Here is a 56,786-nt window from a genome sequence, read left to right on the forward strand (position 1 = left end):
CAAGGATGTCTCCCGCATCTTCGCTTGACTTGTCTTCGACGGAAAAGCGAAAATTCCGTGCCGCGACGCCTAAATTGGTGAATGCCGGGTCGTCTCCGCTGGAAACCGGCACGGCAGGTTTTGCATCAAGGGATTGCAGGACGAAGTAGTCACGAATGAGCGTCTTTCCCAATTCATCGAGGTCAGGCTGCTCCTTCATTTCCCGAACGGCGAGCCAGATCGCACCGACGCTTTTTTCGTCTTTCCGCCGCACGAGATGCAATTCTGCAGGAAGCGGTCCGTGGAAATCATTGATGGCGACGTTCCACAGATTCGGAACACTCAGGTTCATTTTTTCTGTGCCGATCGATATCGGCACGTCCTTCATTCCAGCCCCATAACCCGTTGGTTTCCCATCGGTGAAAGCAATGTGCGAAAGCATTGTGTTGGCGTAGTCCTGCGCCTTCGCGACCAGCGCGTCCGCAGCTTCAAGGTCTGTGGTCTTGCTGACATCGAAGATAAAATGCAGCGCGAGCACCTTGTTGCCGCGTGTGAAACATTGGCTGAAAGCGCCCTCCATGGGGCGGGAGCCATCCGATTTTGTGGCGAATATGCGCATGTCCGACAGATCGGGCGCGCTCTTCGTGGACCGTAAAGTGTAACCCGCGCTTTCAATTTCATAGGCACATACGCGCGATGCTGCAGCGGGAGCAACAAGGTCGAAAGCCGTGATGGTCACCTCAACAGGAACGTTTCCATCAACGGGTTGAATCTTGCCGACGATCTTGATCTTGCCGATCGTATCTGGGTCCGGCGAGCCTAATGCCACGGTTTCCACCGTGGCGCCGGGCGGAACGAGAGATTGGAAATTGATGTCTTCCGAACCGAAGTCGAATGTCTTGCGGACCCAGCCATTCTCGACGGGCTGAGCATCGTCAGAATTCGCATTTGGATGGACGGCCTCCTGCGCGGCCGCAGGCAACTTTCCGCTGAATATCACTGCTAATAACGCTGCGGCGAGGCCCCGCAATATCGTGCTTTTCACCGGCCTTGCCCTCCGTCGAAGCTCATGATCCATCCAGAGCCGGTCCCTTGCGAGCCGCCCTACAGGAAACTTTAACCGGGGTGCTTTCGATTCGCCATGCGCGCGAGAACGACATTTGGGTTCGCGCCGAACCGAGCGGGAACCAGATCGAGAACTATAGATGCAGAATTCAGGCTTTTAGCTTCAATTCAGAAGCGGGCGACAGGAAGCGGACTTCGTGCGCCGAGGCACAAATCTTGATCTCGTCGCCAAGCGACCATTCAGCCGCTCGCGCCGCCATCGCAGCAGGAACACCTTCTGAACCCGGACCGGCGGGAACGTCATAGGTCGCATGCGCGTCGTGAGGCAGCAGCACACCGTAACCATGCTCGATGGCTGCCCGCGCGGTCGCCGCAACGCACATTTCCGAAAGCATGCCGCACATCGCGACAGTTCGTATACCTTGGCCCGTAAGGATAGCGTGCAGGTCCGTACCATCGAACCCATTATCTTTCTTCTTTCGCACGACCTTCTCGTTTGGATGCGGCGGAAAGAATAGCGCCCACCCTGGTTGGAATGGCTCATCGGCGGCACCGACAGAGCCATCATTTTGAAGGAAGATCACAGGCGCTTTGGCGAGCCTGGCCTGCTCAAGCAGAAAGCCGATCATGGAAATGAGAAGCTTATGACCAGGAACGGCTTCAGGTCCCGAAACAAAAGCATTCTGGACATCGATGACGATCAGGGCATCGACGGCATCGATCGAGGTCGGGGCTGAAATCTGCATGCTTGTCTCGAAATTCTTTATTCTTGCAAAAGAGGATATGGTCACTTCTGCGACATATCAAAGCCCGGACATTTGAGACAGCGGCTTTCGGGTGAAGTCAGGCAAAGCGGAGATGCCGTGGGAGTCGAAGCGGAATTACTGCGCAGCGTCAGTAAACGACCGGAGCGGGTCCAGCCAAAACTACCATCGGCATTTGCGTAGCCCAGAAGATCGCGCTCTTAGAGGCCAATCATCGGCGAATGGCGGAGAGGGAGGGATTCGAACCCCCGATGAGCTTGCGCCCATGCCGCATTTCGAGTGCGGTGCATTCGACCACTCTGCCACCTCTCCGCGGGGTCGTGGAACGCCTTGCGGCGCGGCGCACTAGATAACGGCTGAATCTCTCATGCACAAGTCCTATTCGGCGCTTTATAATAGCTTCTTTGTGCCGTTGCCTTGACAGGACCGGAGGCTTTGTCTAGTGACAGCGCAGTCTGGCGTGGGGTCTCTCCGCGCCAGCATTGTTTATTGAACCCGCAGACTGAAAAAAAGACGGTCGAAACATCTTCGGATGATTCAAAAAGGCCGACAGAACAGCGAAAGGCAAAAAATGTTCGCAGTCATTAAAACGGGCGGCAAGCAGTATCGCGTAGCCGCCAACGACCTGCTCAAGGTCGAGAAACTAGACGGTCAGGTCGGCGACATCGTCGAAATCGGCCATGTTCTCGCTTATGGCGAGGGCGAAAACGTTACGATCGGCGCACCATTCGTCGAAGGCGCGGTAGTCACCGCAGAAGTCGTCCTGCAGGGCAAGACCCGCACGATCATCGCCTTCAAGAAGCGCCGTCGCCAGAATTCGCGTCGCAAGCAGGGCCATCGCCAGCTTCTGACGACTGTCCGGATTTCTGAAATCCTGACAGACGGTGCAAAGCCCTCGAAGAAGGCCGCTGCAAAGCCGGCCGCTGCGAAGGAAGAAAAGAAGGCAGCTCCCAAGGCTGCTGCGAAGGCAGAAACCGCATCGGTCGAAAATGACGATGTGTCGCTGATCAGCGGCGTCGGTCCGGCCCTCAAGAAGAAGCTCGAGGAAGCAGGCATCACCTCGCTCAAGCAGGTCGCCGACCTTAAGAAGAAGGACGCGGCGAAGCTCGACGAAGATCTGTCGCTGGGCGGCCGTATCGAGCGTGACGAGTGGGTCGTACAGGCCAAGGAGCTGCTGGCTGGTAAGCCGCCGCGCGCCAAGGTCGATCAGGAAGCCGCCGCCAAGTCGGACGGCGAGTAAGAACAAGGCTAAAGGAGAACAGCTATGGCACATAAGAAAGCTGGCGGTTCGTCGCGCAACGGTCGCGATTCAGAATCCAAGCGTCTTGGCGTGAAGAAGTTCGGTGGCGAGCGCGTCATTCCGGGCAACATCATCATTCGTCAACGCGGCACCAAGTGGCATCCCGGCACCAATGTAGGCATTGGCAAGGATCACACCCTTTTTGCGCTTCAGCAGGGCGCGGTTGCGTTTACGAAGAAAGCCAACGGCCGAACCTACGTATCGGTAAACCCGATGAGCGAAGCAGCGGAGTAGCCGGTTCCGCACCAAGACACCGGCGCCCCATCTCGGGACCGGTGTCTGGCAAATTCCAGAAAAAGCATCAGGGGAGATGGGTCGCCATCTCCCCTTTTTCTTTGCCTGGAGGATATTGAAATGGTTGCCGAATCTGAAGACACGGAAGATGAACGGTTCACGATAGAGTGCCCGCCGGTGCTGACGACCGAAAGGCTCGTTCTGCGTCCCCCGCACGAGGATGACATTGCCGATCTCGCATTCCTTGCCGACAATAGACATGTCGCGGGCATGCTGGCGCGTATGCCGCATCCTTACGGAGAGGCCGAAGCGCGTTCGTTCGTTGCCATGTCTCAAAACAAGCAGTCGGGCGCGGCCTATGCGGTGACGAAAGCCGACAATGGCGCGTTCGTCGGCTGCGCGGGCCTCAATGTGACGGATCGCGGGCTGGAACTCGGCTACTGGATTGGTGAGCCTTTCTGGAAAAAGGGCTATGCGACCGAAGCAGCGCACGCGCTGGTCGATCTGGCGTTCCGCGTTACCGGTACGAATGTGCTGCACGCTTCGTGCCGCGTCATCAATCCGGCGTCGCGCCGGGTGATCCACAAATGCGGATTCCAGTATGCGGGGCAGGGCATGCTGAACTCGATCGTCGCGGGACAGGTGCCTGTCGAGCGCTATCGTCTGGATCGCAAGACGTGGGTCAGCCTGCGGACCTGGGCGAGATCGTGACGGCATCCAAACCGGATGAAGTAAGTGGCTGGCATGCTGCTCACTTCATCTCGAACCAGACCGGTTGATGATCCGAGCCTTCCGCGTCCGCGTCGATCCAGACTTTTTCGACGCGCTCTGCAAGGCTCGCCTCGACAAAGGCGTAGTCGATAAGACGGTTCGTCTCCGGTTTTTTGGTATCGACCCAGCTTGTCGAACCTTCTGGCACTCCGCCGGCAAGCGTGAATACATCGACGGGATGATGGGCAACAATCTGGCGGCCTTCGGCATAATCGATCGCGCCGGTCATCAGCACATATTCAGGGGAGGTCTGAACCATGTTGAAATCGCCCATGACGACGAATTCGGATGGGCGGGGCAATTCCGGAAATCCATATTCGACGGAGCCGGTGATCGCACCGCCTTCCATCGGATAGGCATAAAGCCGTTCCTTCAGATATTTGATCTGTATGGATCGCTCTTCGAGGCTGACATGATCGACATGAACCGAATAGACGCGAAACGGACCGGATGGGGCCATGACGAGGGCTTCGAGTGCGGCGCGCTGAAGGTTGGCGCGGTTGATGCGACGTGTGCGCGGCAGGAGAATGCTGCGGCTCGACACGATCGGCCAGCGCGAAAAAATCATGTTGCCGAATTGGAGCCGCTTGTTTGCCGGCTTGCCGCTGTCGTTCAACATTCCGAAATCGATATCCATGGCTGGGCCGAAGACATGGAAATAGGTGTCCAGACGCTCGGCCAATTCGGCAACCATGTCGGCACCGCCATTGCGCATGAAGTTCCGTGTCACCTCCTGCAGGGCAATGATATCTGCGCCTTCGACGCTTCGGGCGATACGGTCGAGATCGTATTTTCTGTCGCGTCCGATGCCGTATTGCACATTGTAAGTGGCGAATTTCATGGAAACCCTCCCTATATTCCACCCAGCCCGCACTCGCGCTTGCCTGTCGTTTAGGTTAAGGCAGAGCTCAAAGAATTTAGCAGAAATCCACAAAAGATCGTTCGGCAATCATGAAATTTCTCGATCAGGCCAAGGTTCACATAAAATCCGGCGATGGCGGCGCAGGCTCCGTTTCGTTTCGCCGTGAGAAATTCATAGAGTTCGGCGGCCCGGATGGCGGTGACGGCGGGCGCGGCGGCGATGTCTGGGCAGAGACCGTAAACGGCCTCAACACGCTCATCGACTATCGCTATCAGCAGCATTTTCGCGCCAAGACCGGCGTTCATGGCATGGGCCGCAACCGTACCGGCGCCAAAGGCTCCGATGTCGTTTTGCGGGTTCCCGCAGGCACGCAGATTTACGAAGAAGACAATGAGACGCTGATTTGCGATATGACGGAAGTCGGCCAGCGTTTTCGTCTCGCTGCCGGTGGCAATGGCGGTTTTGGCAACCAGCATTTCAAGACATCGACCAATCAGGCGCCGCGCCGCGCAAATCCCGGCCTGCCGGGCGATGAGCGCGTTATCTGGCTGCGTTTGAAGCTGATCGCCGATGCGGGTCTCGTCGGGTTGCCGAATGCGGGAAAGTCTACATTCCTCGCGGCAGTGACGGCGGCAAAGCCGAAGATTGCCGATTATCCCTTCACGACGCTGCATCCCGGCCTCGGCGTCGCGCGCATCGATGCGCGTGAATTCGTGATTGCCGATATTCCGGGTCTGATCGAAGGCGCGCATGAAGGCGTCGGCATCGGTGATAGGTTCCTCGGCCATGTCGAGCGCACGCGCGTTCTGCTTCATCTTGTATCCGCGCAGGAAGAAGATCCCGCGAAGGCCTATAAGACCGTGCGCGGAGAGCTTGAAGCCTATGGTCACGGGCTGACGGACAAGCCTGAGATCGTGGCATTGAGCCAGGTCGATACGATCGGTCCTGACGAGCGCAAGAAAAAAGCCGCTGCGCTGAAGCGTGCGGCCGGGCATGCGCCATTGCTGCTTTCTGCCGTTTCGCGCGAAGGCATCGAGGCTGCCTTGCGCGGATTGATGATCGAGATCGAAGGCGCGCGCGGTGTCGAGGCGCCGGTCGAAGACACGCGCTGGCAATCGTAATTCGTCTGTTTCGGAATATTGTGCGTCATGACCACCGTCTCGCTCAAAAATTATCGGCGCATCACGGTCAAGATCGGGTCGGCTCTCCTTGTCGATCGGCAGAGCGGGTTGAAGCGCGAATGGCTGGCATCGCTGGCTGACGACGTTGCTGCGCTGGCTGAATCCGGCGCGGAAGTTCTTGTCGTTTCTTCCGGTGCAATTGCGCTTGGACGCACAATCCTCGGCCTTGGCAAGCGCGCTTTGAAGCTTGAGGAAAGTCAGGCGGCGGCGGCTGTCGGGCAGATCGCGCTTGCGGGAGCATGGTCGGAAGAGCTTGGCCGCAAGGGCATCATATCGGGGCAAATTCTGGTGACGCTTGGCGACACGGAAGAGCGCCGCCGCTATCTCAATGCGCGCGCGACGATTTCCACACTGCTCAAGATGAAGGCCGTGCCGGTCATCAATGAAAACGACACGGTCGCAACGAGCGAAATCCGCTATGGCGACAATGACAGGCTGGCGGCCCGCGTGGCTACCATGATGGGCGCCGATCTCCTGATCCTGCTTTCGGATATTGACGGGCTTTATACCGCGCCGCCTGCATTCGATCCTCAAGCGAAATTCATCCCCGTGGTGGACAGCATAACGCCGGATATCGAGGCGATGGCAGGTGCTGCGGCCTCCGAGTTGTCGCGCGGCGGCATGCGCACAAAGCTCGATGCAGGCAAGATCGCCAACGCTTCGGGTGCGGCGATGATTATCACCTCCGGCACGCGGCTCAATCCGCTGGCTGCGATTGATCGCGGCGAACGCTCGACCTATTTCAAGCCAAGCAGCAATCCGGTCAAAGGCTACAAGACCTGGATTGCGGGACAGTTGGAGCCTGCGGGCCGGCTGACCGTCGATTCAGGTGCGGTGCGTGCATTGTCGTCGGGAAAATCGCTGCTGCCGGCGGGCGTTCGTCTTGTCAGCGGCAATTTCTCGCGCGGCGATACGGTGGCGATACTGGACCCGGAGGGTCGCGAGGTGGCGCGAGGGCTTGTTGCCTATGATGCCGCCGATGCCGTAAGAATTGCTGGACTGAAGACTGCGGAGATCGAAACCGTGCTTGGCTATGAAGCGCGCTCCGCAATGATCCACCGGGACGACCTTGTTATGAGTCGCGCCGCCCAATCGGCGCAAAACGAAGGATAGACCATGCTGACCGTGCATGAAGACGCTCGCGAAGACACGATTGCCCTGATGGCCGAAATCGGCCGCCGGGCTCGGGCCGCTGCGCGACCGTTGGCCATCGCATCGGCAGAGCGCAAGCATGCGGCCCTCGTCGGCATGGCGCAGGCAATTATTGCAAAGCAGGACGAGATACTCGCCGCCAACGCGATCGACATGCAAAATGGCGAGGAAGCCGGTCTCACCAGCGCGTTGATGGATCGATTGAAGCTGACGCCGGACCGTATTCGCGACATGGCAGACGGTGTTCGCGCGATTGCCGAATTGCGCGATCCGGTTGGCGATGTGATCGCGGAGTGGGACAGGCCGAACGGACTTCATATAGAGCGCGTGCGCACGCCGCTCGGCGTTATCGGCGTGATTTATGAGAGCCGCCCGAATGTCACGGCGGATGCCGGTGCGCTTTGCCTCAAGGCGGGCAATCCGGTCATTTTGCGTGGCGGTTCGGATTCGGTGAATTCCTCAGCGGCGATTTACGAATGTCTAGTCGAGGGCCTGAAATCGGCCGACCTGCCCGAAGCCGCAATTCAATATGTCCCGACCACTGACCGCGCCGCCGTTGGCGAGATGCTGAAGGGCCTGTCCGGCAATCTGGACGTGATCGTGCCGCGTGGCGGCAAGGGTCTTGTGGGCCGTGTACAATCGGAAGCGCGGGTGCCGGTTTTCGCTCATCTCGAAGGCATCTGCCATCTCTACATCGACAAATCGGCGAAGCTCGATATGGCCGTGTCGATTGCGGTCAATGCCAAGATGCGCCGCACCGGTATCTGCGGGTCTGCCGAAACATTGCTGATCGACAGGGCAGTCGCTGCGACGCATGTCGAGCCGATCCTGACGGCGCTTCGCAAGGCGGGCTGTGAGGTGCGAGCCGATGCCGAAGTGCAGAAGCTCTTTGCCGATTCAGTGCCTGCAACGGACGCTGATTGGACGACCGAATATCTCGATGCGATCATTTCGGTGAAGCTCGTCGATGGTGTGGAAGGCGCGATAGAACATATCGAAACGCACTCCTCGCATCACACGGAGGCGATCGTCGCCGAGGATGCGGGCGCGGTCGAGAAGTTCTTCAACGAGATCGACTCGGCAATCCTGCTGCACAACGCCTCGACGCAATTCGCTGATGGCGGCGAGTTCGGCATGGGCGGCGAAATCGGCATCGCGACCGGCAAGATGCATGCGCGCGGTCCGGTCGGGGTGGAGCAATTGACCTCGTTCAAATATCGCGTTCGCGGCTCAGGCCAGACGCGGCCTTGAGAATTGAGCAAGCATCCCGGATCATCATTTGACGATGTGGCTGTGCGGCATCTGCGCATGCCGCATGTCGAAAAAGGCATGCAGGTCGGCCTGTTCGGCGGGTCGTTCAATCCGGCGCATGCGGGGCATTCGCTGGTCGCGGAAATCGCTTTGCGCAGACTGGCGCTCGATCAGCTCTGGTGGATGGTCACGCCCGGAAATCCGCTGAAGAGCACGCGCGAACTGGCACCCCTTTCCAGGCGTCTCAAATTATCGGAAGGGATCGCAAAAGATCCGCGGATCAAGGTCACGGCGTTCGAGGCGAGTTATAATGTGCGCTTCACCGCCGATACGCTCGCGCTGATCAAGGCGCGCAATCCGGGCGTCGAATTCGTCTGGATCATGGGAGCCGACAATCTGCGCGACTTTCATCGCTGGCAAAGCTGGCGGCAGATCGCGATGACTTTCCCCATTGCTGTGATCGACCGCCCCGGCGCCACGCTCGCCTTCCTGTCATCGATGCTTGCCAAGACGTTCGATTATGCACGTATCGACGAGATAGACGCACCGCGTCTTGCGCGAATGAAGGCGCCGGCGTGGACCTTCATTCACGGCCCGCGCTCATCGCTTTCATCGACTGCTATTCGCCTGCAGGCAGAGGCTCAGTAACATTGCGATAGGTCACTTCGTGATGCGGAAGCGGTATGGAAATGCCGCGCGCATCGAATGTCGTCTTGGCCTTCTTGGTCAGGTCCAGTTTCGTCGTCCAGAAGTCCGCGCCGGAGGTCCAGTAGCGAAGCGTTACAATGACGGCGCTTTCACTTAACTCGGCGACATAGGTGTCCGGCGCAGGGTCTTTATAGACGCGCTCGTCGCTCGTCGCGATTTCGAGTAGTGTTTTCTGCGCGATGTCCACGTCTTCGCTGAAGCCGACACGCATGATGATGTCGTTCCGACGCACACCGTTTCTTGTGTAGTTGATCACCGGCTGGTTCCAGAGATTGGAATTGGGCGCGAGGATATAGACGCCGTCCAAGGCGCGTAGTGTGGTTGCGAACAGGCCGATTTCTTCAATAGTTCCAGAAACACCGCCCACTTCGACATATTCGCCGATACGAAACGGGCGCAGGGCCAGAAGCATGATGCCTGCAGCAATGTTCTGCAGCGTTCCCTGAAGCGCCAGGCCGACGGCCAGACCGATTGCGCCGATCGCGGCAATGATCGACGCCGTCTGGACACCGAACTGGCCGAGAACCATGACGACGACGAGAACGAGCACCGCGTAGCGCGCGATTTTCGAGAAGAAATGGCAAAGCGTGGAATCGAAACCGCGAATACGGCTCAATCCGGCAAATACGGCGCGCTGGATCATTCCGGCAACGAAATAACCTGCACAAAGAAGCAGAATCGCACCCAGAACGGAGAAGAAATAGGTGACGGCCAATGCGCTTATCTGGCCGATTCCGACCTGTAGGGTGGTTATCGCGGTCTGCGGGTCGAGTTCCAAAACAATCTCCTTGTGCAGTATTAAAAGGTACAAGCCATCAGGCTTTGATGCGTTCCTGTTCGAATTGATGATGGGTGATGGCGAAGGGAATAACGCAAAAGGGCGGCTGCATCAAAGGTTGAGGGCTGTTGCGTCTTGAAACTGTTGCCCGACTCTGCCTATCTATAAACCATCATCGTAATCCTGCGATGATACAGTTGTTCCTGTTTCGAAAGGAAAGACGCTGAGAACAGCACTGCGGAAGAAGGCAGAACCATTGCCTTCACCGGCCGGGATAGGCGAAAGTGAAGCCATTACCCGCGCCTTGAACACTGTCCTTGCCAGTCTCGAAGACTCCAAGGCAGAAAATATTGTCTCAATCGACATCCAGAAGAAATCCAGCCTCGGCGATTATATGGTCGTGGCTTCTGGTCGTTCGCACCGCCATGTCGCGGCTGTGGCAGATCATCTCCTGACTGCGCTCAGCGAAGCTGGCCTGGGCAAAGCACGGGTTGAGGGTCTAACCGGCGCTGACTGGGTTCTGATCGATGCCGGTGACATAATCGTCCACGTTTTCCGTCCTGAAGTCCGCGACTTCTACAATCTCGAAAAGATGTGGCAGGCACCGGATCTGGAGGAAGAGACGGTTCACTGAACCGCTCTTTTAAGACGCGGATATGAGACTATCGATACATGCCGTGGGCCGTATGAAAGCGGGCCCCGAAAGGGAACTTGCGGACCGGTATTTCGATAGGCTCGGCAAAAGCGGTGCGTCGGTAGGGCTCGACTTTACCGGCGTGGTGGAGATTGCCGAAAGCCGCGCCCGCGATGCCGATGAGCGCAAGCGCGATGAAGCCGCAAAGCTTCAGGCCGCACCGGGTTCGGTGCTTTGGCTTCTCGATGAACGCGGCAAGAATATTTCCTCGGAAGATTTTGCAGGCAGGCTGGGTGCGCTTTGCGATCAGGGCGCGCGCGGGCTGACGATTGCAATCGGCGGACCCGATGGGCACGACGCGGCACTGCGCCAGCAGGCTGATTTCGTTCTGTCTTTCGGTGCGTTGACGTGGCCGCACCAGATCGTGCGGGTGCTTTTGGCCGAGCAGCTTTACCGGGCAACGACGATACTTTCCGGCCACCCCTACCATCGAAGCTAGAAACTCTCGAAGACCAAACGGAATTTCGCCAAATTGACACGCGAAAGCTGTGGCTGAGGGTCATAATGACGGTGGCTGCGATTTATGGTTGATGGTTCGTTAACGAACCCGTCGCTAATGTCTCTGCAAACAACAAGCGGCCAATGAGCGGCACGAAGGCGAATATGTTTCTCGCTCCAACACTGAAACAGGGTCTGAAAGGCCCCTTGCGTGGCTGGTTTGCCGCGTTGTTTCTGGTTGCTGCCATACCTGCTTTGCATGCGCAGGAGGCTACTCCTGCTTCCGTCGAAGACAGCCGTTCCGAATATGAGCGCATTTCGCGCGAAGTAAGCCTTTCTGCCGAGCGTATGGAAGAAATGGAAACGGATATTGCCGCGATCCGCAAGGACCATGCGACGATCACCGCCGCTCTCATCCAGTCCGCCAAGACCGAAAAGAAGCTTTCGCAGGACATCGATGACATCGGCGGAAAGCTGGAAGGCCTGAAAGAGCAGGAAGAAGCGATCCGGCTTTCGCTGAACGAGCGCCGGGGCGTATTGGCGGAGGTTCTGGGTGCTTTGCAGCGCATGGGGCTCAATCCGCCGCCGGCAATTCTCGTGAAGCCGGAAGATGCGCTGTCATCCGTGCGAAGTGCTATTCTGCTGGGAGCCGTGGTGCCGGAACTTCGCTCCGAGACCAAAATTCTTTTGACCGATCTGAAAGAGCGGTCGCGCATTGTCGCGTCTATCGAAACAGAGCGAGCACGTCTCGTAAGCTCAGTCGAGGAGCAGGCGGCAGAGAAGAAAAAGCTCGAATTGCTGCAGGAAGAAAAGCTGAAGCTGCAGGGCGAGACCGAGACGGCACTTGCCGAAGAGCAGCGCCGCTCCGAAGAGCTGGCCGCGCGCGCCGGAAGCCTGCAAGAGTTGATCGCCTCGTTCGAAAAGCAGGCGGAAGACGACCGCAAGGCGCAGGAAGCCGCTTTGAAGGCTGAAACCGATCGTCAAAAGCGCGAAGATGCGCTGGCTGCACTTCCCAATGCGAATAGCCTCGTTTCCACACCGTTCTCGGCACTTAAAGCGCAGGTTTCCTTGCCTGTTCCGGGCCGTGTGAAGCAGCGTTTCGGAGCGAAAGACGGTAACGGCGGTGTGATGCAGGGCGACATGCTTGCGACACAATCCGGCGCAATCGTGACGGCGCCGGCTGACGGCACTATTCTTTATGCGGGGCCGTTCCGATCTTACGGACAACTCTTGATCCTGAACGCAGGTGACGGCTATCATATAGTTCTGGCGGGGATGACCAGAATCAGTGTTGCGTCGGGTCAGGCCGTTCTTTCAGGCGAACCGATAGGCGCGATGGGGGAGGCCAGGGTGGCGAGCACCTCGGCTGCGGCAAGTGAAACGAGCGCACCGGAGCTCTATGTTGAGTTCCGCAAAGATGGAAAACCCGTCGATCCGACCCCGTGGTGGGCGGAGCGTCTTTCTGGAAGGACCGGGAATGATACGTAAATTATCGCTTCTGTTTGCTGGCGCGCTCATGGGCGCATCTGCAATGAGCCTCGTCTATGGTTCGCCGGGCTCGACCGCCAATGCGGCAGGGGCGGAAACCTACAGGCAGCTTGCCATTTTCGGCGATATCTTCGAGCGCGTGCGGGGCCAGTATGTCACGCCGCCTGATGAGAAGTCGCTTGTCGAGAATGCCATCAACGGCATGCTGACATCGCTTGATCCCCATTCTTCCTACCTCAATCCGGATGCTGCCAAAGATATGCGCGTCCAGACCAAGGGCGAATTCGGCGGCCTCGGTATCGAAGTCACGATGGAAAACGAGCTGGTCAAGGTCATCAGCCCGATGGATGATACGCCTGCAGCCAAGGCTGGCGTTCTTGCCGGCGATTTCATTTCCAAGATCGACGGCGACGAAGTTCGCGGCATGACGCTGAACGACGCTGTCGAAAAGATGCGCGGTCTCGTCAATACGCCGATCAAGCTGACCATCCTGCGCGAAGGCGCGGACAAGCCGATCGAGCTGACGGTCGTGCGTGACATCATCAAGGTCAAGGCGGTCAGGTACCGGGTCGAAAACGACGTCGGCTACATGAAGATCAATTCCTTCACCGAAAAGACGTTCGATGATCTGCAAGCCGCGATCAACGAGATGAAGAAGGATATTCCGGCTGACAAGCTCAAGGGCTATGTGCTGGATCTGCGTCTCAATCCGGGCGGTCTTCTCGATCAGGCAGTCAGCGTTTCCGACACGTTCCTTGATCGTGGCGAGATCGTTTCGACCCGCGGCCGCGATCCGAAGGACATTACACGCTTCGATTCACGCCCCGGCGATCTGACCGATGGCAAGCCGCTCGTCGTTCTCATCAATGGCGGTTCGGCCAGTGCTTCGGAAATCGTGGCAGGTGCGCTGCAGGATCATCGCCGCGCGACGGTCGTCGGCACGCAGTCCTTCGGCAAGGGTTCGGTGCAGACCATCATTCCGCTTGCGGAAAACGGTGCGCTGCGTCTGACCACGGCGCTCTATTACACGCCGTCCGGCAAGTCGATCCAGGGCAAGGGCATCACGCCTGACATCAAGGTCGACCAGCCATTGCCGCCTGAACTTCAGGGTCGCGACGTGAGCCGCGGCGAATCCGACCTCAAGGGCCACATCAAGGGCGCCGAAGAGGAAGATACGGGCTCGGGTTCAGCGGCTTATGTACCGCCGGAAGCCAAGGACGACATTCAGCTCAACTACGCACTCGAACTGCTGCGTGGCGAGAAGACCGATCCGGCGTTCCCGCCGAATCCGGACAAGGCTGTAATGAACAACCAGTAAGAGGCTTTACGTCGGCTCCGGGCATTCGGGGGCCAGCCGGCGAACCTCACGGTCAAGCGTATCCGCCGGGTCTAAGCCCGGCGGAATTTGCCGTAAAAAGCATCTCCCGCCGGTAGAGGGTGCGGCTTGTCGCAAGCGCAAAAAGACATCGACCGTCCGCTTGGGCAGCCGAAATCCGGTAAAAAGCTGACAGGTGGCCGGGTAAAATTCGGTCCGCTCAACATTACGTTGAGCCTCATGGCGCTGGCGGTCTTTGCCGGTTCTGCCACAATTGCTTTTCGAGAAAAGCCATTCCGCTCTCCGCCGGTCGCTGTCGTTACTACGCCCGAAGTCGCTGCGGTAAGCACGCCTGTTCAACCTGCGCCGCAGGTTTCTGCCGCGTCGAGGCCGGACGGCCCGGCGATCATCCGCGTCAATCCAGATCAGAATTCCGGCGAGGGCGTCGTGGTCATCCGCGATCCGTCTGCCGTTGGCCAGAATCCGCGTGTCGCGCATCTGCCCGACAAGGATTTGATCGAACAGACGGATGCCGGTCCCCTGCCTGTTCGCGCAATGGATGGACGCCGCCCGTTCGATGTTTATGCGAGGCCATGGTCCGGCGCGCGCGGTGCACGCATTACGATCGTGCTCGGCGGTCTCGGTCTTTCCCAGACGGGAACCCAATCGGCAATCGAGAAGCTTCCGCCAGAGATCACGCTGGCCTTCGCGCCGCAAGGCAACAGCATCGGCCGGTGGATGCAGGCAGCACGGCAAAAAGGGCATGAAATCGTCATGCAATTGCCGCTTGAGCCATTCGACTATCCGAACGTCACGCCAGGCCGCAACACGCTGACGGTTGACGGCGGTACCGAGGAAAACCTCAAAAACCTGCGCTGGACGCTTTCACGTACGACCAATTACACCGGCGTCATGAACTATATGGGTGCGCGGTTCTCGACCGATGCCGGAGCCTTCGGGCCGGTTATGGCGGAGCTTGGCAAGCGCGGCCTTCTCTATCTCGATGACGGCTCTTCGGCACGCAGTCTTGCGCCTGCATTGGCGCTTGAAAACAGCGTGCCTTTCGCTTCCGGTGACAATTCGATCGATGCGGTGCGAGACCGGAGCGCGATCATGAGCAAGCTCGACGAGCTGGAGCGCATTGCGCGTGCAAAGGGATTTGCCATCGGAACCGGCTCCGCCTTCGACATGACGGTCGATGCGGTGGTTTCATGGGCCGCGGAAGCACGCCGGCGGGGCATTGAAATCGTGCCGGTTTCCGCGCTGGCAGCGGACCCCGAAAAAGGATGAACTGATGACGAAAAAGACGGTCGCGCCTGAGGATTTGCCATACCGGCCATGCGTTGGCGTCATGGTGCTGAACAGCGAAGGGCTGGTATGGGCGGGCCGGCGCATTCACGTCAAAGACGGCGAGATGACGGGTGCGACGCAGCTTTGGCAGATGCCGCAAGGCGGCATCGACAAGGGCGAAGACCCGCTGCCTGCCGCCTATCGCGAGCTTTACGAGGAAACCGGCATGAAGTCCGTTTCCCTGCTCGCCGAGGCACCGAATTGGATTAATTACGATCTTCCACCGCATCTTCTGGGCATCGCGCTCAAGGGCAAATATCGCGGCCAGACGCAGCGCTGGTTCGCCTTCCGCTTCGAGGGCGATGAAAGCGAAATCGCCATCGATCCGCCGCCCGGCGGTCACGAGGCCGAGTTCGACCAATGGGCGTGGAAACCCATGTCCGAGCTTCCCGACTTGATCGTGCCGTTTAAACGCAAGGTCTATGACGAGGTGGTCGCGGCGTTCCGGCATCTGGCGCAATAGCCACAGTCTGGCGCAATGCAAAGGGCGACGATCGGCGTTGAGTTCTTTCCGTTCCCGAACTACGGATAGGGGATGTTGGAAGTGCTTTTAAAATGAACCGCAATTTGAACAGGACCGGCGAGGTGTCAGCCGGGCTGGTGCAAGCCGGTGCGGTCCTGACAGCCGATCTTGGTGCGATACGCGCGAATTACCGGACGCTCAAAACCCGTCTCGGCGGCAAGTCCTGCGCTGCGGTCGTCAAGGCGGACGGCTACGGCCTCGGTACTGGAGAGGTCGCGCGCGCCTTGCTTGCCGAAGGCTGCGACACATTCTTCGTGGCCCATGTCAACGAGGGTTTCGCATTGCGCGATGCGCTTGGCCAACAGCCTGTCATCTACATTCTGAATGGCGTATCTCCCGGCGCCGAAGCTGCCTGTGTCGATGCAAATCTCCGCGCCGTGCTCAACAGCCGCGCGCAACTCGATGCATGGCGGACTGAGGCGCAGCGTCGCGGCGCGTCGCTTGCAGCCGCTATTCAGGTCGACAGCGGCATGTCGCGGCTCGGTATGTCGCCGGATGAAGTCGAGGCGATCGCCCTTGATCCATCATTGCTTCAGGGTATCGATGTTTCGCTCGTCATGAGCCATCTTGCCTGCGCGGATGAGCCGGATCATCCCGCCAATGAAGCGCAGAGGACAGCGTTCGAATTGCTGCGCAAGCTGTTGCCGAACGCTCCCGCATCGCTTGCGAATTCATCCGGCATATTTCTTGGACCCGATTTCCATTTCGATCTCGCGCGCCCCGGTGCGGCGCTCTACGGCATCAATCCGACGCCCGGAAAGCCCAATCCGATGCGAGCCGTGGTGAAGCTGGAGGCGAAAGTCATTCAGACGCGGGTTGTGGAGGCGGATATCGGCGTCGGATATGGCCACACATTCCGCAGCAGGGCGCCGCTCCGGCTTGCTACGATTTCGCTTGGCTATGCAGATGGGTGGCGCAGAAACGCCGTCATGAGTGCGTGGTTTAACGATATCGAACTGCCGTTTGCCGGGCGTGTTTCGATGGACAGCATCATTCTGGACATTTCGGGGCTGCCTGAAAATGCGCTCAAACCGGGTGATCTGGTCGAGCTGATCGGCCCGCATCAAAGCGTGGATGATGTTGCGGCGGCGGCCGGTACGATCGGCTACGAGATACTTACGAGTCTGGCCCATCGTTTCCACCGCATCTATGCCGGCTCATGACACGATGCTGCGTCGATCCTGTCCTTGACAAAGACCGGCGGTTCTACGACCCTCTCCCTATGAGGAAGACTGCGTACACCAACCGCACAATCGTCTTCCGGGTCTGCCCCATCGCGGGATCATAGCCCCGGAGGCGGACGCTATGCGCCGTCTGTCTTCAGGGGCACCTTCAAACGCATGATCTGAACAACGCCAGCTCGACCGGCAGGTCGCAGGCGTTCGTGAACAATTGCCGCTTTTGCGGCTGACGGTCGCTGCCTTCGGCGCGCCGTCGCAGACCAATAGAGGTTTTTAAAAATGCGCGAAAATCTGAAAGAGCGCCGCGCCCACAAGATCGTCGTCAGCACAATCGACCATCCGCGCCTGACCGGCATTGCCAATGCGGCATTGGGCCGATTGCCTGAGCTTGCGGAAGAATTGCTGTCGGAGATGGAGCGCGCTCGCATTGCGCCTGCAGAGCGTATTCCTGCCAATACGGTGCAGATGGGATCGAAGGTCGCCTACAAGGCCGATGACGGCGAGGTGAAGCACATCACGCTCGTCTATCCGGGCGAGGCGGATATCGAGCAGGGCAAGGTGTCGATCCTCACTCCGTTGGGAACGGCGCTGATCGGGCTTTCCGAAGGCCAAGCCGTCACCTGGACAGCGCGCAACGGCAAGAGGCTGAGCGTCGAGATTATCGAGGTGAACCAGAATGCGTGACGCGAGAGGATTTATCCGTCATTGCCTGCCGCCGCCTGATCCCGTTGTCGGAGGCGAATCATGATGAATTTTTGCGAATTGACGAGCAAGGATCACGCGATACTCGAAGTGATGCATGAGCGCAGTTCGGCTCTCGGCGAACCGATCGCGCCGATGCTGCGTGAAAAGCTTGCCAGCGCGCGCGTGGTTTTGCGCGACGAGGTCCACCCTGACGTCGTTACACTGAATAGCCGCGTTCTGTTCAACGTTGACGGCGGCGTTGCGCAGACGCGCATCGTCGTTCAGGGCGAATTGCGTGCGCTGGTCGGAATGACAATTCCGCTCGCGACGCCGCTTGGTATCGCACTGCTCGGTCTTTCGCCGGGACAGGCGGCGACCATAGAACGCTCCGATGGAAGTCTCGAAACCGTGCATTTGGAACGGGTTCTCTATCAGCCTGAAGCGGCCAAGCGCGGCATGCTGAAAGGCAAGGCCGCCATGGCGGCGAATGCCAGGTCGAGGCCTGGATTCCCGCGTCTGGTCTATAGTTCGGACGGGCCTGTCCTCAACACTGGCTTGCAGCCGAATGCTGCGCGAGGTTATGACGATGAGGGGCCGGGTCCATCGGCGGCTTAGGATGTAACGAGATTCAAATGATGACTGCCTGCAAATGACGGTTTTCTGCGCTTCCGGTGCTCACGTACCAATGTACGCTCCGCTCCGGTTCTCGAAAACCACCATTTTCGGCAAGTCCTAATCTGAATCTCGATACATCCGAACTACACTTGCAGGACGGAGACTACCTTCAATGAAAGTTCTTGTGCTCGGAAGCGGCGTGATCGGCGTCACGACTGCCTATTATCTGGCCGAGGCCGGGCATGAGGTCGAGATCATCGACCGTCAAAGCGGCCCGGCGCTGGAAACCAGCTTCGCAAATGCGGGCGAGGTTTCGCCGGGCTATTCTGCGCCTTGGGCCGGGCCTGGAGTTCCGCTCAAGGCGATCAAATGGCTGCTCATGCGCCATGGACCGTTGGTGCTGAAACCCAATTTCGATCCGGCCATGTGGTCCTGGGTTCTCCAGATGCTGCGCAACTGCACGTCGGCGCGCTATGCGGTCAACAAGGCGCGCATGGTGCCGATTGCCGAATATAGCCGCGACTGCCTGCGCGCGCTGCGTGAGGCGACCGGCATCTCCTATGATGACCGCGCGCAGGGAACGTTGCAGCTTTTCCGCACGCAGAGCCAAGTTGATGGAACGGGCGACGACATCGAGGTGCTGAAGCAATTCGGCGTGCCTTATGAAGTGCTCGATCCCGCAGGCTGCATCGCGGCAGAACCGGCGCTCGCAAACGTCCGCGACAAGATCAAAGGCGGCTTGCGTCTGCCGGGCGATGAAACCGGCGATTGCCAGATGTTCACCGAAAGGCTCGCATCCATGGCGACGGAGCGGGGCGTTTCCTTCCGTTTCGGCGTGAATATCGAGAAGATCGTCTCGGAATGCGGCAAAATAACCGGAGTTCTGACCGATTCAGGGCTCGTTACCGCGGATGCCTATGTCGTCGCGCTCGGCAGCTTTTCGCCGATCCTGCTGCGCCCGATCGATATTTCGATCCCGGTCTATCCGGTGAAAGGCTATTCGATCACCGTGCCGATCACCAATCCTGACGGTGCACCCGTTTCGACGGTCATGGATGAAAGCTACAAGGTGGCGATCACCCGGCTCGGCAATCGCATCAGGGTGGGCGGGACGGCTGAAATTTCGGGCTACGATCTCAAGCTTGATCCCGCACGGCGCGCGACGCTCGAATTTTCGGTCGGCGATCTGTTCGGCTCTGGCGGGCCGATTTCGGAAGCGACTTTCTGGTCCGGCCTGCGCCCGATGACGCCGGACGGTCCGCCAATCATCGGCAAGACCCGTTATTCCAATCTCTATCTCAATACCGGTCACGGCACACTTGGCTGGACGATGTCCTGCGGTTCCGGCCGGGTTCTGGCGGATATTATTTCGGACAAGACGCCGGATATCGACGTCAAGGACTTGTCGATTACACGGTACGGCTAAGTCAGACGAAGAGTCCGCGCTCTTTTTCGACGAGTTTGGTGATGAACTCGGCCACTGCCTGAATGCGGCGCAGTGGCCGCATGGATTCATGATAAACCAGCCAATAGGCACGCTTTATCGGTGGTGCGGCGTTTACCGGCACGATGTCCGGCACGGCGCGCGCGATAAACGAATGCAGAATGCCGATGCCTGCGCCTGAACGCACCGCCTCGACCTGTCCGAGCGCGGAAGAGATGGAAAAGCCTGCGCTCCATTCGGCACTGAATTCTCCCGCATAGTCGAGTGATGGGCCAACCACGAGGTCCGGCACATAGCCGACCAGCCTGTGCGCGCTTAGTTCGGCTGGCGTTTGCGGGTTTCCGTGCGCTTCCAGATAGGAGCGCGATGCAAAAAGGCCGAGCGTATAATCGACCAGCTTGCCTGCCACGAGCCGTCCCTCGGTCGGGCGTTCGGTGGTGATTGCGATGTCCGCCTCACGGCGCGACAGCGAAAAGCTGCGCGGCACCGGCACGAGCTGAATTGCAAGGTCCGGGTGAAGCGCGGTCAAGGCGCCGAGGCGCGAGGCAAGGAACGCAACGCCGAAACCATCCGGCGCGCCTATACGCACGGTGCCAGAAAGATCGTCGCCTTCGCTGGCGATCTCCGCCCGCGCCGCAATCATGTCTGCTTCCATGCGCTCAGCGATTTCCAGAAAGCGCTCTCCGGCGGGGGTTAGTTCGCTGCCGGTGGTCAGGCGGCGGAAAAGTTTTGCCTTCAGGGCGTCTTCAAGTGCGGCTACCCGTCGGGAAACGGTGGCATGGTTCAGGCCCAGCCTTCGCGCTGCGCCCAGAATTTGGCCAGCACGCGCTACGGCTAGAAAGATGCGGGCGTCGTCCCAGTTCATTGTTGGTTTGTGAGGTGGTTTGCACCCCCCTCTGGGCTGCCGCCCATCTTCCCCTCAAGGGGGGAGATTAGCCAATCGCCAACGTCAAAACTGCTGATCTCCCCCCTTGAGGGGAAGATGGGCGGCAGCCCAGAGGGGGGTGCATCCTGCATCGAGGTGTCCTTGATCACGTGACTGGCAAGCTAGCATTTGCGTCATTTCATATTCAACGCCCTCTCGCGCATTATTTTACGCACAACGGATGCTTTTCCGCTGGCGTTGCAATGCGAGCCTCGAAGCAGTTGAATGCGCTCAACCAATCAAGGGAGAGAAATCATGGTCGATTACGGACATTTCATCGGCGGCAAGAATGTCGCTGGTACCAGCGGGCGCAGCCAGGATGTGCTGCAGCCTATGGATGGCACGGTTCGCGGCAAGGTGGCGCTGGCTTCGCGCAGCGAACTGGATGCGGCAGTTGCAAACGCAAAAGCTGCGTTTCCGGCATGGTCGGCAACCAACCCGCAGCGCCGCGTGCGTGTCCTCATGAAGTTCCTCGAACTCGTCCATAAGGAATATGACTCACTTGCCGAGCTTCTGGCGCGCGAGCATGGCAAGACGATTGCCGACGCAAAGGGCGACATCCAGCGCGGCCTCGAAGTGGTCGAGGTCTGCATCGGCGCGCCGCATATGCTCAAGGGCGAATTCACCGATGGCGCAGGCCCCGGCATCGACACGTTTTCCATGCGCCAAGCGCTTGGCGTCGTGGCCGGTATCACGCCTTTCAACTTCCCAGCCATGATCCCGCTTTGGAAAATCGCACCGGCAATCGCCTGCGGCAACACCTACATCCTTAAGCCTTCGGAGCGTGATCCGGGCGTACCGATGCGCATTGCGGAACTCTTCCTTGAAGCTGGCCTTCCGGCTGGCGTGCTGAATGTCGTCAATGGCGACAAGGAAGTTGTCGATGCGATCCTCGACCATCCGGACGTTAAGGCGATCGGCTTCGTTGGTTCGACACCGATTGCGCAGTACATCTATTCGCGTGGCTGCGCGAACGGCAAGCGTGTCCAGTGCTTTGGCGGCGCGAAGAACCACGCCATCATCATGCCGGATGCCGATATGGACCAGACCGTAGATGCGCTGATCGGCGCGGGCTTCGGTTCGGCTGGCGAGCGTTGCATGGCGGTTTCGGTCGCCGTTCCGGTCGGGCAGGAGACAGCCGACAGGCTGGTCGAAAAACTCATTCCGCGCATTGAAAGCCTGAAAGTCGGTCCTTCGACGGATTCGTCTGCCGATTTCGGTCCGTTGGTGACGCGCGAAGCGCTGGAACGCGTCAAAGGCTATGTCGATATTGGCGTCAAGGAAGGCGCGAAGCTCGTCGTCGATGGCCGTGGCTTCAAGATGCAGGGCTATGAGAACGGCTTCTATATGGGCGGCTGCCTGTTCGACAATGTCACCGCCGACATGCGCATCTATAAGGAAGAGATCTTCGGCCCGGTTCTCTCCGTTATCCGCGCACCGACTTACGAGAATGCCATCAAACTCGCGAACGAGCACGAATATGGCAATGGCGTCGCGATCTTCACGCGTGATGGCGATGCAGCGCGCGATTTTGCCAGCCGCGTTCAGGTCGGCATGGTCGGTATCAACGTTCCGATCCCGGTTCCGATTGCCTATTACACGTTCGGTGGCTGGAAAGGCTCGTCCTTCGGCGATCTGAACCAGCATGGCCCGGATGCATTCCGCTTCTACACGAAGACCAAGACGGTCACGTCGCGCTGGCCGAGCGGCATCAAGGATGGAGCAGAGTTCGTCATTCCGACAATGAACTAGGCTTCACAGGCAGGAATTAAGAAAAAGCGCGGTGAAAACCGCGCTTTTTTCGTTTCCATCAGATGAAAGGCGGCTCACCTAAGCGTGATTTCGTGTCTTCGGCGTTGCGGGTTAGTCTTTTTCGTCACGACAAAAAGGAGCAGACGATGAAGTATGTACTTGCAATCGCCGCAGCCCTTGGCCTTTCGATTTCGGCCGCCTCAGCCGAGTGCAATTATCACTCCAAGGTTTCGGCCTCGGTAGATAGCGAAACGAAAACCGCAAGCATCCAGACGGATCAGGCCTCTGTCCCGGCAGATGCCGCGGCTCAAACCGTGAAAAAAGAAACAAAGACGGCGAATTAGACCCGGAACGTCTGGGCAGGTATTTTGGAACGGCGCTTCTAGCGCATTGCGGCGGCTTGCGCGCGCAATCTTAGAAGCGCCATCAGCCTGTCGGCCTCCGTGCCTGCAGTCTCTTCGTCGCGGTTCAAAATCGCGCGAATGAGCGCGACGTGTATACCTGCGGACTCCGCAAGGCCTGTTCCGCTTTGAAAACGGAACCAGAAACGGCGGCTGTGGGTCTGCAATGGTGCTGCAAGGCGCGTGGCGAATGGATTGTCGGCGGCGCGCGACATTGCTTCATCCAGTGATTTATCCGCCGCCAGAAACTCCAGAACGTCGTTCTTGACGACCGCTTCGTGCATGACGACCGCCGATTGCTGGAAATCATTGATCAGATCGTCAGTCAGGAAGCGCGCCGCGGAGCGCGCCAGCACAACCTCGACGCCGCGCCTTGCGTCCAGTACGCGCAGCCAGTCCGAAGCGTGAAGCGGTGCGATTTCCAGACCGGCGCGCGGGCGAACCGTAACGAGCCCTTCCCATGCCAGCCGCTGGATTGCCTCGCGAACAGGCGTGCGACCGAGCGAGAGGCGCTCCAATAAGGCACCTTCCGTGGTCAGGCTGCCGGGCGCCAGTTCAAGCGTGACGATCATCCTTTCCAGCAAACGATATGCTTTTGCCGCAACCGGCTCTGAGGCCTCTTGAAGTGCGGTTTCGTTCTGCTGCGAATCGTCCAAATGCGTAGGCCTTTCCAGATGGATTTTTTGATATATCAGCTAATTTCCGCATTTGACAGGGTGTGAATATCTAGATATATCACTGATATATCAAAAGGAGATGCATCATGTGGACAGGCGTTTTCCCGGCCGTCACGACCAAATTCACCGAAGATGACCGCCTCGATCACAAGGAAATGGAGCGTTGCTTCGCTCTCCAGATGGAAGCCGGATGCGACGGCATTATCGTCGCCGGGTCGCTTGGCGAAGGCCCGATGCTCTCCGTCGATGAAAAGCTCGAAGTTCTGAAAACGGCGCAAGGTGTTGCAGCCGGCAAGCCGGTTCTCCTGACGATCAACGAAGCCGGAACTCGCGAAGGCGCAGCCCTTGCAAAGAAGGCTGCTGCTGCCGGGGCCGACGGCGTGATGATCGTGCCGAGCCCGATCTACCACACCAACCCGGAAGAGACCGTGACGACGCTGAAGGCTGTCGCTTCCGCTGGCGGTCTGCCGGTCATGATTTACTCGAACCGCATTGCTTACAGGGTCGATGTGACGATCGAAATCATGGAAGAGCTCGCATCCGATCCGCTGTTCGTCGCGGTCAAGGAATCGTCCGACGACATTCGCCGCTCGACCGACATCATCAATCACTTTGGCGATCGTTTTGACCTTTTCACCGGCGTAGACAATCTCGCCTATGAAGCGCTGGCGGTCGGCGCAATCGGCTGGGTTGCCGGTCTGGTCACGGCGTTTCCGCGCGAAACCGTTGCGATCTATCAGCTCATGAAGCAGGGCCGTCGCGAGGAGGCGCTGTCGATCTATCGCTGGTTCCGTCCATTGCTGGACCTCGATGTGTCGACCTATCTGGTACAGAACATCAAGCTCGCGGAAGTTCACGCGATCGGCACGAATGATCGTGTGCGTTTGCCGCGCCAGCCTCTTTCGGGCGAACGCCGCAAGGCAGCGGAAAAGATCATCAAGGACGCGCTTGCAATCCGCCCGACCCTGCCATCATTCTGAAATCGATCGATAAAGCGGAATGAAGGGCCAGCCATGAACGGGCCGGACGGCAGCGAAGGCGAAATCGCCATCATCGGCGCCGGCATCGTCGGCATAAGCGTCGCTGCCTATCTGGCGGAGGCAGGGCGCCGCGTGACGGTGTATGATCGGACCGGCGTCTGCGAGGAAACCAGTTCGGGAAATGCGGCGGCCTTCGCATTTTCCGACGTTCTGCCGTTGGCTCATAAGGGCATGCTGAGCAAAGTGCCGGGCTGGCTCGCCGATCCGCTGGGGCCGCTATCCATACCGCCTGCCTATCTCCCCAGCCTGCTTCCCTGGCTGCTGCGTTTTTGGCGCGCTGGCTGGGCAGATAGATATGAATCCGGGCTCAGTGCTCAAGCCTCGCTGATGCGGCTCGCCGAGTCCGAATGGGCAGCCCTCATGGCGCGTTCGGGCACAGGCTCGATGCTGCGCGAAGACGGTTCACTCGAGCTCTATGAAAGTGAGGCCGAGTTTCAGGCATCGCTTCCGGGCTGGGCCGCGCGAGACCGTTTCGGCATCGTCTATCGTCATCTTGAGCGCGGTGATCTTCAGAACTACCAGCCGGGGCTGGCTCCTGTTTTTGCGCGCGGCACATTCGTACCGGGCTGGAAAACCGTGTCCGATCCCAAGGATCTGGGCAAGGCGATTTTTCGATATGCCGAGCAGAAGGGTGCGCGCTTCGTGCAGGCGAATGTCGTCGATCTTTCTGCATCGAGGGAAAATGTGCGTATCGATTTGGCTGACGGCCAGACGGCGATGGCACAAAAGCTTGTCATCGCTGCGGGTGCGTGGTCGCATCGTTTGGCTCGACATTTCGGGGAACGGATCCCCCTTGAGACCGAACGCGGCTACAACACCACACTGCCTGCGGGGGCGTTCGACCTGAAACGGCAGCTCATTTTCTCCGCTCAGGGCTTTGTCATGACGCCCCTGGAAAACGGCATTCGCGTCGGTGGCGCCGTCGAGCTTGGCGGGCTGGAGCGGGTGCCTAATTTCGCACGGTCACGCGCCATGCTTGAGAAAGCCAAGCGCTTCGTGCCGGGGCTTCGCACCGAGGGCGGACGCGAATGGATGGGCTATCGCCCGTCGCTGCCGGATTCGCTTCCGGTCATCGGCAGGGCGAAAAATCATCCGGGCGTCTATTTCGCCTTCGGCCATGGGCATCTCGGCCTCACGCAAGCCGCCGCCACGGGCAGGCTGGTGAGCGGCATGCTTATGGGTGTGCCTTCTCCAATCGACATTTCACCCTTTTCCGCGCAGCGCTTTTAAGCAGGACAGTCAGCATGGCCCGTCATTCCTTTTTCTGCATCGACGGTCACACTTGCGGCAATCCCGTTCGCCTCGTTGCAGGCGGCGGGCCACTGCTGCAGGGCACGACCATGATGGAACGCCGGGCGCATTTTCTGGCCGAGTTCGACTGGATCAGAACCGGCCTGATGTTCGAGCCGCGCGGACATGACGTAATGTCGGGTTCCATCCTCTATCCGCCGACGCGCGATGATTGCGACATCGCGATCCTGTTCATCGAAACGTCCGGCTGCCTGCCGATGTGCGGGCACGGCACGATCGGAACCGTTACGATGGCGATAGAGCAGGGGCTTGTTCGGCCGAAAGTACCCGGAACCCTGCGTCTCGATACGCCCGCCGGGCTGGTGATCGCCGAGTACAAACAGGTGGGCGACTATGTCGAGGAAGTGCGTATCACCAATGTACCGTCCTTTCTCTATGCAGAGGATTTGACGGTCGAGTGTCCGCAACTCGGCCAGCTTAAAGTCGATGTGGCCTATGGCGGAAACTTTTATGCCATCGTCGAGCCGCAGCAGAATTATCGCGACATGGCCGATCATTCGGCGGGCGATCTCATCGCCTGGAGCCCGATTGTGCGGCAGAGGCTGAACGAAAAATACCAATTCGTGCATCCTGAAAATCCGGGCATCAACCGGCTTTCGCATCTGCTTTGGACCGGCGCGCCGACCAATCCGGAAGCGCATGCCCGCAACGCGGTGTTCTACGGCGACAAGGCAATCGACCGCTCACCATGCGGAACCGGAACATCGGCGCGCATGGCGCAGCTTCACGCGAAGGGCCAGTTGAAAGAAGGTGACGATTTCGTCCATGAATCGATCATCGGCTCGCTCTTCAAGGGCCGGGTGGAGCGCGAAGTCGATGTCGCAGGCAAGACAGGCATTGTGCCTTCCATCGGTGGCTGGGCGCGTATGACCGGGCTGAACACGATCTTCATCGATGAGCGCGATCCATTCGCTCATGGCTTCGTAGTGACGTAAAGTAAGGTAAGTTCATTCAAAAAGAGGATTTGCCAATCATGCAAAAAAACTCTCTATAATGCGCTCCAAGCGTGGATTTCTTGCAATTTCCTTGGTTGACCGGTCAGATTCATCAAAGACATTGCGTTGTGCCAGTGCTAGCTTGCCTCTGGTCCAGTGATTTCACGCAGATGAGACGCGGGTCGGATATCAGCCTAAAGTGGCGTGCGACAGTACAAAAACCAAGTTGCAAATCGGGCGCGGCGCTTTAGGACTAGGGGAACTATAGAAGTGGATGCGTCTGCAAGACGACATTCCAGGGGAGCCGCATTCAAATGGAATATTTTATCCAGCAGCTTATCAACGGGCTGACGCTGGGGTCGATCTATGGGCTGATCGCAATCGGCTATACGATGGTCTACGGCATCATCGGCATGATCAATTTCGCCCATGGCGATATCTTCATGGTGGGTGCGTTCACCGCGCTGATCGTCTTTCTCCTTCTGGTCGGCCTTTTCTATTCGATCCCCGTCGTGCTGGCGCTTCTGATCATGATGATCGTGGCCATGCTGCTCACCAGCCTTTACAATTGGACGATCGAAAAGATGGCCTACAGGCCGCTTCGAGGTTCGTTCCGGCTGGCTCCGCTGATCACGGCAATCGGCATGTCCATTGCGCTGTCGAACTTCGTGCAGGTCACGCAGGGTCCACGCAACAAGCCGATTCCTCCATTGATCACCAAGGTTTACAATGTCGGCGGCATCTCGATCTCGCTGAAGCAGATCGTGATCGTGCTGGTCACGTCATCGTTGCTGGTGATCTTCTGGTATCTCGTCAACAAAACCTCTCTCGGCCGCGCACAGCGCGCCTGCGAACAGGATCGCAAGATGGCGGCGCTGCTCGGCATCGATGTCGATCGCACCATCTCGATCACCTTCATCATGGGCGCGTCGCTCGCCGCCGTCGCCGGTACGCTGTTCCTCATGTATTACGGTGTCGTCGTGTTCTCGGATGGTTTTGTGCCGGGTGTGAAAGCGTTCACCGCAGCGGTTCTCGGCGGCATCGGCTCGATACCGGGCGCCGTGCTCGGCGGCCTACTCATCGGCTTCATCGAATCCATGTGGTCGGCTTACTTCTCCATCGACTACAAGGACGTCGCAGCATTCTCGATCCTCGCCATCGTGCTGATCTTCCTGCCTTCCGGCATCCTTGGCCGGCCTGAAGTCGAAAAGGTCTGACGTCATGGCTGATGTTGCGTCCACGAAGCCCGGCGAGCCGGCTCCAATTCAACGCGCCATTCGCGAAGCGCTATTCGCGGGTCTCATCTCATTCGGTCTGTTCGTTATGTTTATCGGCCTGAAAACCGATCAGAACATCCGCAACGAACTGGTCATCGTCCAGAGATGGGGCACGCTGGCAATCGTCGTCGGTCTTGTGATGATTGGCCGGTTCCTGATGGTCGCTTATCTGCGCCCGTATTTTGCGAATCAGAAGGTTGTGAATATCGCGACCGGTCTTTTGCCGGACAGCTCGGCCAAGCGGTTCTTCAAGCTTCCATACTTTATCGTTGCCGTGATTGTCGCTGCGGTCCTGCTCTTCTTTTCGGGCACGCTGGCAGGGGCGCTCGGCCCACAGGCATCAGCCTATGTCGGGCTCATTCGCGGGGCCGCGATCATCTATGCGCTGGCCTCGGTGTTTTATTATTATCGCACCTTCATCCTTGCTCATTTCTCGCTGCTGGCCATCATCGCGATGGTCATCTATCCGGTGCTGATGGTTGCGCTGTTCGGCTTCCAGGGTTCGTTGAAATGGGTCGATAATTTCGGTATCCAGATTCTCATCTACGTCATGCTGGCATGGGGCCTGAACATTGTGGTGGGCCTGGCCGGTCTTCTCGATCTCGGCTATGTCGCCTTCTACGCGGTCGGCGCTTATTCCTACGCGCTTCTCGGCACGCATTTCGGCTGGTCCTTCTGGATATTGCTTCCCGCCGCCGGTCTTATGGCTGCCTTCTGGGGCGTGATCCTCGGCTTTCCGGTGCTGCGATTGCGGGGCGACTATCTCGCCATCGTGACGCTCGCCTTCGGTGAAATCATCCGCCTTGTGCTTATCAACTGGCGCGAAGTCACCAATGGTTCGGCAGGCATTTCCGGTATCCCGAAAGTGACCTTCTTCGGCTGGTTCAATTTCGACGTCTCGTCGCCGGATTACATCGCGAAAGTCTTCGGGCTGGCGACGTCCGGCGCTTATTACAAGATCTTCCTCTATTACCTGATCCTGGCGCTGGCACTTATCACTGCGTTCGTCACGATCCGCCTGCGCCGCATGCCGGTTGGCCGGGCGTGGGAAGCGCTGCGCGAAGACGAAATCGCCTGCCGCTCGCTCGGCATCAACACGACCAACACGAAGCTTACGGCCTTCGCCATCGGCGCTATGTTCGGCGGCTTCGCCGGCTCGTTCTTCGCGGCTCGTCAGGGCTTCGTCAGCCCCGAATCCTTCGTGTTCCTCGAATCTGCGATTATTCTCGCAATCGTGGTTCTTGGTGGCATGGGCTCGCTGGTCGGCATCGCGATCGCTGCACTGGTGATGATCGGCGGTACGGAAATCCTGCGCGAAATGACGTTCCTGAAAGCGATCTTCGGGCAGAGTTTCACGCCGGAGCTTTACCGCATGCTGCTGTTCGGCCTTGCCATGGTCATCGTCATGGTGTGGAAGCCGCGCGGTTTCGTCGGCAGCCGTGAACCGACCGCCTTCCTGCGTGAGAGAAAAGCCGTCTCGAGTTCCTTCACCAAGGAAGGACACGGCTGATGAGCACGGAATCCGTAATGAACACTCCAATTCTCTCGGTCGAGCATCTATCAATGAAGTTCGGTGGCCTTGTGGCCATCGGCGATCTGTCCTTCGAGGCAAAGCGCGGTGAAATCACCGCGCTGATCGGGCCGAACGGTGCGGGCAAGACGACCGTCTTCAACTGCATCACGGGCTTCTACAAACCGTCCGAAGGCATGATCCGGCTGAACAGCAAGACGGGACGCGAGTTCCTTCTGGAGCGTCTGCCGGACTATCAGATCACGGCGCGCGCCAAGGTGGCGCGTACCTTCCAGAACATCCGCCTGTTTTCGGGCATGACCGTTCTGGAAAACCTGCTGGTCGCGCAGCACAACAAGCTGATGCGCGCTTCGGGCTTTACGATCCTCGGTCTGTTCGGGCTTCCGAGCTATAAAAGATCGTCCGCCGAATCCATCGAACTGGCAAAATTCTGGCTGGACAAGGCTGATCTGACCGATCGTGCGGATGATCCGGCGGGCGACCTTCCTTATGGCGCGCAGCGTCGTCTGGAAATCGCGCGCGCCATGTGCACCGAGCCGGAACTGCTTTGTCTCGACGAGCCTGCGGCTGGCCTCAATCCGAAAGAGTCGCTGGCGCTCAACACGCTGCTTATCGACATCAAGAAAACGACGGGCACGTCGATCCTGCTCATCGAACACGACATGTCGGTTGTCATGCAGATTTCCGATCATGTCGTCGTGCTTGAATATGGCCGCAAGATTTCCGATGGCGATCCGACATTCGTAAAGAGCGACCCGCGCGTCATCGCCGCTTATCTCGGCGTGGACGATGAGGAAGTCACCGAAGTTCTGGCGGAGGTCGGCGACGATCACGTCATCGAAGAACTCGGCATCGAGCCCGATCCGTCTCAGGCGCCTGCCGCATCCGCTTCGATGCTTGCAGGCCCGATCTCGGAAACGATCGACAAGGGCGATGACGAAGAGGCTGCCAAAGCCTCGCCGCGCGCTTCGAAGGCGGCGCAGGTTTCCGCGAAACAGGCGTCTGCGAAATCCGCGCCCGTGAAAAAGGCTGCGGCCAAGCCTGTAGCTGCGAAACCGGCAGTGACGCCCAAGGCCGCTCCCGCGAAGCCGGTTGCTGCAGCGCCAGTAAAACCGGCTGCAAAAGCGGTCGCGCCTGCCAAGGCGGTACCAGCAAAGCCAGTCGCCGCAAAAGCCGTGGCGGCGAAGGCTGCACCAGCAAAAGCGCCGCCCGCGAAGACGGTGCCTGTCAAAGCTGCTCCGGCAAAGCCAAAAGCTCCGGCGGTTGCGCAGAGCCTTTCGGCACCGCGCGGCGGCACTGCCGACAAGCTTCTGCTTATCAAGGGCATTGGGCCGGTCAATGAGCGCAAGCTCAATGAGCACGGCATCTTCCATTTTGACCAGATTGCCGCCTGGAAAAAGGCCGATGTGGTCGCGGCAGAGACCTATCTGGAATTCGACGGGCGGATAGCGCGCGAAGACTGGGTCGGGCAGGCCAAAAAACTTGCCAGGGAAGCCGCAAAGGCACCTACCAAGGCAAAGACCGGGGGACGTAAATAATGGCTTCACCCCTGCTCTCGGTTAGGGACGTCGAGACCTATTACGGCAACATCCGTGCGCTGAATGGTGTCAATGTCGATGTCAATGAAGGCGAGATCGTCGCGCTGATCGGCGCGAACGGTGCCGGAAAATCGACGCTCATGATGACCATCTTCGGCAGCCCGCGTGCCCGCAGCGGCAAGATCACCTTCGCCGGCACCGACATCACGGAAATGCCGACGCATGAGATCGCAAGAATGCGCATCGCGCAGTCGCCGGAAGGCCGCCGCATCTTTCCGCGCATGACAGTGCTCGAAAATTTGCAGATGGGCGCGAGCCTCGACAAGCTGCAATATTTCGATGAGGATGTGGAGAAGATCTTCACGCTCTTCCCGCGCCTCAAGGAGCGTATCCAGCAGCGCGGCGGCACGCTTTCGGGCGGTGAGCAGCAGATGCTGTCCATCGGCCGCGCGCTGATGGCGCGGCCAAAACTGCTGCTGCTCGATGAGCCGTCGCTCGGTCTGGCCCCGCTGATCGTCAAGCAAATCTTCGATGCTGTCCGCGAACTCAACCGCACACAGGGGCTGACGGTGTTCCTGGTCGAGCAGAACGCGTTCGGCGCGCTGAAGCTGGCGCATCGCGGCTATGTCATGGTCAATGGCAATGTCACGATGAGCGGCAGCGGCAAGGAGCTTCTGGCAGACCCCGAAGTCCGTGCGGCCTATCTCGAAGGCGGCCGGCATTGACCCGAGCAGGAGGCTGATATGCAAGGTATTCTCTACGAAGAAGCATCGGTCTGGCAGTTCTTTTTCGTCACCTGTCTGCTGGGCGGCTGGGCTGCCTGGATGACCGGGCGCGCATGTGCGCAGACATGGCGGCCCTTCTATGCGCTGTTCGTTTATCTGTTGGCGCTCGGATTGGCGGTTCGTTTCATCCACCATGCACTGTTCGATGGGACGATGCTGACTGCGCAATTCTATATCGTCGATACGATCATACTGCTTGTTCTTGGAACTTTGGGGTTCCGTTACACACGCACCAACCAGATGGTCAATCAATATAGCTGGCTTTACGAAAGGGCTACTCCGTTAAGCTGGAAACCGAAAAGCTGATACCGCCATTAGATCGCCGTGCTTCCTTTCGGACGCACAAAGGACGATCTAACACTTTGAATGAGCATCGGAATATTCCGAAAACCAGTAACCACTTTTCGGTCCGATGCTCTAGCGTCGTTTTTGAAATGAATCGGCGTGACAAGAGCTGGAAAATCGGCAAACTGATCTTTCTGCGATCTTTGGGTGGGCATCGCAAGAAAGCAAATTTCACGCCCACTCTGTTAATGGGAGCGTTTCAATGAAAAAGTCACTTCTGTCCGCAGTCGCCATGAGCGCCTTGCTGGCATTCGGCGGCAGCGCGTGGGCGGATGTTCTCGTCGGCGTTGGCGGTCCGATCACCGGTCCGAACGCCGCTTTCGGAGCACAGCTTCAGCGCGGTGCCGAACAGGCTGCAGCCGACATCAATGCCGCCGGCGGCATCAATGGCGAGCAGATCAAGGTCTCTGTCGGCGACGACGTGTCCGATCCTAAGCAGGGCATCTCGGTCGCCAACAAATTCGTTGCCGATGGCGTGAAGTTCGTCGTCGGTCACTTCAACTCGGGCGTCTCGATCCCGGCTTCGGAAGTCTATGCCGAAAACGGCATCCTCGAAGTTACGCCTGCATCGACCAACCCGGTCTTCACCGAGCGCGGCCTGTGGAACACGTTCCGCATCTGCGGTCGTGACGATCAGCAGGGCGAAGTCGCCGGCAAGTACATTGCCGAGAAGTTCAAGGACGCCAAGGTTGCTGTCATCCACGACAAGACGCCTTACGGCCAGGGCCTCGCCGATGAAACCAAGAAGGCGCTCAACGCCGCTGGTCTCACGGAAGCCATGTATGAAGGCGTCAATGCAGGCGACAAGGACTTCTCCGCGCTCATCGCAAAGATGAAGCAGGCTGGCGTTACGCTCATCTATTGGGGCGGTCTGCACACGGAAGCAGGTCTCCTTATCCGCCAGACAGCAGATCAGGGCCTGAAGGCTCCGCTGTTCTCGGGTGACGGCATCGTTTCCAACGAGCTGGCATCGATCGCCGGTGACGCGGTTGCCGGTACGCTGAACACGTTCGGCCCGGATCCACGCACCAACCCGGCTGCAAAGGACGTCGTCGAGAAGTTCCGCGCTGCTGGTTTCGAACCTGAAGCCTACACGCTCTACTCCTATGCTTCGATGCAGGTCATCGCGCAGGCTGCTGCTGCTGCCGGTTCGAATGATCCGGAAGCCGTTGCTGCTGCCATCAAGGAAAAAGGTCCGTTCAAGACCGTTCTTGGCGATCTGTCCTTTGATGAAAAGGGCGATCGTACGGATGCCGACTACGTTGTTTACGAATGGCGCAAGGGCGACGACGGCAAGTACAACTACTTCCAGCTCTAATATTTTTTGAGCTTTGGAATTCGAGAATGCCCGGCGCTTGCGCCGGGCATTTTTGTGTCTTTTCAGAGGGCTATATTACTCACTGTTAAATCGATTGAAATTTAATTGCTCCGTAGAGTTTGCGCTGCAGCATTTTGCGCGCTAATCAGGGTTCCGTAACGTCGCTTTCACTGGAGTTTGCCTGTGCCTATAGCCAAGATTCTCGTTGCCAACCGTTCGGAAATCGCCATTCGCGTGTTTCGCGCTGCCAACGAGTTAGGCTTGAAAACGGTGGCGATATGGGCTGAGGAAGACAAATATTCACTGCACCGCTTCAAGGCAGATGAGAGCTATCAGGTCGGGCGCGGCCCGCATCTGGCAAAAGATATGGGTCCGATCGAGAGCTATCTTTCGATCGAGGAAATCATCCGGGTCGCGCGGCTTTCTGCTGCCGATGCAATCCATCCTGGCTACGGCCTGCTTTCGGAAAGCCCGGAATTTGCCGATGCCTGCGCTGAAAACGGCATTATTTTCATCGGTCCGAAGCCAGAGACGATGCGTCGTCTCGGCAACAAGGTTGCCGCCCGCAATCTGGCGATAGAAGTCGGCGTGCCGGTCGTTCCGGCCACCGAACCGCTCCCGGACGATATGGACATCGTCAAGAAGATGGCCGCCGAGATCGGCTATCCGGTCATGCTCAAGGCATCCTGGGGCGGCGGCGGTCGCGGCATGCGCGCGATCCGCAGCGAAGCCGATCTGGCGCGCGAGGTCACAGAAGGCAAGCGCGAGGCGAAGGCTGCGTTCGGTAAGGATGAAGTCTATCTCGAAAAGCTCATCGAACGCGCCCGCCATGTCGAAGTGCAGGTGCTCGGCGATACGCATGGCAATGCCGTGCATCTGTTCGAGCGCGATTGCTCGATCCAGCGCCGCAACCAGAAAGTCGTCGAGCGCGCGCCAGCGCCTTATCTCGATGCGAAGCGCCGTGAGGAGCTTTGCGGCTACGCGCTGAAGATTGCCAATGAGACCAAATATATTGGTGCTGGCACTGTCGAATTCCTGATGGATTCGGACAGTGATGAATTCTATTTCATCGAGGTCAATCCGCGCATTCAGGTCGAGCATACCGTCACCGAAGAGGTGACTGGGATCGACATCGTCAAGGCGCAAATCCACATTCTCGACGGCTACGAAATCGGCAAACCGGAATCGGGCGTGCCCGCGCAGGCCGATATCAGGCTGAACGGCCATGCCCTGCAGTGCCGCATCACGACCGAAGATCCTGAACAGAATTTCATTCCCGATTACGGTCGTATCACCGCCTATCGCGGTGCGACCGGCTTCGGCATCCGGCTGGATGGCGGCACCGCTTATTCGGGCGCGGTCATTACGCGTTTCTACGATCCGCTTCTGGAAAAGGTTACGGCATGGGCGCCGAGCGCGCGCGAAGCCATTTCGCGCATGCATCGCGCGCTTCGCGAGTTCCGTATTCGCGGCGTGGCAACCAATCTGACCTTCCTGGAAGCGATCATCACCCATCCGAGCTTCGGCGATAATTCTTATACGACGAAGTTCATCGACACGACGCCGGAGCTGTTCGAACAGGTCAAGCGGCAGGACCGGGCGACCAAGCTCATCAATTATCTGGCCGACGTTACCGTCAACGGACACCCGGAGACGCGCGGCCGCCCGAAGCCGAACGCGGCTGCGGCGTCGCCTGTCGTGCCCTATCTGAACGGCACTATTCCGGGTGGCACGAAACAGAAATTCGATACGCTCGGACCGGAAAAGTTTGCCGGCTGGATGCGCGAACAGAAACAGGTTCTCGTAACCGACACGACGATGCGCGACGGGCATCAGTCGCTGCTGGCGACACGCATGCGCACGCATGACATTGCCCGCATCGCAGGAACTTATTCGCGCGCGCTGCCGCAACTTCTTTCGCTTGAATGCTGGGGTGGCGCGACCTTCGACGTTTCGATGCGCTTCCTAACAGAAGATCCGTGGGAAAGGCTTTCGCTGGTTCGCGAAGCGGCACCCAATGTCCTGCTGCAGATGCTTCTGCGCGGTGCGAATGGCGTCGGCTACACCAATTATCCCGACAATGTCGTGCAGCATTTCGTTGCGCAGGCGGCGAAGGGCGGCATCGATCTGTTCCGCGTTTTCGATTGCCTGAACTGGGTCGAGAACATGCGCGTGGCGATGGATGCGGTGCGCGCGGAAGGCAAGCTCTGCGAGGCCGCGATGTGCTATACGGGCGACCTGCTCGATCCCGAACGCGCCAAGTACGATCTGAAATATTATGTCGGTCTGGCCAAAGAGCTTGAAGCGGCAGGCGCGCATATCATTGCCGTCAAGGACATGGCCGGTCTGCTGAAGCCTGCTGCGGCGAGGGTCTTGTTCAAGGCGCTGCGCGAGGAAACTGATCTGCCGATCCATTTCCACACGCATGACACGTCCGGCCTGTCGGCGGCGACCATTCTGGCGGCGGTCGAGAGCGGTGTGGACGCGATCGACGCGGCGATGGACGCATTCTCCGGTAACACCTCGCAGCCTTGCCTTGGCTCGATCGTCGAAGCGCTGAAAGGCACGGACCGCGATCCCGGCCTCGATCCCGAATGGATACGCCGCATCTCCTTCTATTGGGAAGCGGTGCGCAACCAGTATGCCGCTTTCGAAAGCGATCTGAAGGGTCCGGCGTCGGAAGTCTATCTGCACGAAATGCCCGGCGGTCAGTTCACCAATCTCAAGGAGCAGGCCCGCTCGCTTGGGCTGGAAACGCGCTGGCACGAGGTCGCGCAGTCCTATCACGACGTCAATCTGATGTTCGGCGATATCGTCAAGGTCACGCCGTCCTCCAAGGTGGTGGGCGACATGGCACTGATGATGGTCAGTCAGGATCTGACGGTTGCCGATGTAGAAAATCCTGCCAAGGACATCGCGTTCCCGGATTCTGTCGTGTCGATGCTGCGCGGCGATCTCGGCCAGTCGCCCGGCGGTTGGCCGGAGGCTCTGCAAAAGAAGGCGTTGAAGGGCGAAAAGCCGATTACGGTGCGTCCCGGTTCGTTGCTGAAGCCTGCCGATCTGAAGGCAGACCGTGCCGAAATCGAAGAGAAGCTCGGCCGCAAGATCAGCGAATTCGAATTCGCTTCGTGGCTCATGTATCCGAAGGTCTTCACGGACTTCGCCAGCGCGCAGGAAACCTACGGCCCCGTCAGCGTGTTGCCGACGCCGGTCTACTTCTACGGCATGGAACAGGAAGACGAGGTCTTCATCGATATCGAAAAAGGCAAGACGCTGGTCGTGCGCTGCCTGGCGATCGGCGATGTCGATGAAAAGGGCATGGTCACCGTATTCTTCGAGCTCAACGGCCAGCCGCGCCGCGTGAAAGTGCCGGACCGCATCCGCGGCGCATCCGCCGCCAAAGCGCGCCGCAAAGCGGAAGCCGGAAACGAGGCCCATGTCGGCGCACCGATGCCGGGCGTCGTTTCGGCGCTTGCCGTCAAGACCGGCCAGTCGGTCAAATCGGGCGACGTTCTCTTGTCCATCGAAGCGATGAAAATGGAAACCGCGCTGCATGCCGAACGCGATGGAACGATCGTCGAAGTGCTGGTGCAGACCGGCGATCAGATCGACGCCAAGGATCTTCTGGTGGTCTTCGAATAGGGCGCTACATCGCCCGTTCATATCGTTCTGGACCAAAAACCAGTCGAAACGGCTCCTTGACAGAGATTTAAACCGATTTAGGTTGGCGCAGAATCGCCAAAAACGGATCAATAATCGATGGATGCCTTGAATTTACGCGCAGCCGCCGTCCATGGACGGTGGGCTGTCGCCTCACTATTCTTCGTGAACGGCTTCGTTACCGGAAGCTGGGCGCCTCAGATTCCGGTCGTTCTGAAGCGCCTGGGCATCAGCGAATTCATGCTCGGCATGCTGATTCTGATGTTCGGTCTGGGCGCTCTTTGCGCCATGGCCTGGTGCGGCTATCTCCTGCAGCGTTACGGGTCGCGTTTTGTGGTCGCCTCTTTCGCATGGGTTGCATCCTTCGGTCTCCTGATGGTTGCGCTTGCGCCCACTCTGGTTCTCGTAGCCTTCGCCATGTTCTTCTTTGGCGGCGTGATCGGCGGCATGGATGTCGCGATGAACGCCAATGCCGTCGCCGTCGAAAAGAAGCTTTCGCGCGCGATCATGTCGTCATCGCATGGCTTCTGGAGTCTTGGCGGGTTCGCAGGCGGTGGCCTCGGCGGTATTTTCATCCAGACATTCGGCTATGTCGCGCATGGTGCGTTCGTGGCAATCGTCGCGCTGGTGATTGTCGCATTCGCGGTCAGAAAGCTGGTCGGGGAGACACCCGCTCTCGTGAAATCGAGCCGTAAGTTCGCGCTGGCTTCAAACCCATTGATCTATCTGATCGGCCTGATGGCGTTGTTTTCTATGGTGCCGGAAGGCAGCGTTCTGGATTGGGCCGCACTTTATCTGCAGCAGGAACGCGGCACGAATCTCGCCACCGCAGGCTTTGCCTTTGCGGCTTTCTCGGCGACGATGGCCTGCATGCGCTTTATGGGTGACGGCATTCGAAACCGTTTCGGCGCGGTCAATACGCTTCGGGTTTCGAGCCTCATCGCCGCGGCGGGCATGATGGTTGCGGGCCTGTCGCCATGGCCGTGGCTGGCGATTTTCGCCTTTGCCTTTGCAGGTCTCGGCATCGCCAACATGGTGCCGATCGCCTTTTCGGCAGCAGGCAACCAGAAGGGCATGTCGTCTGGTGTCGCGCTCAGCACGGTTACGCTGATGGGTTATTCAGGCATATTGGTCGCTCCGTCGGCTATCGGTTTCATCGGCCAGCGTACGGGCTTCGGGCCGATCTTTGTTGCAGTCGCGGCTCTTCTGATCGTCGTATTTTTGATGGCCGGACTGGCGAAAGCCGCCGATTTCGAACATGAAAATCTCGAAAACCACTAGCGGGACACAAAAAACGCGCCGCTAGGCGGCGCGTTTCGGTCGAAATATCGACTGAAATCGATTAGATTCGGCCCATCAGAAGCAGGATCAGCAACACGACGAGGATGACACCGACGATACCCGAAGGTCCGTAACCCCATCCGCGCGAATGCGGCCATGCCGGAACGGCGCCAACGAGGATCAGTATCAGAATGATAATTAGAAGTGTCGTGAGTGTCATCGCAATGTCCCTCTCAAAAGTTTCAATGCGATAGCAATGCGTAAGCGGGGCCGCTGGTTCCCGCGCTTTTGCTCTCGATCCTATTCCGCTGGCTTGACTGCCTCAGGGCGAGGCTTCCTGCGGAGCCGTCCGAACAGCCTGCCGAAATAGGCATTCACCTTGCTGTCATTGCTGCGGGTGAAGACCATCAATGCGGCAGGCGTCACGATCAGCGTCAGCACCGTTGCGAAGGACAGGCCGAAGACGATGGCGCTGGACAGCGAAATCCACCATTGCGTGGACGGCGCATTGATCGTCGTCTCATGGTGAAAGATTTCCAGTCCGAGGCCGAAGGCAATCGGAAGAACGCCGAGGATCGCGGAGAGTGCCGTCAGCACCACCGGGCGTGCGCGTTCCCGGCAGGTCTGGAGCACGGCTTCCAGCTTGTCCCAGCCTTCTTCGCGCAGCCGGTCATAGGTGTCGATCAGCACGATGTTGTTGTTCACCACGACGCCCGCAAGCGCGATGACACCGATACCCGACATCACAATGCCGAAGGGTTGCCCGGTGATCAGCAGGCCGAGGAACACGCCAATGGTCGACATGACGACGGTCGAGAGAACCAGCGCCACGCTGATGAATTTGTTGAACTGCGCCAGCAGGACGATGAAGATCAGGAAGATCGCCGCGCCGAATGCCTTTGAGAGAAAGTCGGTCGCCGCCTTGCTTTCCTCGTCCTCGCCGGCAAGCTTCCAGCGTATGCCGGGCAAATCCATCTTCTGCATGGCTTGCGTCACTTGCGCCTGTGCAGCGGAGGGCTGGATGCCGCTGGCGACATTCGCCTGCACGACGATGGTGCGTTCGCCGTCGATGCGGTTCAAAATGCCGACCGTGTTTTCCGGCTCGCGCGTGACGAAATTGGAAATTGGCACGGAGCCTTGGGCCGTTTCGACGCGCAACTGATCGAGCGTTGCCAGTGTGCGGCGATCTTCCGGAAGACGCAGGCGGATATCGACGGCATCGTCGACGCCCGCAGGGCGATATTCAGAGAGCTTCAGGCCGGTCGTCACAAGCTGGACGACTGTTCCGACCGAGGCTGGGCTGATGCCATATTGCGCGGCCTTGCTGCGGTCGATGCGCAACGCCCAGTCGACGCCGGGCGGTGGAAGGCCGTCAGCAATGTCGATGACGCCGGGGATCGTGGCCAGCATGGCAGCCACTTCGCCTGCCTTGGCATTCATGTTCGAACCAACCGGATCGGCGGATGAAAGGCGAACCTGAATTGCCTTGCCTGTCGGTGGACCAGCTTCGGGCACCAGCACTTCGACATCGACGCCGGGAATGCCTGCCATGGCTTTGCGCAGATCGTCCAGAACGTCGTGGGCGGCCTTGCGCTCGCGCCAGTCGACGAACTCGTACTGGATCACGCCGACCACATCTTCAGCGATATTGTCGCCGCCGCCACGCGTTTTGCCTGCGCGCGTATAAACGGATTTGACGCCCGGCCAGCCGAGTATGCGGTTTTCTGCCTGCGCTGTCGCGGCATCCATTTCGGCAAGCGAGAGATTGCCGCGGGCATGGACATAGAGCAGGCCGTATTCTGGCTCGACATTGGGGAAGAATTCGACGCCCGCGCCTTCCTTGGCATAGATCACCGGCACGGTGACGAGTAGTGCAACGGCCAGAAAAAGCGTCACAATCGGGTGGCGCACGGCCAGCCCGACGGTCTTCATATAGAGCCCGTCCTTGTGTTCCGGTTCGGGATGCGGCTTGCCGAAGATCGCGCCAAGCGTCGGCGTGAAAACCAGCGCATAGAGCATCGAAGCCGACAGCGTGACGATCAGCGTCAGCGGCAGATATTTCATGAACTCGCCGACGATTCCCGGCCAGAACAGCAAAGGTGAGAAGGCGGCGACGCGCGTCATCGTGGCTGCAATGACCGGGCCTGCCATACGGTTTGCGGCAAGCGCGTAGGCCTCCTTCTTATCCATGCCTTCCGACATGCGGCGTTCGGCGAATTCGGTGACGATGATGGCGTCATCGACCAGCATGCCGACCGCGAGGATAAGGCTGAAAAGCACGACGATGTTGACCGTCAGGCCGCCAAGCGCCAGCAACAGAATGCCGAGCAGGAAGGAGGTCGGGATCGACAGGCCGATAAGGATCGAGGCGCGGCCCGACAGCGAATAGAGAATGATGATGAAGACGAGGATGACCGCAATCATCACATGGTTTTGCAGATCGCCCAGAAGCTGGCGGATCGAGGTGGACTTGTCCTGGCTGTAGGAAACGACGCTGCCTTCGGGCAGGCGCTTGGCGAATTCGTCCGCCACGGCTTTTACCGTATCGACGGTTTCGATGAGATTTGCGCCGGTGCGCTTCTTCACTTCGATGGCGATTGCGGGTTTGCCGTTCAGCCGCGCGACTGTTTCGGCATCCTTGTAGGTGGTGCGGATATTGGCGAGGTCGCGGGCGCGCACGACGGCATTCTCGCCAGCCACGATAGGCAGATTGGCAACGTCTTCCGGTGTTTCGATCAGCGACGGAACCTTGACCGCATAGCGGCCCTCGGCGCCTTCCAGATTGCCTGCAGCGACCAGACTGTTGCTGGCGCCGACGCCCTGAATGAGCTGGTCGAGACGAAGCCCGTAGGAGGAAAGCTTGACCGGATCGATGACGACTTCGACTAGGTCTTCGCGCGCGCCTTGCAGCACGGCCTCCAGCACGCCCGGCACTTCCTCGATGCGGTCGCGCAATTCACGCGCCGATGCCGTCAGCGCGCGTTCGGGCACATTGCCTGCCAGCGTGACGACGAGAACCGGGAATTCCGAAAGGTTGACCTCGTTGATCGTCGGTTCTTCGGCGCCTTGCGGCAGGTCACGTTTGGCGTCGGATACTTTGGCGCGAACGTCTTCAAGTGCGGAGGAAAGGTCGGCACCTGCGTTGAACTCCACCAGCACATAGCCGCCGCCCTGATAGGCTGCGGCGCGCATTTCCTTGACGTTGGAAAGGCTTTTCATGCGCGTTTCGACGGGCCGCAACAGAAGCCGCTCAGAGTCTTCCGGCGAAATGCCCTGATAGGCCAGGCTCACATAGATTATCGGAATCTGGATGTCAGGTTCCGCCTCCTTGGGAATCGCCTGATAGGCCAGCGCACCGGCAATCAGGAAAAACACCATGAAAGAGAGCGTGAGCCGCGCATTTTTTATGGCGTAGCCGACAATACCCATTGTGAAGCCTCCCGCCTCGGTCCGCCTATTGCGTGGTGTCGATGAGAGGCGCGCCAGCCAGCTTCTTCAGCGTTTCGGCATCGGCCTCGACGGCCTGAACGGTGTCGCCTTCCGTCACCAGATCCTGACCGGCGACGACGATGCGGGCGTCAGAGGGAATGCCGCCAAGCACAAGCCCGTCCGGCGTATCGTCCACCAGATCGATCGGGTGGAAGGTGATTTTGGAATCCTTGTCGACGGCGCGAATGCCCAGATCGCCATTCTTGCTCAGCGTCACGACGGAGCGCGGCAGCATCACAGCATCCGCAGGCTGCGCCCTCAGTGTGATTTCGGCTGTCATGCCTGCCGGAATGGTGTCGTCGGCATTCGGTATAGCGACTTCGATGCGGAAAGTGCGTGTCGAGCTGGAAGCATCGCGGCTGATATAGCTCAGCCTGCCCTTTACGATATCACCATCGACCAGACGAACATCGGCCTCGTCGCCGAGTTTCAGATAGCGCAAATCGCGCTCGCTGATTTCGCCCTTGGCGATGATCGGGTCGAGCTTCAAAATGGTCGCGACTTCAGCGCCTGCCATAACGGAACTGCCGAGTTCGACGGCAACACGATCCACAACGCCGTCGAAGGGAGCGACGACGCGATTGCGTGCCAGTTCAGCCTGTGCCGTGTCGAATTGCGAGCGGGCCGTGGTCAGTGCAGCTTGAGCATTGTCCGCGGTTAGCTTTGCCAGATTGCCGCTTTTCGAAAGCTTGTCTGCTGCCGCAGCCTCGGCTTCGCGCTGCTTCAGAAGCTGCTTCGTGTTCTCGACGATCGACTGTTTTTCTTCGGCATCGAGCATGAGCACCAGTTCGCCTGCCTTTATCCGCTCGCCCTGTTTTGCAGGCAGTTCAGCAATGATGCCGCCCGTGCGGCTTGCCAGAACGGCGCGTTTGTCGGCTTCGGTCTGCCCGGAAATCCGGATTGCGCGCGCATGGTTCGTGCGGGGCGGGGTGATGACGGCAACAGTTCGCACCGGCGGCTTGGGTTGTTCCGTCGCTTCCTGTTTCGCGTCGTTTTCGCTTGCAGCGCTGCCAACCGACGAAAACTCGCCCGTTCCCATCCAGATGGCAAAGGCGACGAGCACCGTCAGGGCGGCAACCTTGTGAAATCTAAATCCGGACATTGTTTTTCCGCAGAAAATGCCTGAGCTGTCTTCGCTTCGTTTGGCGGACGTCTTCGAGCACGATACATGCTCAAGAAATCAGCCCGCCTGTTTCTTGAGGCAGCGGAGTTCTACATCAAACCGGCATTCATATACAGTGAGAAAAACAAATGGACGCATCAATGCGGACAGGCTGTTGCCAATCCGCATGATTGTGAATGTTACTGCGCCGTCCAGCCGCCATCCACGGAAATATGCGTGCCGTTGACCTGTGCTGCGGCGGACGAGACGAGGAACAGGGCGGTTGCTGCAATCTGTTCGACTGTCACGAATTCCTTGGTCGGCTGACGGTCGAGCATCACTTCGCGGATCACCGTTTCGCGGTCCATCTTGTGGGCCTTCATCTGATCGGGGATCTGCGCCTCGACCAATGGCGTCAGCACATAGCCGGGGCAGACCGCGTTGCAGGTGATGCCTTCGCGCGCGACTTCCAGCGCGACGGTCTTGGTCAGGCCCATAATGCCGTGCTTTGCCGCGACATAGGCGGATTTGAAAGGCGAGGCGACCAGCCCATGCGCGGAAGCGATATTGACGATGCGGCCATAACCCTGCCGCTTCATATGCGGAAGTGCTGCGGCGATGGTGTGGAACGCCGAACTCAGATTGATCGCAATGATCGCATCCCATTTCTCGGTTGGCAGTTCATCGACCGGCGCGACATGCTGGATGCCTGCATTGTTGACCAGAATATCGACGGAACCGAATTTCGCTGCGGTCTGTTCGATCAGGGCGCGGCATTCGTCTGCCTTCGACATATCCGCCTTGATATAAGCGGTCTTCACGTCATGGGCGGCTGCGATTTCGGCGGCGACCGAATGATCCTTGTCCGTATCGGAAAACGAATTGACCACGACATTGCAGCCTTCGGCGGCAAGCGCGTGTGCGATTGCCAAACCTATTCCCGAAGTCGAGCCGGTGACGATTGCGGTTCTCGTAGTGCTCATTAAAAATCTCCGTGATAGGGCTTCAAAGGCATCGAAACTCGTCGCAATGCAGCATATATGCGTGGTGCAGCGCAATAACACGGATTGATTGTGCCGCTTCGATGAAAATTTGGCCAAAATCGGTCGTTAAACTGTAACGTGCGTAGGGAAGAGTTGACAGAATGCGTCGGCTCATCCACCTCAAGAGTTTGACCAGTCAGTACCGGGGAGCCGCAGTGACCGGCTATTTTTCCTCTCCATTTCCGCGCCGTAAATCGGTGGGTGTCGATGTTGGCGGCGTTATCGTCGGCGGAGGCGCGCCTGTCGTTGTGCAATCGATGACGAATACGGATACCGCCGATGTCGATCAGACGGTGGCGCAGGTTGCCGCACTTCATCGTGCCGGCTCCGAAATCGTCCGCATCACGGTCGATCGCGACGAAAGTGCTGCCGCCGTGCCGCGCATTCGCGAAAGGCTGGAGCGGATCGGCCTGTTCGTGCCGCTGGTCGGTGATTTCCACTATATCGGCCATCGTCTCCTTGCCGATCACCCGGCTTGCGCCGAAGCGCTTGCGAAGTACCGCATCAATCCGGGCAATGTCGGTTTCAAGGACAAGAAGGACAAGCAGTTCGCCGACATCGTCGAAATGGCGATCCGGTACAACAAACCTGTGCGCATAGGCGTCAATTGGGGCTCGCTGGACGAGGATCTGCTGACCCGGCTGATGGACGACAACCAGAAGAACGGTTCGCCACTGACTGCGCAGGAAGTGATGCGCGAGGCGATCGTGCAATCCGCGCTGATTTCCGGCGAGATGGCAGAAGAAATCGGCCTGTCGCGCGACAAGATCATTCTGTCGGCAAAGGTCAGCCAGGTTCAGGATTTGATTGCGGTCTATACCGAGCTCGCAGGCCGCTCCAACCACGCGCTGCATCTTGGCCTTACCGAAGCGGGCATGGGCTCGAAGGGCATCGTTGCCTCATCCGCGGCAATGGGCATTCTGCTTCAGCAGGGCATCGGCGACACGATCCGCATATCCCTGACGCCGGAACCCAATGGCGACCGCACGCGCGAAGTTCAGGTGTCGCAGGAATTGCTGCAGACCATGGGCTTCCGCCAATTCGTGCCGATCGTTGCGGCATGTCCCGGCTGCGGCCGCACGACCTCGACGGTGTTTCAGGAACTGGCGCAGAACATCCAGAGCGACATTCGCAAGAACATGCCGATCTGGCGCGAGAAATATCCCGGCGTCGAAGAGCTGAAAGTGGCCGTCATGGGCTGCATCGTCAACGGGCCGGGCGAATCCAAACATGCCGACATCGGCATTTCGCTGCCCGGCACCGGCGAGACGCCGACGGCGCCCGTCTTTATCGACGGCAAGAAGGCTGCGACGCTCCGCGGGCCGGACATTGCCGCCGATTTCGAAAAGATGGTCATGGATTATGTCGAGCAGCGCTATGGCAGCTCCGGCAAGGCAGCGGCCGAATAGGCGATGGTGAAGCGAAAGGCGGCCCTTTTCGTCGTCTTTTCGCTATTTGCGGCAGGGGCTGCGCAGGCCGATCCACCAAAAACCAGAGTGAAGTCGACGGTTGACCGCATTTGCGAGTTAATCGGCTCGCATGCCGAGCTCAACAATCTTCCAGCAGACTTTTTCGCGCGGCTTATCTGGAAGGAAAGCCGGTTCGATCCTAATGCTGTCAGCCCTGCAGGGGCCGAAGGCGTCGCGCAATTCATGCCTGGCACGGCGTCAATGCGCGGGCTTTCCGATTCCTTCGACATCGAAAAAGCGATTCCGGCGTCGGCCGTCTATCTCGGCGAACTCAAATCCGGTTTTGGCAATCTCGGTCTGGCAGCGGCGGCCTATAATGCGGGCGAGAGCCGTGTTTCCCGCTGGTTGTCGTCGGGCGGCTTTCTTCCGCTGGAGACCGAAAACTACGTGCTCGACATTATGGGCGAGCCTGCCGACATGTTTTCGAACAAGGATTATGCGGGCACGGTGCATCCGCTCGATCCGAAAAAGCCATTCGATGAATCGTGCCGGAAGCTGCCGGTGACGCTGACTGCGACGGTTCCGATGTCGCGAGTCCACATCAAGCCGTGGGGCGTTCAGGTGGCGGGCAATTTCCGCCGCGCGGTTGCAATTCGGCAATGGCAGCGCATCCGCGGGCAGTTCACCGCCCTGCTGAGGCAATATGATCCGGTGGTGAGCCGCGTTCGTTCGCCAATCGGACGCCGCGGCATCTATACCGTTCGCATTGGCGTGAACAATCGCGCCAATGCCGACATCATCTGCCAGCAATTGCGGGGTGCGGGTGGGTCATGCATCGTTGTGCGGAACAGGTAGGCAACGTAGAACGCCTACTTTGGGCATTACGCCGATGCAGCGAGCTTCGTCGTTTCACTCAGCCAAGAGCCGATCTTGCCGCCAAGACGGTCCGGCGAGATGGGCTTGGGCAGATAATCGTCCATACCGGCGTCGAGGCATTTTTCGCGGTCGCCTTTCAGGGCATGCGCGGTAACACCGATGATCGGCGTGTGCTGGCCGGTCCGTAATTCTATCGTGCGAATGGCTGTGGCTGCTTCGTAGCCGTTCATTTCGGGCATGGAAACGTCCATCAGGATAAGGCGCGGCTTCAGCGCCCGGTACATTTCGACTGCGGTGCGGCCATTGGCTGCGATGCGATAGGAGAGGCCAAGGCCGCTCAGAATCTGGCCGAATACGAGCTGGTTAACCTCATTGTCTTCGGCAACCAGAATATCGAGCGCGCCGCCGCGCTGGAGCGGTTCGCGTTCGCCGGACTGCCGGGTCAGGGCGGTCATGGTTTCGGCCATCGGATAATGCGCGGCAATCGGCTCGCGGGTGAACTGGGCCTTGCCGCCCTGCCTGCGCGCCTTCTGGATCGCGGCAATGACGGTGCCGAGAAGAACTGCCGAGCGGGCAGGCTTCGTGAGGTGCGCGGCGATGCCGTAATCCATAATAAGGCGTCCGAAATCGACTTGGTCGACCGAGGTCAGGAGCACGACCGGAATAGCCGACATATGGCTGTCGGAGGACATCGCCTTGGCGACATCCGCGCCACTCATTCCGGGCATCTGGTAATCAAGGATCACGCAATCGACCGACGCGCCAAGCTGGTGCGCCCGGTCGAGGAATGCGAGGCCCACAGCGCCGCTTTCGGCGGCAGCGCAATCGAAGCCCCAGCTCCGCAACTGCTCAAGCAGGATTTCGCGGTTGACCGGGTTGTCGTCGATGACCAGCACGCGCGCACCGGTGACATCGACGGGGATGAGATCGTTTTTGACATCTGCTTCATGCACCGGCAATTCGGCGGTGAACCAGAATACCGATCCGGTGCCGACTTCGCTCTCGATGCCGATCGTGCCGCCCATAAGATCGACAAGCCGCGCGGCGATCGCCAGACCGAGGCCGGTTCCTTCATGGCGGCGCGTCGAGCTTCCGTCGACCTGTGCGAATTTTTCGAACACGGTCTGCAGCTTTTCGGCTGGAATACCGATGCCTGTGTCTTCGACACGCACCTTCATCTTGACGACATGGTCCTCCACCTCGCCGGATACATCAACCAGCACATGGCCTTTCTCGGTGAATTTCACCGCATTGCCAAGCATGTTGGTGATGACCTGCCGGAAGCGTCCGACGTCGCCCACGACATGGGCGGGAAGCTTCGGATCGATACGCACGATGAGTTCGAGGTTCTTTTCGGCCACGCGCGCCGAAACCAGCGTCGCGACGTCCTCGACCGCTTCGGCAATGGCGAAAGGCGCGGGGTCGAGCGTCAATTGACCGGCATTGATCTTGGAGAAATCCAGAATGTCGTTGATGATGGTGAGCAGCGCATTGCCGGACTTTACGATGACATCGGTGAACGTCTTCTGGCGCGGCGTCAGTTCGGTTTTTGCAAGCAGTTCCGCCATGCCGAGAACGCCGTTCATCGGCGTGCGGATTTCATGGCTCATATTGGCGAGGAATTCGGATTTTGCGCGGTCGGCGGCCTCTGCCTGAGAGAGCGATTCTGCCGATTGCTGGAAGGCGCGGCGGATCGTGCGTTCCATAGGCAGGAAAACCCAGAGGGCGACAATTGCCAGCACCGCCAGAGACGCCAGGCTTGCGATGATGAGCAGTGCATCGCCACGGCTGTCGGCCAGCCGGCGCTCGGTTTCCATGGCCATGCGGGCCTTCAGGAATGAGGGCTGGACGAACAGATCGTTCTGGTTGCGGATTTCGCGATAGCTCCAGTCATCGACAATCTGCGCAACGGAAATGAGGTTCAGATTGCGGACTATATCGCGTGCCGACCAGAACAGATCGCCGTTTACCGAGGCGGCGGAAAGCCTGTCCCTGGCGGTATTTGAGAGACTGGGATAAATGGCCTCGATGCGGTCTTGAAGCGCGTCGATCCGATTGGTCAATCGCTCGCTGTGCCCGCGTGCTGCGGCCATCAATTCCGGGCGGGTCTGCGGCCGCCACGCCGATGCTGTCGTCTCGGCAAATGCCGTTGCGTTTTTGATCTCCACGGCCAGCGCAGTCATGTCGCTGCCGATCGTATCGACCTCATTGCGAAAACTGTTGACGTAATTTAGCGCAAAAACCACGACACCGGCGGTGAGTGCAAAGATCAGCAACCCAGACAGATACCTGATCCGGATAGACCGTATGAACAGATTGTAGTTCGGCACGCGAATGCTCCGGAAAAGTATAATTTTACCGGTTGCAACTACGCTTCATTAGCCATTAACGAAAAGTTCAAGCGAATGGGGAGAAATCAAAAAAATCTGATTTCAGCCCGATTTTCGTCAACTTTTGCGCGTGGCGATGAATCGCGCGGCTTCTTTCAGAAGTGTCGAACGCTCGCCGAAGGGGTCGAGAAGGCTGTGTGCCTGGTCGACAAGCCCGGCAAGCTGGGTCTGTGCCCATTCCATGCCATGCAGCGAAACCAGTGTCGCCTTTCCGGCAGCCGCGTCCTTGCCCGTCGCCTTGCCCATGGTTTCTGCTGTCGCCGTCAGGTCGAGAAGATCGTCGGCGAGCTGAAATGCAAGTCCGATTGCCGAGCCGAATTCGGCCAGGCGCTCACGATCCGCATCGCTCGCGCCGCCAAGGATTGCGCCAGCCTCGCAGCCGAAACGAATGAGCGCGCCGGTCTTCATCGCCTGCAGGCGGATGATGCCTGCCTCGTTCGGGCGCTGTTTTTCGGCCTGTAGGTCGAGCGCCTGCCCGCCTGCCATGCCGCCGGGGCCAGCGGCGCGTGCCAGCGCCAGAATGAGCACGACTTTCCTGTCCGGTGAAATAGTGGTTGCCGGGTCGGCAATGATGTCGAAAGCATAGGTCAGCAGGCTGTCGCCTGCCAGAATGCCGGCTGCCTCGCCGAATGCGCGGTGAACCGTCGGCAATCCGCGACGCAAATCGTCATTGTCCATTGCGGGCAGATCGTCATGGATCAGCGAATAGCAATGAATGCATTCGAGCGCTGCTGCCACGCGCAATGCCGCTTCAGGGTCGGCATCGAAAAGGGCGGCACTTTCCATGACCAGAAAAGGCCGCAAACGCTTGCCGCCCGCCAGCACGCCATGGCGCATGGCGGCCATCAATTCGGAAGGTCGCTCGATCTCGCCCTGCAACGGTCGCCCGTCAAGCAGGGTGTGCAAAAGCGCCTCGACCTCGAGCGCGCGCATTTCGAGAAAGGTTTCGAAAGGGATCTGACCGGCATTTTCCATGGTTACGTGGCTCTACCGAACGTTCAGACGTTGCGCAAGAAGCCAAGCACCTTTATGCCGGAAGGCGTATCTGGCAAGGGCGGGCACGTTGACGGAGCCGATCGTAGACCCCGAAACCGAAGGACTGGGAATGCCGATAAGGCGAAAAACCAGGTCGCGCGGAACGCTGGCCGTGTGGATGCGGCGCGCGCTGACGGTTCTGGTCGTTCTTGCCGTGGCGCCGCTCGTGCTGACTTTTCTCTATCTGCCGTCCTTCGTGCATCCGGTCTCGACCCTGATGGTCAAGGATATCGTGACGCAGGGCGGCTATGACCGTCGCTGGGTGCCCATCGAAGAGATCGCGCCTGTGATGGCCCATTCGGTCATCATGTCGGAAGACGGGCAGTTCTGCGGGCATCGGGGCATCGATCTCGGCGAGCTCAGGGTTGTCATCGACAGCGCAATGGCAGGTGAATCGACGCGCGGCGCATCGACCATCCCCATGCAGACCGTGAAGAACCTGTTTCTGTGGTCGAGCCGCTCCTTTTTGCGCAAAGTGCTGGAGCTTCCGCTGGCCGTTTATTTCGACGCCGTGGTTTCCAAGAAAAGGATCATGGAAATCTACCTGAACATTGCCGAGTGGGGGCCGAACATCTACGGCATCGAGGCAGCCGCACAGCATCATTTCGGCGTTTCCGCCAAAAACCTGACGCGCAGGCAGGCGGCTTTGCTGACTGTCGCGCTGCCGAACCCGAATGTGCGCAATCCTGCGAAGCCGACGGCAGCCCTTCGCCGCATCGCCTCGACCATCGAACGGCGCGCATCGCGGGCAGGCGACTATGTTCAATGCCTGCAATAAATGGCCTCTTGAGGCACATCGTCAAAAAAAATCGCGCTGGCGCTGGTCAAGCCCCGCATGAGCGTGTATAGGCTCGCCAACTTTCAGATTCCGGCCCGACGATTGCGGTCCTTTAACGAGGGCAGCAAGGGCTTTTGACCGATGGAGCATTTCCATGGCTGTGCCAAAACGAAAAACTTCGCCGTCCAAGCGCGGAATGCGCCGTTCGGCAGACGCACTCAAGGCCCCGACCTATGTCGAGGACAAGAATTCCGGCGAAACCCGCCGTCCGCACCATATCGATCTCAAGACCGGTATGTATCGCGGCCGTCAGGTTCTGACGCCTAAGGAAAGCTAAGGCTTTTCTAAAACGCGTTTACCAAGAAAAAGACCGGCTCGCGCCGGTCTTTTTCGTTTGTCTGCTGTTCGAGTAAAACGCTCTACCCTAAAGAATCGATCTTGCGCTGCATCGCCGCGATCTGGCTCTTCAGTTCCTGAAGGTCGTCCGGCTTGCTTTCGGGCGCAGGCTCTTCCTTTTCCGCAGCGCTTGAAGCGGCGCCTGGCGGCGGGAAGGGCGTGAACATACGCATGGCGTTCTGGAACATTTCCATGTTGCGCCGCGTCTGTTCTTCGAGTGCCTTGATCGGCGTCGCAACCTTCATCATGTCCATGGGCGTCTTGCCCAGAGATGCCTTCATCTGCTCGCGAAAACGCTCCTGCTCCTTGGAGAAGGCGCTCATCGACTGTTCGAGGAAGCTCGGCACGATCATCTGCATCTGGTCGCCGTAGAATGCGATCAACTGGCGCAGGAAAGGCACGGGCAGCATGTTCTGCCCATCCTTGTTCTCCAGCTCGAAGATGATCTGGGTCAGAACCGGATGCGTGATGTCTTCACCTGATTTGGCGTCCTGCACCGTGAATTCCTCGCCCTTCTTCACCATTTCGGCGAGGTCTTCGAGGGTTACATAAGTGCTGGTGCCGGTGTTGTAGAGACGACGGTTCGCATATTTCTTTATGACGACCGGGTCGTTTTTAGCGGGCATAAGGAACCCTCCCAGGTAACGCCGGGCTTGGGTAAGCGCCCGGTAACTATTTGCCTGCCGTCAGGATAGGCGCAAATGCTGCGCAATTCCAAGCGGTTTGTGCAGTGCGGAATTGCAGTGCGAAAAAATGCTGCGGAAAATGCTGCGCAGCATCAAGCGCGTTCGCAAAAATTGTCTGCCATTGCGTTTGACTTGGCCACGGGAAACAGCAAGAAAAGTCTAAACAATGATCTCGACCTGAGCTCAAAAGTCTGGAGATGAAACATGTCCTCTTCCCAAGCAATCGTCGTGGCAAGTGCCGCGCGCACCGCTGTCGGCTCGTTTAACGGCGCTTTTGCAAACACGCCAGCGCACGAACTGGGCGCGGCCGCTATAGCCGAGGCACTGTCGCGCGCATCGGTCGATCCCAAGGAAGTGGATGAAGTCATTCTCGGCCAGATCCTGACGGCAGGTCAGGGCCAGAATCCTGCGCGGCAGGCGGCGATGGCCGCGGGCATTCCACAGGAAGCGACCGGCTGGGGCCTCAACCAGCTTTGCGGATCGGGCCTGCGCGCGATCGCAATCGGCATGCAGCAGATCGCGACGGGCGATGCAAAGATCATCGTCGCGGGCGGCCAGGAATCCATGTCGATGGCCCCGCATTGCCAGCATCTGCGCTCCGGCGTGAAGATGGGCGACTTCAAGATGATCGACACGATGATCAAGGATGGCCTGACCGACGCATTCTATGGCTACCACATGGGCAACACGGCAGAAAACATCGCGCGCCAGTGGCAGCTTACCCGCGAGGAGCAGGACACATTCGCAGTCGCTTCGCAGAACAAGGCCGAGGCCGCGCAAAAGGCCGGCAAGTTCAAGGACGAGATCGTTCCTTTCACCGTCAAGGGCCGCAAGGGCGACATTGTCGTCGATCAGGACGAATATATCCGTCACGGCGCGACGCTGGATGCGCTGCAGAAGCTGAAGCCCGCTTTCGACAAGGAAGGCACGGTGACTGCGGGCAATGCTTCAGGCATCAATGACGGTGCAGCCGCGACCGTTTTGATGAGCGAAGAAGAGGCGGTGCGCCGCGGGATCCAGCCGCTTGTTCGCATTGTTTCGTGGGCGACGGCAGGCGTCGATCCGCAGATCATGGGAACCGGCCCGATCCCGGCTTCGCGCAAGGCGCTGGAAAAGGCTGGCTGGACGGTCGTCGATCTCGATCTGGTCGAGGCCAATGAGGCGTTTGCCGCACAGGCCTGCGCGGTCAACAAGGATATGGGCTGGAATCCGTCGATCGTAAACGTGAATGGCGGTGCGATCGCCATCGGCCACCCGGTCGGCGCATCGGGCGCCCGCGTCTTCAACACGCTGGTCTACGAACTGCGCCGCCGCGGCGGCAAGAAGGGTCTCGCAACCCTTTGCATCGGTGGCGGCATGGGCGTCGCTATGTGTGTGGAAGTGCTGTGAGTATTCCGTTGCTATGAGCGAATTGTTGGTCGGTTTCTTCTTAGGTGCTGGAGCGAGTATATTAGCGTCTTTAGTAATGATCCTATTATTGCGGTGGACGCTATCTCCTAGAATTGAGATTGATGATTTCGTTCGTTGTGGCACAAACGCTGTCGGGAAGCCGACGATCAAATTTAGGATTACTAATAGAAGTTTCCGTCAGGCGATTGAGATTAAGATTGTTGCGCACAGGGTTAGGGATGAGGTTGATGGTAGCAATACTTATTCTTCTATAAGGAAAATCCCTTTGGTAACGGATGATATAGCCGTTTTGGAGGCTTATGATAGAAAGCTCAAGCGAACAGATTACTATAGCGTCCTCAGTTCGCGTTCATCTGACGGGCGTAAGAATATTCAGAAAGTTTTTGAAGAGTCCCAAAGTACATGGATACGACTAAGGGTTATTGCTACTGATCCGTATAGCAACGTCAGGAAAGTTTTCACCAAACGGTATGAGAAGAAAGATTTGAAAGACGGTGCCTTTGGCAAACGTTCCGATGGAATTGAGTATTTAGAAAAACTGTGAGGGAGGACCTATGTCGAGAACAGCAATCGTTACCGGAGGAACGCGCGGCATCGGTGCTGCAATCTCCGTCGCGCTCAGGGAAGCAGGCTACGAAGTTGCCGCCAATTACGCTGGCAATGACGAAGCGGCCGAAAAGTTCAACGCCGAAACGGGTATTGCCATCTACAAATGGTCGGTTGCCGATTACGATTCATGCGTTGCGGGCATCGCCCAGGTTGAAGCCGATCTCGGGCCTGTAGGTGTTCTGGTCAATAATGCGGGCATCACCCGCGATTCCATGTTCCACAAGACGACGCCGCAGCAGTGGAATGAGGTGATCGGTACGAACCTCAACGGCGTGTTCAACATGACCCATCCGCTCTGGAGCGGCATGCGCGACCGTAAATTCGGCCGCGTCATCAATATCTCCTCCATCAATGGCCAGAAGGGCCAGATGGGGCAGGTGAACTATTCCGCGGCCAAGGCGGGCGATATCGGCTTCACCAAGGCGCTTGCACAGGAAGGCGCGCGGGCAGGCATTACCGTCAATGCGATCTGCCCCGGCTATATTGCGACCGAAATGGTCATGGCCGTGCCGGAAAAGGCGCGTGAGGCCATCATTGCGCAGATCCCGGTCGGTCGATTGGGCGAGCCGGAGGAAATCGCGCGCTGTGTGGTGTTCTTGGCATCGGAAGATGCCAGCTTCATCACCGGATCGACCCTTAGCGCCAATGGCGGACAGTATTTTAGCTGAGTTATTGCGCATAAAATCAAAAACGGCGTCTCTTGCGAGACGCCGTTTTTGTTTGTTTGCGCATATGCTTTTGAACGCGATCATTCAGCCGGGATGATCGTATCTCCGATCGATGGTGTTTTGTCCTCGAGCAATGCGGTGTGTGCGAACCCTGCCAGAACCGCGCCGACGATCGGTGCAATCCAGAACAGCCACAATTGCTGGAGAGCCGCGCCGCCGACGATCAGTGCAGGTCCGGTCGAACGTGCCGGATTGACCGACGTGTTGGTGACCGGGATCGAGATCAGGTGGATGAGCGTCAGCGCCAGACCGATGGCGATAGGCGCGAAGCCCGGCGGTACACGCGAGCCGGTCGCCCCCAGAATGACGATCAGGAAGAAGAAGGTCAGAACCACCTCGATCAACAGGGCCGAGGTGAGCGAATAGCCGCCCGGCGAGTTCTCGCCATAGCCATTGGTCGCAAAGCCGCCGACAGTGGTGAAATCGGCTTTGCCGGCAACAATCAAATAGAGAATCGCCGAAGCAAATACCGCGCCGATAAGCTGCGCGATTATGTAAGGCAAAAGCTCTTTGGCCGGAAACCGGTGTGCGACCGCCAGGCCGATTGAAACAGCCGGATTGAAATGGCCGCCCGAGATGCCGCCCACGGCATAGGCCATGGTCAACACTGTGAGACCGAACGCAAACGCAACGCCAAGAAACCCAATTCCAACTTCAGGAAAGGCAGCCGCCAACACCGCGCTGCCACAACCGCCGAAAACGAGCCAGAAAGTTCCGAGAAATTCTGCAACGAGACGCTTGGACATGGTTCCCTCCTTTGACCAAGTCCGATTACGCAATGCCTGTTTCGGGCAAAGTGCAATGGGAGGTTGCGTTGGCGAAAAGCTTACGCAGCGTAAATCACAGGATTATTTTGTGCGGATGGCTAAATTTCGCTCCGGATCGGTATCCGTGCTGAATCGCGATTCAGCATGTGGTGATTTTCACCTGCTCCATGTCCATATGAAGTGGAGAACAAAAGCTGAATCCATGCGAGTCAGCGATTCGTAGCCGATTCGTTCCGTCCTTGTTCCGAATCTGCGGTTTCTAGGGCCAACTTGCCTGCAGAACACAGAAAAAAGCGCAATTTGGAGCAAAAGGACGGCGCTTCGGTTTCGATTTTACAACATTGTTCTTCCGTTGCAGACTGCAAAACCCTATGTGACGCCCATCGCTTCTCGGAAGGCGATGCCGTCGATCGGCCTTTGAAGGCAGCGCAGAAAGTCACTTCCCGGCAAGATGAACATCCAGCCCAGACCCAACAGCCCGCTCATCCTTTCGGGACGCGACGTTACCGCCGTTCTGGGGCCGACCAATACCGGCAAGACGCATCTGGCGATCGAGCGGATGATCGCGCATGAAAGCGGCGTCATCGGCTTGCCGCTGCGCCTTCTGGCGCGCGAGGTTTATGTCCGTCTTTGCGAGAAGGTCGGAGCACATAATGTCGCGCTGATCACCGGTGAGGAAAAAATCCAGCCGCCCAAGGCGCGATATTCCGTGTGTACCGTCGAGGCGATGCCGCGCGAGACGAATGCGGCTTTCGTGGCAATCGACGAAGTGCAATTGGCCGGAGATTTCGAGCGCGGTCACATTTTCACGGATCGCATTCTTCATCTGCGCGGGCGTCAGGAGACGCTTCTGCTGGGTGCTGCCACCATGCGCGGTATTCTTGAGAGGATGCTTCGTGGCATATCAGTGGTGACAAGGCCGCGCCTTTCGCATCTGGCCTATGCCGGATCGAAGAAGATCACACGGCTGCCGCATCGCTCCGCGATCGTCGCGTTTTCGGCCAATGAGGTCTACGCGATTGCCGAGCTGATAAGGCGCCAGCGCGGCGGTGCAGCCGTGGTGCTTGGCGCTCTATCGCCGCGCACGCGAAATGCGCAGGTCGAGCTTTATCAATCCGGCGACGTGGATTTTCTGGTCGCGACCGACGCCATCGGCATGGGCCTCAATCTCGATGTCGATCACGTCGCCTTTGCGCAGAACCGGAAATTCGACGGCTTCCAGTATCGCAATCTTTCGGCAGCGGAACTCGGCCAGATTGCAGGGCGTGCGGGGCGTCATCTTCGAGACGGCACATTCGGCGTTACCGGTCAGGTCGATCCCTTCGACGACGAACTTGTCGAGCGGATCGAGGCGCATGATTTCGATCCGGTCAAAGTCCTGCAGTGGCGCACGGCGCAATTCGATTTTGCCAGCCTGGACGCGCTGCAGCGGTCGATCGAAACGAATGCGCCGGTCGAGGGGCTGACGCGCGCGCTGCCTGCCGTCGATGCGCAGGCGCTGGAATATCTGTCGCG

The 56,786-nt window shown here is 58.7% G+C and carries 53 protein-coding genes and 1 tRNA gene (2 of these 54 running past the window's edge); 39 read left to right on the forward strand and 15 right to left on the reverse strand.

The window, feature by feature from the left end; genetic code table 11:
• From ABFT80_RS02765 to ABFT80_RS02775, 3 genes are all read right to left on the reverse strand, one after another.
• A protein-coding gene (locus ABFT80_RS02765) for a hypothetical protein (RefSeq protein WP_347970326.1) crosses the window boundary here: on the reverse strand, positions 1 to 1,024 show its 5' portion. The gene continues 161 nt to the left of window position 1, outside the view; 1,024 of the gene's 1,185 nt are visible here — the first part of the coding sequence; its start codon is at positions 1,022 to 1,024; its stop codon lies off the left edge, out of view.
• Between the two features lie 169 nt (positions 1,025 to 1,193).
• On the reverse strand, positions 1,194 to 1,790 hold the full coding sequence (locus ABFT80_RS02770; RefSeq protein WP_347970327.1) for an isochorismatase family protein: 597 nt from the start codon (positions 1,788 to 1,790) through the stop codon (positions 1,194 to 1,196).
• 240 nt (positions 1,791 to 2,030) lie between these two features.
• Positions 2,031 to 2,120: transfer RNA gene (locus tag ABFT80_RS02775), tRNA-Ser, on the reverse strand.
• Positions 2,121 to 2,379: 259 nt separating this feature from the next.
• On the opposite strand from ABFT80_RS02775, the gene ABFT80_RS02780 reads away from it, so the two are divergent.
• From ABFT80_RS02780 to ABFT80_RS02790, 3 genes are all read left to right on the forward strand, one after another.
• Positions 2,380 to 3,048, forward strand: coding sequence for a 50S ribosomal protein L21 (locus tag ABFT80_RS02780; protein ID WP_347970328.1), 669 nt, complete (start codon positions 2,380 to 2,382; stop codon positions 3,046 to 3,048).
• Between the two features lie 24 nt (positions 3,049 to 3,072).
• Entirely contained in the window at positions 3,073 to 3,342 is a 270-nt protein-coding gene (gene rpmA, locus ABFT80_RS02785) for a 50S ribosomal protein L27 (protein WP_347970329.1), read from the forward strand.
• Positions 3,343 to 3,462: 120 nt separating this feature from the next.
• Positions 3,463 to 4,053: a GNAT family N-acetyltransferase gene (locus ABFT80_RS02790; protein ID WP_347970330.1), complete on the forward strand. Its 591-nt coding sequence runs from the start codon at positions 3,463 to 3,465 to the stop codon at positions 4,051 to 4,053.
• Between the two features lie 40 nt (positions 4,054 to 4,093).
• Here ABFT80_RS02790 and ABFT80_RS02795 read toward each other — a convergent pair whose 3' ends face one another.
• Complete coding sequence (locus ABFT80_RS02795; RefSeq protein ID WP_347970331.1) at positions 4,094 to 4,954, reverse strand: endonuclease/exonuclease/phosphatase family protein; 861 nt, start codon at positions 4,952 to 4,954, stop codon at positions 4,094 to 4,096.
• 110 nt (positions 4,955 to 5,064) lie between these two features.
• Here ABFT80_RS02795 and obgE point away from each other — a divergent pair, with 110 nt between their 5' ends.
• From obgE to ABFT80_RS02815, 4 genes are read left to right on the forward strand one after another with little or no spacing between them, the layout of a single operon-like run.
• Positions 5,065 to 6,096 (forward strand): GTPase ObgE, encoded by a 1,032-nt coding sequence (gene obgE / locus ABFT80_RS02800; protein WP_347970332.1) that lies wholly within the window; start codon positions 5,065 to 5,067, stop codon positions 6,094 to 6,096.
• 27 nt (positions 6,097 to 6,123) lie between these two features.
• Complete coding sequence (gene proB, locus ABFT80_RS02805; protein WP_347970333.1) at positions 6,124 to 7,269, forward strand: glutamate 5-kinase; 1,146 nt, start codon at positions 6,124 to 6,126, stop codon at positions 7,267 to 7,269.
• Between the two features lie 3 nt (positions 7,270 to 7,272).
• Entirely contained in the window at positions 7,273 to 8,559 is a 1,287-nt protein-coding gene (locus ABFT80_RS02810) for a glutamate-5-semialdehyde dehydrogenase (RefSeq protein WP_347970334.1), read from the forward strand.
• Positions 8,560 to 8,616: 57 nt separating this feature from the next.
• Positions 8,617 to 9,207, forward strand: coding sequence for a nicotinate-nucleotide adenylyltransferase (locus tag ABFT80_RS02815; RefSeq protein WP_347970821.1), 591 nt, complete (start codon positions 8,617 to 8,619; stop codon positions 9,205 to 9,207).
• On the opposite strand, the gene ABFT80_RS02820 is transcribed toward ABFT80_RS02815, so the two are convergent.
• Entirely contained in the window at positions 9,179 to 10,045 is an 867-nt protein-coding gene (locus ABFT80_RS02820; RefSeq protein ID WP_347970335.1) for a mechanosensitive ion channel family protein, read from the reverse strand. The two genes, ABFT80_RS02815 and ABFT80_RS02820, sit on opposite strands and share 29 nt — an antisense overlap.
• 256 nt (positions 10,046 to 10,301) lie before the next feature.
• Between ABFT80_RS02820 and rsfS the strand changes: the two genes are divergently transcribed.
• The 10 genes from rsfS to ABFT80_RS02870 all read left to right on the forward strand — a co-directional run bounded on the left by rsfS (position 10,302) and on the right by ABFT80_RS02870 (position 19,759).
• On the forward strand, positions 10,302 to 10,679 hold the full coding sequence (gene rsfS / locus ABFT80_RS02825) for a ribosome silencing factor (protein ID WP_347970336.1): 378 nt from the start codon (positions 10,302 to 10,304) through the stop codon (positions 10,677 to 10,679).
• A 22-nt stretch (positions 10,680 to 10,701) separates the two neighbouring features.
• Positions 10,702 to 11,178, forward strand: a complete 477-nt coding sequence (gene rlmH, locus ABFT80_RS02830) for a 23S rRNA (pseudouridine(1915)-N(3))-methyltransferase RlmH (protein WP_347970337.1) — start codon at positions 10,702 to 10,704, stop codon at positions 11,176 to 11,178.
• Between the two features lie 143 nt (positions 11,179 to 11,321).
• A complete protein-coding gene (locus ABFT80_RS02835; protein ID WP_347970338.1) occupies positions 11,322 to 12,665 on the forward strand; it encodes a murein hydrolase activator EnvC family protein in 1,344 nt (447 codons plus the stop codon).
• A complete protein-coding gene (locus ABFT80_RS02840; RefSeq protein ID WP_347970339.1) occupies positions 12,655 to 13,983 on the forward strand; it encodes a S41 family peptidase in 1,329 nt (442 codons plus the stop codon). Before ABFT80_RS02835 ends, ABFT80_RS02840 begins: the two co-directional genes overlap by 11 nt.
• 126 nt (positions 13,984 to 14,109) lie before the next feature.
• A complete protein-coding gene (locus ABFT80_RS02845) occupies positions 14,110 to 15,270 on the forward strand; it encodes a divergent polysaccharide deacetylase family protein (protein ID WP_347970340.1) in 1,161 nt (386 codons plus the stop codon).
• Positions 15,271 to 15,274: 4 nt separating this feature from the next.
• Positions 15,275 to 15,793, forward strand: a complete 519-nt coding sequence (locus ABFT80_RS02850) for an RNA pyrophosphohydrolase (RefSeq protein ID WP_347970341.1) — start codon at positions 15,275 to 15,277, stop codon at positions 15,791 to 15,793.
• A gap of 92 nt (positions 15,794 to 15,885) precedes the next feature.
• A complete protein-coding gene (gene alr, locus ABFT80_RS02855) occupies positions 15,886 to 17,016 on the forward strand; it encodes an alanine racemase (protein WP_347970342.1) in 1,131 nt (376 codons plus the stop codon).
• Between the two features lie 297 nt (positions 17,017 to 17,313).
• A complete protein-coding gene (gene rnk, locus ABFT80_RS02860; RefSeq protein ID WP_347970343.1) occupies positions 17,314 to 17,718 on the forward strand; it encodes a nucleoside diphosphate kinase regulator in 405 nt (134 codons plus the stop codon).
• Between the two features lie 60 nt (positions 17,719 to 17,778).
• The gene (locus ABFT80_RS02865) at positions 17,779 to 18,333 is read left to right on the forward strand and encodes a nucleoside-diphosphate kinase (protein WP_347970344.1); all 555 of its coding nucleotides are present in this window, start codon (positions 17,779 to 17,781) and stop codon (positions 18,331 to 18,333) included.
• A 172-nt stretch (positions 18,334 to 18,505) separates the two neighbouring features.
• Positions 18,506 to 19,759: a D-amino acid dehydrogenase gene (locus ABFT80_RS02870; protein WP_347970345.1), complete on the forward strand. Its 1,254-nt coding sequence runs from the start codon at positions 18,506 to 18,508 to the stop codon at positions 19,757 to 19,759.
• A 1-nt stretch (position 19,760) separates the two neighbouring features.
• On the opposite strand, the gene ABFT80_RS02875 is transcribed toward ABFT80_RS02870, so the two are convergent.
• Positions 19,761 to 20,642 (reverse strand): LysR family transcriptional regulator, encoded by an 882-nt coding sequence (locus tag ABFT80_RS02875; RefSeq protein WP_347970346.1) that lies wholly within the window; start codon positions 20,640 to 20,642, stop codon positions 19,761 to 19,763.
• Between the two features lie 315 nt (positions 20,643 to 20,957).
• Here ABFT80_RS02875 and ABFT80_RS02880 point away from each other — a divergent pair, with 315 nt between their 5' ends.
• A complete protein-coding gene (locus ABFT80_RS02880; protein WP_347970347.1) occupies positions 20,958 to 22,454 on the forward strand; it encodes a CoA-acylating methylmalonate-semialdehyde dehydrogenase in 1,497 nt (498 codons plus the stop codon).
• A gap of 146 nt (positions 22,455 to 22,600) precedes the next feature.
• Positions 22,601 to 22,798 carry a hypothetical protein gene (locus tag ABFT80_RS02885; protein WP_347970348.1) on the forward strand — a complete coding sequence of 66 codons (198 nt, stop codon included), beginning with the start codon at positions 22,601 to 22,603 and terminating at the stop codon, positions 22,796 to 22,798.
• A 38-nt stretch (positions 22,799 to 22,836) separates the two neighbouring features.
• Here ABFT80_RS02885 and ABFT80_RS02890 read toward each other — a convergent pair whose 3' ends face one another.
• The gene (locus ABFT80_RS02890; RefSeq protein WP_455189874.1) at positions 22,837 to 23,427 is read right to left on the reverse strand and encodes a GntR family transcriptional regulator; all 591 of its coding nucleotides are present in this window, start codon (positions 23,425 to 23,427) and stop codon (positions 22,837 to 22,839) included.
• A 191-nt stretch (positions 23,428 to 23,618) separates the two neighbouring features.
• Between ABFT80_RS02890 and ABFT80_RS02895 the strand changes: the two genes are divergently transcribed.
• The 11 genes from ABFT80_RS02895 to ABFT80_RS02945 all read left to right on the forward strand — a co-directional run bounded on the left by ABFT80_RS02895 (position 23,619) and on the right by ABFT80_RS02945 (position 38,553).
• Positions 23,619 to 24,512: a dihydrodipicolinate synthase family protein gene (locus ABFT80_RS02895; RefSeq protein ID WP_347970350.1), complete on the forward strand. Its 894-nt coding sequence runs from the start codon at positions 23,619 to 23,621 to the stop codon at positions 24,510 to 24,512.
• Between the two features lie 33 nt (positions 24,513 to 24,545).
• A complete protein-coding gene (locus ABFT80_RS02900) occupies positions 24,546 to 25,802 on the forward strand; it encodes an NAD(P)/FAD-dependent oxidoreductase (RefSeq protein ID WP_347970351.1) in 1,257 nt (418 codons plus the stop codon).
• A gap of 14 nt (positions 25,803 to 25,816) precedes the next feature.
• The gene (locus tag ABFT80_RS02905; protein ID WP_347970352.1) at positions 25,817 to 26,818 is read left to right on the forward strand and encodes a 4-hydroxyproline epimerase; all 1,002 of its coding nucleotides are present in this window, start codon (positions 25,817 to 25,819) and stop codon (positions 26,816 to 26,818) included.
• 314 nt (positions 26,819 to 27,132) lie between these two features.
• The gene (locus ABFT80_RS02910) at positions 27,133 to 28,035 is read left to right on the forward strand and encodes a branched-chain amino acid ABC transporter permease (RefSeq protein WP_347970353.1); all 903 of its coding nucleotides are present in this window, start codon (positions 27,133 to 27,135) and stop codon (positions 28,033 to 28,035) included.
• Positions 28,036 to 28,039: 4 nt separating this feature from the next.
• Positions 28,040 to 29,605 (forward strand): high-affinity branched-chain amino acid ABC transporter permease LivM, encoded by a 1,566-nt coding sequence (livM, locus tag ABFT80_RS02915; RefSeq protein ID WP_347970354.1) that lies wholly within the window; start codon positions 28,040 to 28,042, stop codon positions 29,603 to 29,605.
• Positions 29,605 to 31,164, forward strand: a complete 1,560-nt coding sequence (locus ABFT80_RS02920; RefSeq protein WP_347970355.1) for an ATP-binding cassette domain-containing protein — start codon at positions 29,605 to 29,607, stop codon at positions 31,162 to 31,164. Before livM ends, ABFT80_RS02920 begins: the two co-directional genes overlap by 1 nt.
• Positions 31,164 to 31,889, forward strand: coding sequence for an ABC transporter ATP-binding protein (locus tag ABFT80_RS02925; protein WP_347970356.1), 726 nt, complete (start codon positions 31,164 to 31,166; stop codon positions 31,887 to 31,889). Before ABFT80_RS02920 ends, ABFT80_RS02925 begins: the two co-directional genes overlap by 1 nt.
• Before the next feature lie 18 nt (positions 31,890 to 31,907).
• Positions 31,908 to 32,255, forward strand: coding sequence for a DUF6867 family protein (locus ABFT80_RS02930; RefSeq protein WP_347970357.1), 348 nt, complete (start codon positions 31,908 to 31,910; stop codon positions 32,253 to 32,255).
• Between the two features lie 241 nt (positions 32,256 to 32,496).
• Positions 32,497 to 33,612, forward strand: a complete 1,116-nt coding sequence (locus ABFT80_RS02935; RefSeq protein WP_347970358.1) for a branched-chain amino acid ABC transporter substrate-binding protein — start codon at positions 32,497 to 32,499, stop codon at positions 33,610 to 33,612.
• A gap of 183 nt (positions 33,613 to 33,795) precedes the next feature.
• Positions 33,796 to 37,254 carry a pyruvate carboxylase gene (gene pyc / locus ABFT80_RS02940; RefSeq protein ID WP_347970359.1) on the forward strand — a complete coding sequence of 1,153 codons (3,459 nt, stop codon included), beginning with the start codon at positions 33,796 to 33,798 and terminating at the stop codon, positions 37,252 to 37,254.
• Between the two features lie 117 nt (positions 37,255 to 37,371).
• Positions 37,372 to 38,553 (forward strand): MFS transporter, encoded by a 1,182-nt coding sequence (locus ABFT80_RS02945; RefSeq protein ID WP_347970360.1) that lies wholly within the window; start codon positions 37,372 to 37,374, stop codon positions 38,551 to 38,553.
• 61 nt (positions 38,554 to 38,614) lie between these two features.
• On the opposite strand, the gene ABFT80_RS02950 is transcribed toward ABFT80_RS02945, so the two are convergent.
• The 4 genes from ABFT80_RS02950 to ABFT80_RS02965 all read right to left on the reverse strand — a co-directional run bounded on the left by ABFT80_RS02950 (position 38,615) and on the right by ABFT80_RS02965 (position 44,127).
• Positions 38,615 to 38,773 (reverse strand): DUF3309 family protein, encoded by a 159-nt coding sequence (locus tag ABFT80_RS02950; protein ID WP_347970361.1) that lies wholly within the window; start codon positions 38,771 to 38,773, stop codon positions 38,615 to 38,617.
• A gap of 80 nt (positions 38,774 to 38,853) precedes the next feature.
• Entirely contained in the window at positions 38,854 to 41,982 is a 3,129-nt protein-coding gene (locus tag ABFT80_RS02955) for an efflux RND transporter permease subunit (protein ID WP_347970362.1), read from the reverse strand.
• Between the two features lie 25 nt (positions 41,983 to 42,007).
• Positions 42,008 to 43,144 carry an efflux RND transporter periplasmic adaptor subunit gene (locus ABFT80_RS02960; RefSeq protein ID WP_347970363.1) on the reverse strand — a complete coding sequence of 379 codons (1,137 nt, stop codon included), beginning with the start codon at positions 43,142 to 43,144 and terminating at the stop codon, positions 42,008 to 42,010.
• A 200-nt stretch (positions 43,145 to 43,344) separates the two neighbouring features.
• The gene (locus ABFT80_RS02965) at positions 43,345 to 44,127 is read right to left on the reverse strand and encodes a 3-hydroxybutyrate dehydrogenase (RefSeq protein ID WP_347970364.1); all 783 of its coding nucleotides are present in this window, start codon (positions 44,125 to 44,127) and stop codon (positions 43,345 to 43,347) included.
• Positions 44,128 to 44,342: 215 nt separating this feature from the next.
• On the opposite strand from ABFT80_RS02965, the gene ispG reads away from it, so the two are divergent.
• Together ispG and ABFT80_RS02975 are read left to right on the forward strand one after the other, a co-directional pair.
• Positions 44,343 to 45,596 carry a flavodoxin-dependent (E)-4-hydroxy-3-methylbut-2-enyl-diphosphate synthase gene (ispG, locus tag ABFT80_RS02970; RefSeq protein WP_347970822.1) on the forward strand — a complete coding sequence of 418 codons (1,254 nt, stop codon included), beginning with the start codon at positions 44,343 to 44,345 and terminating at the stop codon, positions 45,594 to 45,596.
• Between the two features lie 3 nt (positions 45,597 to 45,599).
• Entirely contained in the window at positions 45,600 to 46,451 is an 852-nt protein-coding gene (locus ABFT80_RS02975) for a lytic transglycosylase domain-containing protein (protein ID WP_347970365.1), read from the forward strand.
• Positions 46,452 to 46,477: 26 nt separating this feature from the next.
• Here ABFT80_RS02975 and ABFT80_RS02980 read toward each other — a convergent pair whose 3' ends face one another.
• Both ABFT80_RS02980 and ABFT80_RS02985 read right to left on the reverse strand, forming a co-directional pair.
• A complete protein-coding gene (locus ABFT80_RS02980; protein ID WP_347970366.1) occupies positions 46,478 to 48,802 on the reverse strand; it encodes a response regulator in 2,325 nt (774 codons plus the stop codon).
• A gap of 117 nt (positions 48,803 to 48,919) precedes the next feature.
• Positions 48,920 to 49,837, reverse strand: coding sequence for a polyprenyl synthetase family protein (locus ABFT80_RS02985; protein WP_347970367.1), 918 nt, complete (start codon positions 49,835 to 49,837; stop codon positions 48,920 to 48,922).
• Positions 49,838 to 49,925: 88 nt separating this feature from the next.
• Here ABFT80_RS02985 and mtgA point away from each other — a divergent pair, with 88 nt between their 5' ends.
• Together mtgA and rpmF are read left to right on the forward strand one after the other, a co-directional pair.
• A complete protein-coding gene (gene mtgA / locus ABFT80_RS02990; protein ID WP_455189861.1) occupies positions 49,926 to 50,675 on the forward strand; it encodes a monofunctional biosynthetic peptidoglycan transglycosylase in 750 nt (249 codons plus the stop codon).
• 154 nt (positions 50,676 to 50,829) lie between these two features.
• Positions 50,830 to 51,012: a 50S ribosomal protein L32 gene (gene rpmF, locus ABFT80_RS02995; RefSeq protein ID WP_347970368.1), complete on the forward strand. Its 183-nt coding sequence runs from the start codon at positions 50,830 to 50,832 to the stop codon at positions 51,010 to 51,012.
• 82 nt (positions 51,013 to 51,094) lie between these two features.
• Here the strand turns inward: rpmF and phaR are convergent, their stop codons facing one another.
• Entirely contained in the window at positions 51,095 to 51,697 is a 603-nt protein-coding gene (phaR, locus tag ABFT80_RS03000; RefSeq protein WP_347970369.1) for a polyhydroxyalkanoate synthesis repressor PhaR, read from the reverse strand.
• 75 nt (positions 51,698 to 51,772) lie between these two features.
• On the opposite strand from phaR, the gene ABFT80_RS03005 reads away from it, so the two are divergent.
• From ABFT80_RS03005 to phbB, 4 genes are read left to right on the forward strand one after another with little or no spacing between them, the layout of a single operon-like run.
• Positions 51,773 to 51,958, forward strand: a complete 186-nt coding sequence (locus tag ABFT80_RS03005) for a hypothetical protein (protein ID WP_347970370.1) — start codon at positions 51,773 to 51,775, stop codon at positions 51,956 to 51,958.
• 3 nt (positions 51,959 to 51,961) lie between these two features.
• Positions 51,962 to 53,146: an acetyl-CoA C-acetyltransferase gene (locus ABFT80_RS03010; protein ID WP_347970371.1), complete on the forward strand. Its 1,185-nt coding sequence runs from the start codon at positions 51,962 to 51,964 to the stop codon at positions 53,144 to 53,146.
• Positions 53,147 to 53,159: 13 nt separating this feature from the next.
• On the forward strand, positions 53,160 to 53,711 hold the full coding sequence (locus ABFT80_RS03015; RefSeq protein ID WP_347970372.1) for a hypothetical protein: 552 nt from the start codon (positions 53,160 to 53,162) through the stop codon (positions 53,709 to 53,711).
• A 10-nt stretch (positions 53,712 to 53,721) separates the two neighbouring features.
• Positions 53,722 to 54,444 carry an acetoacetyl-CoA reductase gene (gene phbB, locus ABFT80_RS03020; RefSeq protein WP_347970373.1) on the forward strand — a complete coding sequence of 241 codons (723 nt, stop codon included), beginning with the start codon at positions 53,722 to 53,724 and terminating at the stop codon, positions 54,442 to 54,444.
• Between the two features lie 80 nt (positions 54,445 to 54,524).
• On the opposite strand, the gene aqpZ is transcribed toward phbB, so the two are convergent.
• Complete coding sequence (gene aqpZ / locus ABFT80_RS03025) at positions 54,525 to 55,250, reverse strand: aquaporin Z (RefSeq protein WP_347970374.1); 726 nt, start codon at positions 55,248 to 55,250, stop codon at positions 54,525 to 54,527.
• A 472-nt stretch (positions 55,251 to 55,722) separates the two neighbouring features.
• On the opposite strand from aqpZ, the gene ABFT80_RS03030 reads away from it, so the two are divergent.
• Positions 55,723 to 56,786, forward strand: the 5' end (the start) of a protein-coding gene (locus tag ABFT80_RS03030) for a helicase-related protein (RefSeq protein ID WP_347970375.1). It continues 2,032 nt past the right edge of the window; only the first 1,064 of its 3,096 coding nucleotides appear in the window; it begins with the start codon at positions 55,723 to 55,725; the stop codon falls past the right edge of the window.

Source organism: Foliimonas ilicis, assembly GCF_039939195.1.
Lineage (GTDB): Bacteria > Pseudomonadota > Alphaproteobacteria > Rhizobiales > Rhizobiaceae > Foliimonas > Foliimonas ilicis.

Excerpts from the sequence above, each read along its gene's own strand:
- ABFT80_RS02770 (WP_347970327.1), bottom strand. The coding sequence starts at position 1,790 with ATGCAGATTTCAGCCCCGACCTCGATCGATGCCGTCGATGCCCTGATC.
- ABFT80_RS02780 (WP_347970328.1), top strand. The coding sequence starts at position 2,380 with ATGTTCGCAGTCATTAAAACGGGCGGCAAGCAGTATCGCGTAGCCGCC.
- rpmA (WP_347970329.1), top strand. The coding sequence starts at position 3,073 with ATGGCACATAAGAAAGCTGGCGGTTCGTCGCGCAACGGTCGCGATTCA.
- ABFT80_RS02790 (WP_347970330.1), top strand. The coding sequence starts at position 3,463 with ATGGTTGCCGAATCTGAAGACACGGAAGATGAACGGTTCACGATAGAG.
- ABFT80_RS02795 (WP_347970331.1), bottom strand. The coding sequence starts at position 4,954 with ATGAAATTCGCCACTTACAATGTGCAATACGGCATCGGACGCGACAGA.
- obgE (WP_347970332.1), top strand. The coding sequence starts at position 5,065 with ATGAAATTTCTCGATCAGGCCAAGGTTCACATAAAATCCGGCGATGGC.
- proB (WP_347970333.1), top strand. The coding sequence starts at position 6,124 with ATGACCACCGTCTCGCTCAAAAATTATCGGCGCATCACGGTCAAGATC.
- ABFT80_RS02810 (WP_347970334.1), top strand. The coding sequence starts at position 7,273 with ATGCTGACCGTGCATGAAGACGCTCGCGAAGACACGATTGCCCTGATG.
- ABFT80_RS02815 (WP_347970821.1), top strand. The coding sequence starts at position 8,617 with ATGCCGCATGTCGAAAAAGGCATGCAGGTCGGCCTGTTCGGCGGGTCG.
- rlmH (WP_347970337.1), top strand. The coding sequence starts at position 10,702 with ATGAGACTATCGATACATGCCGTGGGCCGTATGAAAGCGGGCCCCGAA.
- ABFT80_RS02835 (WP_347970338.1), top strand. The coding sequence starts at position 11,322 with ATGAGCGGCACGAAGGCGAATATGTTTCTCGCTCCAACACTGAAACAG.
- ABFT80_RS02840 (WP_347970339.1), top strand. The coding sequence starts at position 12,655 with ATGATACGTAAATTATCGCTTCTGTTTGCTGGCGCGCTCATGGGCGCA.
- ABFT80_RS02850 (WP_347970341.1), top strand. The coding sequence starts at position 15,275 with ATGACGAAAAAGACGGTCGCGCCTGAGGATTTGCCATACCGGCCATGC.
- alr (WP_347970342.1), top strand. The coding sequence starts at position 15,886 with ATGAACCGCAATTTGAACAGGACCGGCGAGGTGTCAGCCGGGCTGGTG.
- rnk (WP_347970343.1), top strand. The coding sequence starts at position 17,314 with ATGCGCGAAAATCTGAAAGAGCGCCGCGCCCACAAGATCGTCGTCAGC.
- ABFT80_RS02865 (WP_347970344.1), top strand. The coding sequence starts at position 17,779 with ATGATGAATTTTTGCGAATTGACGAGCAAGGATCACGCGATACTCGAA.
- ABFT80_RS02870 (WP_347970345.1), top strand. The coding sequence starts at position 18,506 with ATGAAAGTTCTTGTGCTCGGAAGCGGCGTGATCGGCGTCACGACTGCC.
- ABFT80_RS02875 (WP_347970346.1), bottom strand. The coding sequence starts at position 20,642 with ATGAACTGGGACGACGCCCGCATCTTTCTAGCCGTAGCGCGTGCTGGC.
- ABFT80_RS02880 (WP_347970347.1), top strand. The coding sequence starts at position 20,958 with ATGGTCGATTACGGACATTTCATCGGCGGCAAGAATGTCGCTGGTACC.
- ABFT80_RS02885 (WP_347970348.1), top strand. The coding sequence starts at position 22,601 with ATGAAGTATGTACTTGCAATCGCCGCAGCCCTTGGCCTTTCGATTTCG.
- ABFT80_RS02890 (WP_455189874.1), bottom strand. The coding sequence starts at position 23,427 with ATGATCGTCACGCTTGAACTGGCGCCCGGCAGCCTGACCACGGAAGGT.
- ABFT80_RS02895 (WP_347970350.1), top strand. The coding sequence starts at position 23,619 with ATGTGGACAGGCGTTTTCCCGGCCGTCACGACCAAATTCACCGAAGAT.
- ABFT80_RS02900 (WP_347970351.1), top strand. The coding sequence starts at position 24,546 with ATGAACGGGCCGGACGGCAGCGAAGGCGAAATCGCCATCATCGGCGCC.
- ABFT80_RS02905 (WP_347970352.1), top strand. The coding sequence starts at position 25,817 with ATGGCCCGTCATTCCTTTTTCTGCATCGACGGTCACACTTGCGGCAAT.
- ABFT80_RS02910 (WP_347970353.1), top strand. The coding sequence starts at position 27,133 with ATGGAATATTTTATCCAGCAGCTTATCAACGGGCTGACGCTGGGGTCG.
- livM (WP_347970354.1), top strand. The coding sequence starts at position 28,040 with ATGGCTGATGTTGCGTCCACGAAGCCCGGCGAGCCGGCTCCAATTCAA.
- ABFT80_RS02920 (WP_347970355.1), top strand. The coding sequence starts at position 29,605 with ATGAGCACGGAATCCGTAATGAACACTCCAATTCTCTCGGTCGAGCAT.
- ABFT80_RS02925 (WP_347970356.1), top strand. The coding sequence starts at position 31,164 with ATGGCTTCACCCCTGCTCTCGGTTAGGGACGTCGAGACCTATTACGGC.
- ABFT80_RS02930 (WP_347970357.1), top strand. The coding sequence starts at position 31,908 with ATGCAAGGTATTCTCTACGAAGAAGCATCGGTCTGGCAGTTCTTTTTC.
- ABFT80_RS02935 (WP_347970358.1), top strand. The coding sequence starts at position 32,497 with ATGAAAAAGTCACTTCTGTCCGCAGTCGCCATGAGCGCCTTGCTGGCA.
- ABFT80_RS02945 (WP_347970360.1), top strand. The coding sequence starts at position 37,372 with ATGGATGCCTTGAATTTACGCGCAGCCGCCGTCCATGGACGGTGGGCT.
- ABFT80_RS02950 (WP_347970361.1), bottom strand. The coding sequence starts at position 38,773 with ATGACACTCACGACACTTCTAATTATCATTCTGATACTGATCCTCGTT.
- ABFT80_RS02955 (WP_347970362.1), bottom strand. The coding sequence starts at position 41,982 with ATGGGTATTGTCGGCTACGCCATAAAAAATGCGCGGCTCACGCTCTCT.
- ABFT80_RS02960 (WP_347970363.1), bottom strand. The coding sequence starts at position 43,144 with ATGTCCGGATTTAGATTTCACAAGGTTGCCGCCCTGACGGTGCTCGTC.
- ABFT80_RS02965 (WP_347970364.1), bottom strand. The coding sequence starts at position 44,127 with ATGAGCACTACGAGAACCGCAATCGTCACCGGCTCGACTTCGGGAATA.
- ABFT80_RS02975 (WP_347970365.1), top strand. The coding sequence starts at position 45,600 with ATGGTGAAGCGAAAGGCGGCCCTTTTCGTCGTCTTTTCGCTATTTGCG.
- ABFT80_RS02985 (WP_347970367.1), bottom strand. The coding sequence starts at position 49,837 with ATGGAAAATGCCGGTCAGATCCCTTTCGAAACCTTTCTCGAAATGCGC.
- rpmF (WP_347970368.1), top strand. The coding sequence starts at position 50,830 with ATGGCTGTGCCAAAACGAAAAACTTCGCCGTCCAAGCGCGGAATGCGC.
- phaR (WP_347970369.1), bottom strand. The coding sequence starts at position 51,697 with ATGCCCGCTAAAAACGACCCGGTCGTCATAAAGAAATATGCGAACCGT.
- ABFT80_RS03005 (WP_347970370.1), top strand. The coding sequence starts at position 51,773 with ATGCTGCGCAATTCCAAGCGGTTTGTGCAGTGCGGAATTGCAGTGCGA.
- ABFT80_RS03010 (WP_347970371.1), top strand. The coding sequence starts at position 51,962 with ATGTCCTCTTCCCAAGCAATCGTCGTGGCAAGTGCCGCGCGCACCGCT.
- ABFT80_RS03015 (WP_347970372.1), top strand. The coding sequence starts at position 53,160 with ATGAGCGAATTGTTGGTCGGTTTCTTCTTAGGTGCTGGAGCGAGTATA.
- phbB (WP_347970373.1), top strand. The coding sequence starts at position 53,722 with ATGTCGAGAACAGCAATCGTTACCGGAGGAACGCGCGGCATCGGTGCT.
- aqpZ (WP_347970374.1), bottom strand. The coding sequence starts at position 55,250 with ATGTCCAAGCGTCTCGTTGCAGAATTTCTCGGAACTTTCTGGCTCGTT.